The sequence below is a fragment of the Novipirellula herctigrandis genome, assembly GCA_007859835.1.
Classification (GTDB): Bacteria; Planctomycetota; Planctomycetia; order Pirellulales; family Pirellulaceae; genus Novipirellula_A; species Novipirellula_A herctigrandis.
This window is the reverse complement of record SJPJ01000001.1, coordinates 7,205,071-7,262,741: the sequence shown is the minus strand read 5'-3', so window position 1 is coordinate 7,262,741 and position 57,671 is coordinate 7,205,071. Positions and strand designations below refer to the sequence as shown.

Here is a 57,671-nt window from a genome sequence, read left to right as displayed (position 1 = left end):
GAACAACCCGGTTGGACGACGCTAGTCGTATTGATTTCGTTTTTTCAAGGCGTCACCCTCGTCGTTTTGTCCGCAATGGGTGAATACTTGGTCCGCATCCTCAACGATGTCTCCGGGCCGCGCGCTTACCTGATTCGTCAAGTTTTGTGAGATCACCGGTGAAAGAACCGAATTTTTTTATCGCCGGTGCGCAACGTTGCTGCACAACCTGGGTGTACCAGATGCTCGACGAGCACCCGCAGGTGTTCCTCGCGAAGCCGGTGCGACCAGAACCGAAATTCTTTCTTCGTGAGAACCTCTCCATTGACGATCGTCAATGCTACCTCGATCGCTGGTTCCGCAACGCGGAGAACGAAATCGCGGTGGGAGAGAAGTCGACGAGCTATCTTGAGTCCGGTGCGGTCGCAAAGCGGATAGAAAAGTTTTTTCCCGACGCGAAGTTCGTTTTCGTTCTTAGGCATCCAGTTGAGCGAGCGTTGTCGAATTATCGTTTTTCGAAACTCAATGGGCTTGAAACCGAGACGCTCGAAACCGCGTTGGCAAAAGAAACTTCCCGGTGCAAACCGACACTGAGCGATGTTTCGGTCAATCCGTTCGCTTATCTCGCGCGAGGTCATTACGTGCGATACCTTCAACCCTTCTTTGATGTCTTTGGCGAGGACAAAATGGCGATTCTGCTGTTGGATGATCTCCAGCAAAGACACCAACGAACGCTCGACGGACTATTCCGTTTTCTTCAAGTTGCCCCTGGGTTCGAGCCTCGAGCGGCAAAGATGGCATTTAACCAGACGCCGGACGATTCATTGCGAATGAGCGAGTCACTGCTTGCTGACCTCGTTGCGCATTTCCGGGAAAGCAACGTGGCGTTGGAGCGACTGATCCAGCGTGATCTGAGCCACTGGAACAAACCTCCCAGCCAGCTGCGATGCGAGATCGAGGATACCTAAGGAAGTAAAAGCGCTGCCATGGACAAACTAGAAAAATGGGATGCATGCAGACGATTAGCGGCACTTCCATTAGCGAAGTTTTCTTGGTCTGTGGCGATAGGTCCCGTAAGAAACTATGACGCCACTCTCGCTCCCAATCGCCATGACGGATTAACATCATTGATCAGCGAACCCACGACGTTGCTACTGGGGTTCGAAACAGCAGAGCTGGCCATTTTCGAGTGAAACATAAATGCGTCCATGATGATCGATCGCAGTGCCACCTTTGACGGCATCAGCGGGGATTTTTTCGATCCAATTATCGCTACCATCCGTGGTGTTGATCGACACCAAGAAGCAATCGTCGTCGTGGCCTTCCGAATGCCCCGTTGCCAAAAGAGTGCTGTCGGTGACCACAAAACTTGTAAAACGGCGGTTCCGATTGTCTTGCCAAACGGGCTTCGATGTCTCCCCGCCACGTCGAATCCAACGAGCGGCTTCTTTGATCTGTTTGGGTGTTCCCGGCGGCAGCGGCGTTTGGCGTGAAAGATTCACAAATTGGCTGCCTTCATAACTGGCATCATGTGTTAGCTGACATCCGTCGGCGCACTGATAATCGAGCGATAAATACTTTCCGTATTCGGGGTAGAAAGGATAGAACGCAGTACGAAACTGAGAGTGCACTTGGGACTGTGGCTTGTTAAGGCACTCAAGCGTTTTCAGTTCGAACCGAGCCGTTTCATAAACGCCACCCGCCAGAAACCGCAACTCGCCATCGACGATCGTAAGGTTCCCTTGCAAACTAATCCCGTTATTCACTTCCGGCTCAAGCGTCCCCGATGTGCGATTAGACAGTTTTAGTTTGCCAGTGATTGCATCAAGGCCAACAACGTGAGTTCCGTCGTAGTGAGTGATTCCCGCTGCTGCGTAGACAGTGTCCCCATCCACGACGACGCCACCTGCGACGGGCCAAGTCGAAATAAGGCGTTCATAGACCGAAATCCAATAGTCGTTTGGCCCCACGCGGTACGACCAAAGCAGTTTTCCGTCATGGGCGGCATACGAATAGACACGACCATCGGCGGAGCCAACATAGACCCGATCGTTAGCAACAACAGGAGGATAGTAGATCGGGCCGCCAGTGTACGCCATCCAAACGAGCTTGCCATCAGCATCGATTGAGCGGACTGCACCGGTGCGATCAGCAATGAAAACTCGGCCACCGGCCGTGACCGGCGCCGTAGGCAAGGCATCGCGACAAACATCCGTTGTCCACTCAAGTCTGACACCACTTGGGACCGCCACGCTCGATACATCGGTGCGAGCATTGTTGCCTCGATAAGTCGCCCAATCGCCGTCTTGAACATGGAAAGGGACAACTTCGCCATTCGGGTTCGCCGTGATGAGTCTTTGCTGAGTGTCCTCATTTTCAAGTGTCGACTCGACTGGCCGAACAGCAATATTCCCGTACAGTGACAACTGGCAACCACACATCCATGGGCCCCAATAACCATGCCCCCCTGCAACGAGGACACCATCTTGGCAAGGTGGTCGCACGGGGTCGTAATGCTGTGCCGTGTTGGACTCGGTCAGCACGCGAATGGTGCCACCGTTTGCACGATAGAAGACGCTGTCGGCGCAACCGGTTGCCCGCGTGCAGGCACGTCGAGCCGGGAAAGTTGCCAGCACTTTCCCGGTTTCATAGTCGAACTTCATCCCACAATCAGAATTCTCGGGTCCCGCAGCCCATACGCCATCACTGCGGAGTACGAGCTGCAGATTCCCGTTCGGATGCGTCCAAGCAAGTTTTCCGTCCTGGGCCGATGCAACGACCATTTGCTCGCGTTGCGGACCTGCAAAAAACAAGAAATTTTCGTCACACTTCATGTAACAAGTTGTTGCATAGCCAGTGATGTAAAACTGAGCCTTTTCGTTTACTGCGATCGCGTCGAGAAGTTCACGATCCGTGTTCTTCCATAGCAATTCCCCAGTAGAACGGTCGATCGAAGCGAGATACTTCCCTGGGCAACAGGTGAAGATCTGAGTCTCGTTCATACAGACAGCGCGCGCATCCAAAAACTCTTCGCTTCGATAGTTCCAAAGGCGTTTCTTGGTCTTGATGTCGATCGCGACCAATGTTCTGCCGAATCCGAACGAAGTTCGTGGGTCGCGGTAGTCGTGACCGTCCCACATGCCCCACGGCCAATGCCCCAGACCACGTCGAACGGCCCGCTGTGTTTCAATCTTCACTTCGGCGTTGCCAACCAATGCATACATGACGCCATCACGCATAGCCATCCATTTCCAAACCGGACCATCACTAATATCGGCATCGACTTTGATCTCGTCACGAACTTGGCCAGTCTCGCCATCAATGATCTTACAAGATTCGTGGTCACCCATATAAAGTGCGTCGCCGGTCGCAATCATCGTGTTTCGGTGCAGCATGAATCCCGGCGAAAGCGATCGTCTCCAGAGGATAGTTCCGTTGTAGGCATTGACGCACAAGAGCGTATTGAGCATTTCATTTTGATTTGCTTTGTGCGCCAGATGCCCCATTGCTTTGTAGATGCGTCCCCCCGCAATCACGGTCTGTTCCGGCATGGGACAAAACTTTGGGTAACCGATGAACTGCGTACCAAGAGCCCCTCGGAAAAGCTTGTCATTTGAATTCGGGTTGTTGTCTGGACCGTGATAGGGATGAGACCAATCATCCGTGCCCTCGGGAACCGGCTTGACCAAAGTCATCTCGCCGATGATCGCAAAGCCTTGCGGTCGTAACACGCGGAGCACTTCGTCGTGTGACGGTTGCACGTTGTTTGGAGCTGAATCGTTTGGAGCTGAAACGATCATACGATCGGCAAGGTTGTCGCCGAGATGAATGGAGTCCGATGATCCGGTCTCTACAAAAAGACGTCGACTCAGCAAGCCAGCGGCGTCGGCAACTTTACGTACTTTGCCGGCCAACTCCACATCAGCAGTCTGGAAATAGACGGTCATTTCACTGGAGTTGCAAAGGTCAACAACATAGCCAATATCCCCGTCAGGCAACTCAATGACCGCGACAATGCCACGTTGCAGGTTGAACCGTTTGAGATCGTCGTCCGCTCGGCCAGCGACAACGGCATTCGCAAAAGAAGCCACAAATGCAAAGCAAACCACCGACACTGCAACTCGATCTCTCATCTTTCATCCCTTGTCTTAATGAATGAACGGCGCAATTGGATGAGCGTGATACCCGCCAAAACATTCTAACCGTTATTGCTGAAACGTGAGCGAGACGGAGCTAAGAGTCTACCATAATGGTTGACCTACACAATTCTTCGACTTCCGCGCCGATGTGACCTCGATGGCTAGTCGGGACGCACACTGGCCTTCATAATGATCGGATTGGACGAAACCTGAGCATCCGGTTCTTAGATGAGAGAGACTTGCATGAGACGTACAATCGAATTGGCAGTGTTTGCGATAACCATACTGATGGTCTCGATGATCGCTGACGCGGCATGTGGGCAATCGGCACCACAAGCGTCTAGCGAGCGACCAAATATTATCTGGTTGATGGCCGAAGACATGGCGCCGGATCTTGAGTGCTACGGAACGGCAGGTGTGCATACTCCGAATCTAAATAAGATGGCTAGCGAAGGAGCGTTGTTTACAAAAACGTATTGTGCCAACCCGATTTGCTCGCCTAACCGCTCGTCGATGATGGTCGGGGTCCACCAAACGGTGATCAATGCACACCATCATCGCAGCAATCGCGATATTCCGCTGGCGGCTCCCTTCAAACCGATTACCTCATGGCTACGTGATACGGGTTATACCTGCATCTTGGGGAATTCGCTCGTCATGAATTCAGGCAGAAAGATCGACTGTAACTTCAAACACACTGCGGTCGGGCCTTACGACGGTGTAACCAAATTTGGCCTGTTCGACAAACAAACGGACTTCTCGCCCGCGGACCAGCCGTTCTTTAACCAAATCCAGCTTGTGGTGACTCATCGCGGGGACTGGTGGAATGATGTTCGTGCCAAATCGAAACATCCTGTTTCCTTGAACGACATCGAACTGCCTCCCTACTTTGCCGACACTCCCGAGATCCGCTACGACTGGGCCGCCTATCTAGACCAAGTGGAGTACATGGACAACGAGGTCGGCCTGCTGATGCAGAATCTCAAAGAGCAAGGGCTCGATCAAAACACAGTGGTCGTCTTTATTGCGGACAACGGTCGCTGCAATCTACGAGGCAAAGGCTACTTGCACGACACGGGCATCCACGTCCCGATGATTGTTTGGGCACCAGGATATGTGAAGCCAGGTACGGTCGTAGATGACTTGGTCTGCACGACCGACATCTCGGCAACGATCTTGAAATTGGCCGGTGCAACAATCCCTGACTACATCACGGCGAAACCATTTCTTGGCGTTGATCAGCCTCAGTACCGCAGCTATGTCCGGTCCGCTCGCGATATCTGGGACGAGATCGATGAGTGTTCCCGCAGTATCACAACGAAGCAATTCAGCTATATAAAAAACCACATGCCCGAAGTTCCTTGGGCCACGGATCAAGCCTACCTTGAACTCAACCGACCCGCCTTACATGTGATGCGCAGATTGAAAAAGCAAGACAAGCTAACCGAAGCTGAGATGACTTTCTTTCGGGAGCAAAAGCCTGCCGAAGAGCTCTACGATCTCGAGAAGGACCCGGACCAGTTAGAGAATCTCGCCAATAATCCGGAGTATGCTTCCGTTTTGGACGAAATGCGTGCAAAGGAAACCGATTGGTTGTCAAGCAATCCCGACCTGGGCCTCGACGACCTTGGGAACCGCCATCCCGAACAGGGTCTCGCAGCAGAGACGGCACGCGCAGGGGTGAAGGCAAACGAACCCGAGTTGTGGGAACGTTTGGAGAAGGGCGAGCTGTTGCCAACGAGTCAGTGGATGAAGAAATACAGACCGAAAAAGAAGCCTGCCACGGTTGCTCCAGCCCCCGTCTCCAACGACCGAGTAAAAAAAAAAGGATAACGCTCCATGAGGGATCGGTTTCAAAAGACTCTCTTGGAGCAAAAGAAGACAATAGAGAGCCGCTCGTTCCAAAACAAATTGAGAACCCGGCGATCACACAAATTGGTAAGCTCCCACCACGAAACAACTACTGGGCCGATCCCGATGTGACCAGTGCAATGTCGTCTGGCTACGGAAAGTCGACATGGGTGAAGTCATTGAATGGCCTTTGGAAATTCAACTGGAGTCCGCGGCCTGAGCAACGACCGCTGGGCTTCTACGAGCCGAATTTTGACCCGGCCCAATGGGCTGACATTCCCGTACCCTCAACTTGGGAGCGCGAGGGCTTTGGGACGCCGCTGTATGTGAACATCAAGTATCCGTTCCACGTCGACCCACCGCACGTGATGGGCGAACCGGATGAGACGTTCACGTCCTTCAAACAACGCAATCCCGTCGGGTCTTACATCCGAGAATTTGAGGTGCCCGAGGAGTGGAAGGGACAGCGGATCATTTTGCATTTTGGCGGAGTCCGGTCGGCAATGTTCGTGTGGATCAATGGCCAAAAGGTGGGGTATTCCCAAGGGTCACGGCTACCGGCCGAGTTCGACATCACCGAGTTCGTCAAAAGCGGTGTAAACCGCGTCGCAGTGGAAGTCTTCAAGTTCAGCGATGCGTCTTATATCGAAGACCAAGATTTTTGGCGTCTCAGTGGCATCTATCGTGATGTCTTCCTTGTCGCAATGCCCGAAGAGGGATTGTGGGATCTATATGCCCAACCGGAGGTCGATCTAAAATCAGGAACCGGGATAGTCAAACTGAATGCGACGGCGATGCCCGGAGCCTCAATAAATACGGCGAAACCTGAACTCAAACTGTCGTTGCTTGATGATAAAGGTAACCAGATTGCCAGTGGCAATGAGAAAGTCGAGGTCAGCAATGTGAAGCTGTGGTATCCCGAGCAACCAACGCTCTACACGGCGATGGTCCAAGTCCTATCGAACGGCAAGGTTTGCCAAGTTTTTCGATTGCCGGTTGGGTTTCGCCGCTTGGAGGTATCAGGAGAAGAACTGCTATTGAACGGTAAACCGTTAAAAATTCGAGGCGTAAACCGGCACGAGTTCGATCCACACACGGGATACGTCATGACGCCTGAATTGATGCGACGTGATCTGGAACTGATGAAGCAGGCAAACATCAACTTTGTTCGCACGGCCCACTATCCCAATGACCCTCGTTGGTATTCGCTTTGCGATCAGCTTGGCATGCTGGTGATGGATGAAGCGAATGTTGAGTCGCACGGATTGAGCTATCACAAACGAATTCTGCCTGGCGACCAGGCGGATTGGTCGACGGCGGTTGTCGAACGCATGCAACGGATGGTGGTCCGAGACCGCCAACATCCAAGCATCGTGATGTGGTCGCTCGGGAACGAAGCCGGCTATGGCACTTCGTTTCTAGCGATGCGCGACGTTTGTCGCGCGACCGATCCTGAAAACCGGCTGATCCAATACGCCGACATGAACTTAGCCGGTGACGTTGACAGCCAGACCTACCCCGACATCAACTGGCTCAAACAGCACCTCACAGGAAAAGCGAAACGAAAGGGCGAAAGAGGTAACGTGTCGTCGGAAGAACAGCACGGTCCCTATCCGTCCGGGCGTCCCTTCATCATGAATGAGTACGCACATGCGATGGGCAACAGCATCGGTAACTTCGCGGACTACTGGGATCTGATCCACGCCGAGCCGATGTTGAGCGGTGGCTTCATTTGGGATTGGGTAGACCAAGCGTTATACCGAGATCGGTCGAATCCGGCGCTCGGCTATTTCTACGGAGGAGACTTCGGTGACACTCCCACCGATACTAACTTTTGCGTGAACGGCGTGATTGGCGCGAACCGGGTACCGCACCCGCACTACTATGAAGTCCAGAAAGTCTATCAACCGGTCCACTTTAATGGCGTCAAGATCACTGACGGTTTGCTTTTGTTGACCAATCGGCAACTTGCACTCGATCTTAGCGAGTGCCGACTGCACTACGAAGTACACAGCAATGGTGAACTTATTAGAGCAGGAACGTTACCTAGCTTTGCTGTGACACCAGGACAGACAAAAGAAATTGACGTTTCGGCAGCGACCGCTTTTGCGAAAAGATCAGCCGCGCAACATCAAGAGACCACGCTCACCTTTAAACTTAAGAGGAGTGAAGACACGACATGGGCAAAGGCGGGACACGTCATCGCGTGGGAACAAGTCCCATGGCCGCACACGGATTTGCAGAATCCCCCATTGCCACCGGGTAGCGTGAATGGCACGCAAACTGACGAGGGGATCACCGCAGCAGGCAAGGATTTCTCGATCCGCATCTCTTCTCGTACGGGTTTACCAGATTCGATCGTGATCGATGGACACGAAATGCTCGTACAGCCAATGCGGTGGAATTTCTGGCGAGCTCTCACGGACAACGACGAGGGCTGGAAGGTCGGTGACAAGCTTGGTGCTTGGCGCGACGCGGGCGACAGCGCCATTGTCAAGTCAATCACGCTAACGGACAACGAGTCGCGCCCGGTCATCGACGCGGTGGTGATGATACCAAATCCGAAAGCACGAATCCGAGTCCGACATACCGTGGCGGCAGGAGCGTATCTAAAAACGGAAGCGACTTTCGAAGTTATCAGCAAGCGATGGAAGCCCGACCTACCACGTCTTGGCATCCAATTCGCCATTCCTCGATCTTTCGCGAACGTGGCGTGGTACGGGCGTGGACCACACGAAAACTATTGGGACCGGCATACGTCCGCTCCAATCGGCCGATATGAATCGACTGTTTCACAGTGGGTGACGCCGTATGTGCGGCCCCAGGAAAACGGCAATCGTTGTGATGTACGTTGGCTGCAGCTCCAAAACGAACAAGGCAGCGGGTTACAGATCAACGCCCCGCCAAACATTCCACTCTCGGTGAGTGCATGGCCATACAGCATGGACGATCTCGCTACCGCCAAGCACAACTTTGAGTTGCCAGAGCGAGAATTCATTACCGTCAACCTAGACCACGTACAGATGGGTGTTGGAGGCGATAACTCATGGGGTTTACCTGTGAACGCCCCCTATCGCATCAAGAGCGACCGCGTTTACCAATGGAGCTTTACGCTATCCCCGATTCAACAGTAATCCCATGGCAACAGTAATCCCGTTGCGAAAAGTAATCCCGTAGCAAACGCTGAGAGTAAATTGTGAGCAGGACATTCGATTCGGTTAATCGGTTTGATAGTTCTACGGCAACAATTCGCGTTCCCACTCCTTCAACGATTCATAGACCGTGTCGAGCTGCTCCGCCGTGACCTCGGATTCGACGGTCTTCGGTGGATGAATCGGCAGGGTGACGCTCAAGGAGGGTCCACTTGGCGGCGACGGGGCAATCGTCATCCGGCCGCCTAAGTGCCTAGTGATCATGAACGCACTCAACAAATCCATATCCAAACCGATCGGCCACTTGTTGAGCGGGATCGCTGCAGAGAAAAAGGACGCGATCTGGTCATCGTCCAATTCCTCAAAATTGCTTTTTGCATCAATAAGGGTCTCTTCGCCCGACTGACTAATCGAAATCTCAATACGCCCAGGTTTGTCTTGCACATCGGCAAGTCGCCGAACAATAATCTCCAATAGGCGGCGGAGCATTCCGCTGTCCGTATCAATTTTTTCTAGCGTATCGGTAACGTGGACGACAATCTGAAGGTCATCGTTTGCGAACGCGGCACGAGACCGATCAACGTAGGATTCCAGAATCGCAGTTACGTCTACATTCGTGTCTTCACCCGTTGAGCATCGGATCGTATCCTTCAAAAGCACTTCGATGGTTTCGACCATTTCTCGAGTCGAATGACGAGCAATCGCGACCATGTTCATGTTCGCGATTTCCTCCATTTGAATTTCGATGCGTTTTTTGACAGGCGATTGACGCATATACTCCGTCAATGCCTCCCATGATCCTCGCAATTGCCCCTCAAGCGCCGTGGCCGCAAGCGCGAGTCCTCGGACCCGATCCATCACGATCAATCGGTGCAGAACACTCAATTTCTCATTCAACAGCCGATCACGATCATCCATCGCTTGGTGATACTCGATAGCCCGTAGCAGGGTTCCAACCATTTCCGTATCGTTCCACGGTTTGGTTAAGTATCGAAATGCGCCGCCTTCGTTGACCGCCTTGATCGCAGATTCAAGGTTTGAATGTGCAGTCGTCAGCACGCGAACAATCTTAGGGTATTGCGTGCGAACTTGTTCCATCAATTCAACCCCCGTCTTCTCCGGCATTATTTGGTCGGTTACCAAAACTGCCACGAGACTTGGATTCGCTTCAATATAAGCCATTCCTTGTTCTGCCGATTCCGCAGTTACGATCTCGAACTCATCGCCGAAAAGCTGCGAAAAGTACTTCAACGCATGGGGCTCATCATCAACATAAAGAACCTGCTTTCCGGCATGAAAATTCATAGTGTGGTCCATGGAGAGAGATAAAGGAAACGAGTACTAGTTTAGGAATGCTGGGGATTGACCTACTCGGTTATCAGGCGGTGCCGAGTCACACGGATGGACGGGCAAATCAAAAACAACTCGTGTGCCAACGTTGGGCTCGCTTTGGATTAATAGCTGACCATCATGAGCCGCGACAATGGTCCCACAAATGCTCAAACCAAGCCCGAGCCCCTGCCCACCACTATCGGAGTAAAACGGTTCTACTGCGTGCTGAACCTGTTCTTCGGTCATTCCAATGCCATGGTCTTCGACGGTAACCGCAAGCCGGTCCTCTTTCAGTTCCGCCGAAACATTGATCACGGAGGCCTGCCGATCTCGCACACGCTCATTCGCAGAATTCGCATTAAGAATCAAATTTAGCAATACCTGAACGATCTGACTTTCCGAACCTACAACAAATGACCGCATCGCCTCGCTGTCAAGAATTTGAAGCTCGGACGAGGTCAAGCTACTCCTCGAAAAACGCTCCGCCATAACGACTGCATCGGAAATACGAAAAGGACTCTTGGTGTGCTCGTGCTCTGGATGAGCAAAGGAGCGGAGGTCGGAAACAATCTGACCAATTCGCTGCACCCCTTCCTCAATATCGTTCAGGGTCTCGACGTTCGGAGAGTCGGACGCCGTGCGTTTCTTCATGACCTTCAACGCCATCAGAGAGAAGTTGACAGGGTTGTTGATCTCGTGCAGTAGACCCGCAGCGAGCCCAGCGATTGCTCGCGTCTTCTCACTCTGAAACAACTGCGCTTCGGTTTCCTGCAATTGTCTGAGTGACTTTTCTAACCGCGTTTGCTCTTCCTTCAGTGCCGTCTGCAGATTGAACGCCGTTAAACGATTACGGAAATTCACATTGCTAACAAAAACACAAACGATTGCACTCGTAACCAGAAAGAAAGTTCCTTGCACAAAATGAGACAACTCAAAGGTTGTTGGGTCCGGATGTGAAATAATGGCGGCAAAGTACGCACCAATCGTCACCACACAATAGAGAATCGCTTCGGTAGTACGGAAACCGAGAAGGTGAACGACAATCATCAACAATATCAAGCCAAGATAATAGGGACTCTGCACTCCATTGGTCTGCCGAATCATTAGCGCGATAGCTAATGACGGAATTACAAGAAAGAGTACGCTGATAGCCTCGACACACCCTTCACAGGAAAGCTTCAGAACAAGAAGCAATCCCAAGAAAAGCATCACAGACGTAGCAAAGCGAATGATCGACAACTGCCAAACATCATTTGGGTAAATCGCAAAATCGAGAGCAGTGCCAGCGGGCATAAGCACAACACCAAGCGCAAGTGCAATGCGAGTGCGATAGTGCCGCAAAGGGATTTCCGATTCAAGGAACGCTTGCGGGGATGAAGATGGCCGAGAACGGAAAATCATGTGACAGGCTTGCGAATTTCGAGAAACACGTTCACGCCGGTGCGGTCAACATAGGTTTGTTGTAGCCCAAGCCCTGGCGCAAGCGAACGCATCACTTTCTCATCCCGCAATTCAAGATTCCAATCAAGAACTAGGCCCATAATCGCAACGGACGAATGCGATGGAGAAACATTCGTAACCAAGACGAGTCCGCCTTCCTTAACCCAAGAATAGAAAAGCTTGATCAAGTATCCACAGGTCGTGTCACGGAAATAGTCGAAAAGGCCTGCGCAATAGACCATGTCATACTGCTTCGACTCTTTTGGCCCCCCTTCGATGGACAATTGAAGAATCTCGTGCACGCTTCGCTGCTCGGTTGAAATGATAAGATCAGGCCGCGCTTTCTGGACGCTCGGAATTAGGTTTTCGCGAACGTGTTGAAGTGTCTCAAGATTGAAATCGACCAAGGTAAAGTCGGCTGCACCCGAAACAGGATCCGCATCGGCAAATGACTTTATCTCCTCCGCCGGACCGCAACCGATATTCAACACTTCAAATCGACCGTCTTGCGCCTTCGGAATCACTTGGTCGTTTGATTCATCTGCCGGCTGTTTCACGCCTTCATTGTGGGATGACACGACTCGATGCGTTTCACGCTGTAAAGCCTTCTGTAACAAATCGATTCGATTGCGATGTGCGGCTGGCGCCTCATGTCGAAGCGCCGACGCATTTAGCAACTTCGCAAATGTATTGTTTCCCTCCCAGGGAACTCCAATCATCATGCGTACCATCTCATAGTCACCCGCGTAACCCAGTGGCTTGTTGAATGCACGGTGCATGAATGGAGAGCACATCATCAACGGATGCAGTTCTCGTTGCGCAAACGCTCGATGATAGGGGAGTCGTTTGCGATCAATTTCCTTCGTCGAATCTTCGAATTCGCCATATAGCGTTGTAAGTCGCGGTTCAATTCCTTGGTCCACATCGGTCACAAAATTCAACGACCGATCGGCTTCACTATGGTCGCCAATCCCAGCTTCTGTTTCCCAGTGCTCCAACCAACGAGATAGTTCCTGCAGAAAATTCCGCAGATTTGTCACCGCAATTTGAAACGGTTTTTCTAAACTTGCCGTTGCGTCTTCCCAATCGCCCACAAATCCACGCACGAAACGGCGAAGCACAGGCCCAGGTCCAAGTCCCTTTAAATCGGACCATGGATCCACGAGGGATGCCGAAACGATCAACATCAACCCTGTGTTGATTAAACCCGTGACAACTGCCCGACCTTTGTACGTTTCACGTGCTCCTTGCAAAATCCGTAATTCATTGAGGACCTCAGAGAGCTGAACGATCGAATAAGGATTGTACACCTCAAAAATGACCATTTGCCTTGTCAACTTGACCAGGGATCCACGAGCCTCTTGCCCCTGTGAGTTGGAAAAACTCACATGCGAATTCGTTGCTGACATCGTCTTTTTGGCCACAGGATCACTTATCGTGGGTTTTGGAGTTCACACAGCCACCGTGGATCAATGGCTATTTCTCGTTGAGGTCGGAACGGGCAGGATCAGTCGACCGGGCAACGGGAGTCTCGTCCACCAAGAAAAACCGAAGCCCCTGAATTGGAATTCGCGGTGAATTTGCCCCTTCGATCGCGGCAACCAACATCCAGCCTTCACGATCAAAGGTCAAGCTTAACGGCTCGATCGTGGTATCATTAGCAAAAAAACGACTCGATTCGTCAATCACCCGTATGCAATTTTGCGAAGAAATTGCCTGGCACAAACACTCGAACCCCTCCGGCAATCCAAATGAAAACGAACGAATCGACGAGGTATCGCCTGAATGAGAGCCAGTCACCGCAATGGTATGGTCATCATCAAAACGCCTCCTCAAACGACCACGGGCGCAGTCTGGCTCTTCATCGGAGACTCTCGCATCACTCTCTTCAAGCTCCGTTGTTGCCCTCGCGTTTTCATCTAATGTCAATTGTTTACTACCATCGGTATCACTAGGCATTTTCGATGGATGAGAAGCCAACAGCAAAGCAATTTGGCGTAAGATCGAATCATCGTCTGGAAACGCAGCGGTATGCGTAATCGCCGACCGAATCAAGGAGTTGATTGAATCAGAATCTGATCCGCCTGAAGAATCCGGCGCGCCATCTTGGCCGGAAGAGACATTCACGATCCCTAGTGGCCTTTCGAAATTCTCTTGATCGTGTAGCGAAGGAATCCAAAATCGCCCCGACTTGATGTCGAATTCAATCGGGATCCCAATATCTCGGAACGACGCAAGGTCACGAAACACGGTCCGCCTCGCAACCCCAAGCTCAGAGGCAAGTTTCATCGCATCATAATCACCGCCATTGCGAAGCAGCAGCAACATTTGCAGTCCGCGTTCAAGCCTTGATCTTGATGCCATATTCGTGCTGCATCATCAATTCGTTATTTCGAACAAGTGGGGAGCTTATCCAAAATGATAGGGATAGAAGCAAAAATTGCGACGGAAGGGGCAATCGCCCCATTTGTCCCCCTCCGCCGCAACAAAGTCAAATTGTGTCAAAGAAATACAACTCGTGTGATGGAACAACGCAATGCATCAACAACCGCACCGAATCATTCGCGTCAATGAAGTTGGAACCAACCAAACCTCATACCATTCCGATAACCTGCACTCAACATTTCTGATCTGTGACGAACGATCTATCGGCATTCTTCTGCCCCCCCACACGATCAAGAACGTAGCGGAATAAACTCCATCGTTAAAGATGGACATAAACAATCCAATTAGGATTTCCGCAATTTCCTTTCCCACTTCTGGTTAGACGCGTTGAGTAAAAAACAAGGGTTATTCAGTCAGATGTTACAGCCTATTCAAACTCGCAATAAATTTCAGCTAATCGTCTACACATTTGAAGTCGATTGTATTAAAGTACTGCTCATGGGGTGACAGTTTCTGTCACCCCTGCGTTCGAGGTGTTCGCCCCAACGCCTCGGACGCCGTTTTTCCCTTCTTTCTATCACTCTAATGGGTGATTCCAGGACAACTCTCTACGGCAGCCATCGACATTTCCAGTCGCATCGTGTTGTTTTTGCGTCCCCTACTGCAGTTTTGTTTTGCCCGATAGGCGAACCCGATAGGCGACAAGGCTAGCCTGGATCCTGCAAAGCGTTGAACTCGGACCAAGCAAGTGCATGGGTGCCGGATTTTTGGTCGACGTGAATCATCCGGGCCAGGAATCGGTTGCAACGCGAAGTTTGCAGGGCACACTCAACGTCTAATAGTAAGCAAGGCCGTCGGAGGTGTAGCCATGACCGGTGTAACCATGACCGGTGTAACCATGACCGGTGTAACCATGACCGGTGTAACCATGACCGGTGTAACCATGACCAACGCGTCCGACTTTGGAAGGTGGCGTTCCTCATGGAACGCGGAACCGTATCGATTCTCCGTCATTCGGACGTGGCGCTCCTGCATCCACCGCGGTGCTGAATTGCCGCGTCGTCAATTCCCTGTTTGCTAGAAATCACCTGTTTGCCAGACACACTCGATAAGTCCCAATGCAACCCCCATGCGTCCCGTCATATTGATTGACAAACCGAAGAAACGTCGCGAATCGAATTCAATCGATCACGGTGCCTCGTTGGCAGAGGGATTGTTGATTCCGTATCCCAGAATCGGCGCGGCCAATCCTGTAAACTCAAACTTCACTGATGCAGGCAACGTTGCTTTTTCTCCGCGAATTTCGGCTTCCACCCTCAGGACTTGCCCTTTCTCAACGTCATCAAACGCGTCGCCAACGATATGAATCTCTTTTACCGCACCACCCCACTGCTGCATCGCAGCGATGTCAGACTCGAACGCTTCGAGTGACTTGACTTCTTTCAGTGCCGGATGCATTTCCGCGTACAAGGCATCGGCTTCCCCGTCAACCATTCGCTGTAGAAACGCTTTCGCTTGCTCTTGGTAAAAGCTGGTGTCATCGAGTCTTAGAAACCAATCGGTTGGCATCTGTTGGCTGTCGAACTCGAATCCATCAATTTTCCCATCGACATAAACAACATCCATCCTGGCTGTCCCCTTTTCATAGTTGGCGACTCCCGATGATTCTGTCCGCTGCACACCATTGTTCCACGACGTGTTGTAATCGAACCCGTTTAAGTCCGTATCTTTGAACGTTCCCAGATTTGTGTTTATCGCACTCATCCATTTCCCCACCAGTGGACGTTCAAGTTGCTTGGCAAGCGTAGGAGTGCACTCGCCGAGAAACTGATCCGGATTGCCAGTTGCGATCAGCTTGGAAAAGTCGCCAATGATGTCCGCGTTCTTGGACGCGGCAAAAAAGAGGAACCCACCACAACTGAGAATCCCCAATGCAACGACACCACCCAATATCAATAGAACCTTCTTCATTGCGGACCCGTGGTTTCGTGAAAAGGATTTGTGAAAAGGAATGACCAGGACCTCCACAAAGGGGCACCTTGCCCCCAAGCATACACCATCGGCTCGATGAGCGATGCGGCTTGTGAATCGTATTATCAGTGGCCTGCGAAACGTGTGTCGGGTCGGACGGAGGTTGAAATCACCATCGGATTTGTGATGTTTCGCTGGCCACGTTTCGCATGCGACTCGCACCTGAACACAATCCGAGATTACGGAGGAATGAGATTACGGCAGGACGTTGCTAGACTTCGATGACGCGATATGCCGGATTGTCCTGCATTAACGAAACGGCTGGCTCAAATCGGCTATATTTGTCTTGGCTGCGTTTCCATCCCGCCTTAACACTCCTTTGCGTCGGTGACTCATGACTCAAAAAACTCGACTTTTTCCATTGCTGAGCGTACGACTCGGTTTGCTCTTGTCTGTGCTGATAACCAATGCCGTGACTTTGAATTGCAGTGCATCGGATCAGCCCAACTTCATCATCATTTTCACCGATGACCAAGGTTACAACGATCTTGGATGCTTCGGCTCGAAAACAATCCAAACGCCCAACATCGATCGCCTGGCCGCCGAAGGACGCAAGTTCACAAGTTTCTATTCAGCGTGTTCGGTATGTTCGCCATCTCGTGCCGCACTGTTGACAGGTTGCTACCCGAAACGAGTGGGAATGCATCGCCATGTCTTGTTCCCCAAGAGCGACTATGGGCTTAACTCAACCGAATACACGATCGCGGATCACCTTAAAACAATAGGCTATGCAACCGCTTGCGTCGGTAAATGGCATCTCGGACATCATCCCGAAACGTTGCCACGCTCGAATGGTTTCGATTCCTACTTCGGAATCCCCTACTCCAACGACATGAACCATCCCGACAACAAGGGAAAGCCCAAGCTCCCATCGGATGAGCTTTGGAAGGACCAGGAATCGTGTATCACCCATTGGAATACACCGCTGATCCAAAACGAAAAGATTGTCGAGTTACCCGTAGACCAACGAACGATCACCCGGCGATACACCGACAAGGCGATCGAATTCATCACGGCGAACAAGGAAAAACCATTTTTTCTTTATCTGCCGCATTCCATGCCACACATTCCGCTCTACGTTCCGGAGGATGCCTATGATGCGAACCCCGCAAATGCGTACAAATGCGTGATCGAACATATTGACGCAGAAGTGGGACGTTTAACGAACACGATTCGCGCACTCGGATTGGATCAAGATACATACATGATCTATACCAGCGACAATGGACCGTGGTTACAGTTTAAAAACCATGGTGGGCACGCATTTCCGCTTCGAGACGGAAAGGGAACCACATTTGAAGGTGGCCAACGGGTGCCCTGTGTGATGTGGGGACCAGGCCGCATCCCTGCGGGAACCGAAACCAATGCATTGGTATCAACGATCGACTTGCTACCGACGATTGCTGCACTCGCTGGCAAACCGCTTTCCAAGGGAAACAAGATTGACGGCATCGATATTTCAGAAACTTTTTCAAGCGATTCGTCGCCGCGCAATGAGTTTGTTTTCTACTCCGCTCAAGGAAACCTCGAAGGGATTCGCATCGGTGACTGGAAGTACCTTGAAAAGTCGAATCGGGCAAAACGAAAAGCAAATCCGAAGACTACCGATGCGAAACAAACCTTCCTTTTCAATCTCGCTAACGATATCGGTGAAGAACTCAACAGCTTTGAAGCTCATCCCGAAAGAGTCGAAAAGATGCAGGCACGCATGAACGAGATCGATCAAGAAATCTCAGCGAATGCGAGACCCGTATGGCGAATGCAAGCCAACGAGTAATACCGCCGTGCCTTCTTTGTCTATCAAATTCAACGGTGCGACGATTGTAGTTGCACCGTTGATAATTCGCATGCCAAGGCCACACCGTTCTTTCGGCACGCCAATCCCTACTCAGCTGCATCGCGCGTCGCCCCATGAAGGGACTCTCACTGGCGCGAATGGACTTGCACTGGCGCAAAGCCGGTGCAATCGATTGCATCCATTTTAGAAGGTTCATTTGAGTCTGCATTCCCGACTCACTTCCCTCTACTTTCGGGCACAAAAAAGATCACAAAAACTTCATGTTTGCGCGCTGATTTTCCTTTCAATTCAATTCATTAGTTGTTATGTTCCAGAAATAGAAAGTTCTGGAACGAATTGATTTGCATTCTGAACCGTTCATTCTCCTACCAGGCAGGGGGCTTGTACCATGCCAAAGGAAACGACTGCGATCATCGAACAGATCGCACATCAGTTTAACAATGATCCTACGCGACTGATGGATGTGGCCCGGGCCGTGCACGGGCGGCTGGGGCATCTCTCTGAACTCAGCATCGGACTGATTGCTAAGAATTTGGGCATCCATCGTGCTCAAGTTCGAGACATGGTCAGTTTTTATGCGTTCTTCTCCCGCTCGCCTCAAGGGAAAAACGTCATCCGCATTTGCACGGCTGTCGTTGAGCGCATGAATGGCGCCGATGAATTGGTCGAAGCCTTTGAGAAAGAGCTCGGTATCTTTCTCGGTGAGACGACCGAAGATGGCAAGGTGACTCTTGAAAAAGCTTCCTGTATTGGCCTCAGCGACCAGGCCCCCAGCGTGTTGGTTAACGGAATCGCGCTGACCCAACTGAAGCCCGAGGATGTTCCCGGAATCGTTGCTGCGATTTGCTCGGGTGACGAGATTGACACATTGCCGCAGGCGCGAGTGCGAAAGAACCTACGCCAAAGTGGGCCAATTCTGTTGGGGCCCTACGAAAGTGGCGATGCGGTGCGCAAGGCCATTCGCAAAACGCCCGCGGAAGTCATTATCGAGCTCTATGCATCTCATTTGCGTGGTTGTGGCGGCGCAGGATTCCCCACCGCCAGTAAATGGGAAAAATGCCGAACCTCAAAAGGCGAATCGCATTACGTGATTTGCAATGCGGACGAGGGCGAACCCGGAACATTCAAGGATCGTGTGATCCTAATGGAGAATCCAGAGCTTGTCTTCGACGGCATGACAATCGCCGCATTCACGATCGGCGCCGAAGAAGGAATGATTTACCTACGCGGCGAATATGATTACCTTCGCGGAAGCCTTGAACGTGCACTGGCGAATCATCGTCAACTAGGTCTACTTGGAAACAACATTTGCGGCATCGAGGGTTTCAACTTCGATATCCGTATCCAAGCCGCTGCAGGCGCTTACATCTGCGGCGAAGAGTCAGCTCTGATTGAATCGCTCGAAGGCAAACGGGGCGCGCCACGAGATCGACCGCCGTTCCCTGTCGAACGCGGCTACAAGGAACAGCCGACGCTGGTGAATAACGTCGAGACGTTTTGCGGTGTTTCGCGTGTTCTCGAACATGGCGGCCAATGGTTCTCGCGGCTGGGAACAGAGCAGAGCAAGGGAACGAAACTGCTCAGCATCTCAGGTGACTGCCGCCTGCCGGGTGTTTACGAAGTCGAGTACGGCATCACTGTCGAAAAGCTTCTACAACAAGTGGATGCCGAGGACGCCCAAGCGGTTCAAATCGGCGGTCCATCGGGTTTCTGCATTGGACCGAAAGACTACCTGCGTAGCATCGCGTTCGAAGATCTTCCGACGGGCGGTTCGATCATTATCTTTGGGCCTGATCGCGATATATTGGAATACATGTACCAGTTCGGTGAATTCTTCGCCGAGGAATCGTGTGGATGGTGCGTACCATGCCGTGTCGGCACGACGCTGTTACTGAAAGATCTTCGTGAAGTCCTCGACGGGCATGCAACCCATAGGGAACTTGACGAACTAAAACAGTTGTGCGGCACGATCAAAACGATGAGTCAATGCGGATTAGGGCTAACCGCGCCCAATCCGATTCTGAGTACGATCGAACAGTTCCCCGAATTGTACGAAGCACGATTACAAGAGGGCGACTACTATCCGCGTCTGGATCTGAACAAAGCCTTGAAGGCTGGCTGTACTGCCTCTGGTCGCGAATTGTTTCAGATCGAAACAGGAGAACCTGCCGTGACAAACTCTTAAACTGAAACGGCCAGTGCATCGATCCCGATAATTCATTGAACAGAGAGGGAACCCAACGATGAGAGACAAGACCGTCACCATTACCATCGACGGAAAGCAAGTGGAGGCCAAAGCGGGCCAAAAGATCATCGAAGCGGCTGACGATGCGGGAATTTACATTCCACGGCTTTGTCACCACAAGGATCTTCCGCCACGAGGTCACTGTCGACTATGCGTTGTGAAGGTCGATGGACGGCCTCGGAGTTCGTGTACCATCCCAGTAGAAGAGGGGATGACGATTGAAAACGACACCGAGGAATTGAACGCTCATCGGCGTACTGTGCTAGAGATGATGTTTGTCGAAGGCAACCACTTTTGTCCTTCGTGTGAAACCAGTGGTAATTGCGAACTGCAAGCCGAGGGATATCGGTTGGGAATGGTCGTCCCGAAACTGCCTTACATCGAAACGCACCGCGAGGTCGATGCGACGCATCCCGACATCTTTATTAACCGTGATTTGTGCATTCTTTGCGGTCGTTGTGTGCGGGCTTCGGCTTTGCAGGATGGTAAGACAGTGTTCGCCTTTGAGGGGCGTGGCATCGAAAAAGTGATCACCGTCAACGCCGAGCATGGATTAGGCGAAACACTGATGGATGTCGCAGACGCGGCAGCCCACGTTTGCCCAACCGGTTGTTTGCGCACCAAACGCGTCGGCTACTCAGTCCCCGTCGGGGAGCGCAAGTACGACCATAACCCAATTGGTTCGGAGATCGAGCAGGCTGCGTCTCACTGATCACTAAAGTATCGGAAGGATTTCATTCCAATGTCCAAGCCTACTATCGCCACCGGGCATTTTACCGGCTGTTTCGGTTGCCACATGTCGTTGCTCGATATTGACGAGCGGATCTTGCAACTGACGGAACTGGTCGAGTTCGATAAGTCTCCGATTAACGACAAAAAGCGATTCGATCGTGTCGTCGATATCGGAATCATCGAAGGAGGATGTAGCAACGACGAAAATGTCGAATTCTTGCGAATGTTCCGCAAGAACTGCAAAACTCTTGTTGCGATTGGTGCGTGCGCGTTGACCGGTGGTGTGCCTGCGATGCGCAACACTGTTCCGCTACGTGAATGCCTCGAAGAAGCGTTTCTTCGCGGACCGTCGGTCATCGATGGCGTGATTCCCAACGATCCCGACATCCCGATCATGCTGGACCGTGTTTACCCCGCGCATGAAGTGGTCAAGATCGATTACTTCATCCCTGGGTGCCCGCCGTCGGCCGATGCTCTTTGGGCTGCCATCGTGGCCTTGCTTGAAGGACGCGAACCGGTACTCGATTACGAACTATTAAAATACGATTGATCCGAAAGGCAGAGATAATGACGACTGCAACACAAAACGGCACTCGCAAGATCGTGATCAATCCTGTCACGCGGGTCGAAGGACATGGCAAAGTCACCATCCAGATGGATGAAGATAATCATGTGACGCAGGCTCGGCTGCATATTATCGAGTTCCGAGGATTCGAGCGTTTTGTGCAGGGACACTTCTACTGGGAAGTTCCTGTGTTAGTGCAGCGGCTTTGCGGTATCTGTCCGGTCAGCCATCACTTGGCCGCCTCAAAAGCGTGTGACATGATCGTTGGTGCCGATTCGCTCTCACCGACAGCGGAAAAAATCCGTCGGTTGATGCACTACGGCCAAACTTTCCAATCTCACGCATTGCATTTCTACCATCTCTCTTCGCCGGATCTGCTATTTGGATTCGACGCTCCCGTTGCGCAGCGGAATGTAATTGGCGTGATCCAGGCGTACCCCGAAGTCGCTAAAAAGGCGGTACTGATGCGGAAATTTGGCCAGGAGGTCATTAAGGCGACCGCTGGCAAAAAGATCCACGGCACCGGTTCGATTCCCGGTGGTGTCAACAAGCACTTGTCACAGGAGGATCGTGATCGTTTGGCTGCGGAAGTGGACACGATGCTCGAGTGGGGCGTTGAAGGACTAAAGCTCTGCAAAGATGTCACACTCGCAAGCGCCGAAAAGTTGCTCCCGTTCGGCACATTCGAGTCCAACTTCCTCAGCATCGTGCGAGAAGACGGTTGCTTGGATTTGTACGACGGAAATCTACGCGCCAAAGATGCCGATGGAAAGATCATCTTTGATCAAGTCAAACCAGAAGACTATCTCGATGTGATCCGAGAAGGCGTCCGCAATTGGAGCTACATGAAATTCCCATTCATTCATGATAGGGGGCAAGAGAAGGGATGGTATCGAGTCGGACCGCTTGCCCGCATCAACAACTGTGACTTCATTGACACACCGATCGCGGAAGAGGAACGCCAAGAATTCATGGCACTCGGAAAAGGTCGACCGATTCATGCCACGATGGCGTATCACTGGGCTCGTTTGATCGAACTAGTACACAGCGCAGAGAAGATGCGTGAATTGCTGGCTGATCCTGACGTGCTTCGCGGCGAACTGACCACAACCGGCGAGCGTCGCGACCGTGGTGTTGCGATCATCGAGGCTCCACGCGGAACGTTGATCCATGATTACGAGGTTGATGACAATGACCAAATTCGAAGAGGCAATCTGATCGTTTCGACGACCCACAACAACGAAGCGATGAACCAAGCCGTTCGCGTGGTCGCCGATCAATATCTCGAAGGACAAGCCGAGATCAGCGAAGGAATGCTAAACTCCATCGAAGTGGGCATCCGCGCTTATGACCCTTGCCTCAGTTGCGCGACACATGCGTTGGGCCAGATGCGGTTACTCGTGCAACTGATCGGCCCCGATGGAACGATTTTGGACGAGCGAACTCGCGGATGAGTGGGCTACCGATAAACGGTCTACCTAAAAAGCGGCCATGCAATCTCGTCATGGCCTGCGGTAACCCCGAGCGAGGTGACGACGGTCTCGGTCCAGCCTTGATCGAACGACTTGCCAATCTCAACCGGTCGGATTTCGAAACCGATGCCGACTATCAACTCAATATCGAGGACGCGGCAAGCTTGGCCAACTATGAGCGAGTCCTGTTTATTGACGCCAGTATCTCTGCACCGCCGCCGTTCAATCTCGAGTCACTCGCCCCGACCACCGAAATCGCTTTCACCAGCCACAGCGTTTCACCTGGCGCGGTATTGGCGATCTGTCATGACCATTTTCATCACGTGCCCGAGGCGTGGGTATTGGGAATTCGTGGCTACCAATTCGATCTCGGCCAAGGGCTTTCGTCGGACGCACGGGTAAACCTCGATGCCGCCTTTGCCCGCGTGATCGAACTACTGGATTCATGGAATCGATGCGGGAAGGTGTGACTCAAGCCAATGGATCCACGCTGGCATGCCTTCGTTCGTTTTTGCCGATACGTGAAGCACTTCCATCCCTGGACGCACCCGCTCGATACTCGCTCTTGCTGCGGGATCGTCAAATTCCACCGCCTCGGCTAGATCCATCTTGGTAATCACGGTGGCATCCGCAGTGTTGAATATCGTCGGATACTTCCTCGGTTTGTCCTCACCCTCGGTAACGGAGAACAGGACGAGGCGGCAATTTTCTCCGAGATCATAACTAGCCGGACAAACCAAGTTGCCAACATTTTCGATGAACAGAAAATCAAGAGGGATGTCATCCCATGGCTTTATCGCCTCGCGGACCATCTCTGCTTCCAAATGACAGAGCGTGCCGGTGGTTATCTGTTTGACCATCGCTCCTGAACTAGCCAATCTCGCAGCATCATTCTCGGTTGCCAAATCGCCAACGACCGCCGCGACGCGGTATCGTTCCCCAAGAAGTTGAAGCGTTTGCTGCAACAATTGTGTCTTGCCCGATCCTGGACTCGACACCATGCTAACGACAAAACGTCGCTGCTCGGCGAACTGTTTGCGTAGCTCTCGCGCAACCACGTCGTTCTGTTTTAGAATCTGTGTCCGAACTTCTACTAGTCGTGTCATCAGAGCTATTCGTCCTTCACTTCGAGTGCTGAGATTTCCATTTCGCGTCCACCAACGATCCGGCCCGATACCGTACCACATTTTCGACAGCGAAGATCATTCAAAGAGACCGCGACTTGGTGATCGCCACACTTTGGACAATCGACCATCAACTCGGTTTCTTCAATCACCAACGCGGCATTTGGGCAAAAGGATTCTTCGCGAGCAATTAAGTAGGCCGATTCAAGTGCCTCCCGGACGACACCGGACATTGGCCCAAGTCGAATATGAATTGCGACAAGTTCGGACTCCGCATGTTCGCTCATCGTCTGCTGTGCCACTTCGAGAAGATTGAGCGCGATCGACAGTTCATGCATTTCAGCAAATCCTCGGTAATTGCTCGCCGATCGGCACGGAAACGATCCGCTTGGTTCCCACGGGCGTGCGAGCAACCACCAATCGATTCTTGTCTTCGATCACGCGGCCAATGATTGCCGCATCGCGACCAAGCGGATGAGCTTTCATGGCAGCGAGCAACCGATCGGCGTCGCTAGACGCAACAATCGCAATCAGCTTCCCCTCGTTCGCGACCAGCAACGGATCGAGCCCCAAAAACTCACATGCCGCACGCACGGGGCCTCTCACCGGTATACTTTCGTCGTCAAGCTCGATTCCACACCCCGACGCATCGGCGATCTCGTTCAGACTCATCGCAACGCCACCACGCGTTGGATCCCGCATCGCATGGATGTTGGGGACAGCGTCGAGCATCGCTTGTACCAATGCAGTTAATGGTGCACAGTCACTTTGGATTTGAGTTTCAAATTCAAGGCCCTCACGCACACTCATCACTGCGACGCCATGATCACCGACGGTCCCACTGACAATCACCACATCACCTGGGCGGGCTTGGTCAATGGCAATCGCTCGCTCCGGTAGTAGCACCCCAATCCCCGACGTGTTGATGTAGCAACCGTCACCGCATCCTCGCTCGACGACTTTTGTGTCACCCGCGATGATCGAAACGCCTGCTGTTTTTGCTGCTCGCCCCATGTCATTTGCAATGCGGAGCAATTGTTCCATTTGCAGACCTTCTTCGATGATAAACCCTGCTGTCAAAAACAGTGGCCGTGAGCCGCTCATCGCCAAATCATTGACCGTTCCATTGACCGCCAATTCACCAATGCTGCCGCCCGGAAAAAACAACGGCTGGACGACGAACGAATCGGTCGAAACGGCAATTTGTTGGTTTGGCAAGTTTAGCGGCGTCGAGTCACTTAGCAGAGTCACATGTTCGTTAGCGAATGCAGGTGCGAAAACATGCTCGATCAACTCCGAAGAGAGCTTACCTCCTCCGCCATGCGCGAGGATCACTTCGGGATAGTCACGTAGTGGTACCGGACATTGTGGCGATTGAATTTCGATCGGGTCCAATTTCGTCATGGTTTCACGAATCTTCCATAGTTGTAATACGCAGCGCACGCTCCTTCACTCGAAACCATCGTCGCACCGAGCGGATTTCTTGGCGTACATTGTTTACCGAAGGCTTCACATTGGTGCGGCTTGATCGCACCACGCAACACTTCGCCGGCACGGCAAATCGTGACATGTTCCTGTGCAACCTGCGGCACATTGAACTTCAACTCAGCATCAAAATCAGCGTATTCAGGCCTCAGTTTCCAGCCGCTTTCAGGGATCACTCCGATTCCTCGCCAAGCACGATCGGTTATCTCAAAAACTTCGGCAATCGTTTCTTGAGCAACCTCGTTACCCGCTTCGCTAACGACTCGCGGAAAAGCGTTTTCAACGTACGCTTTGCCTGACTCGAGTTGAAGGACCGTGCGCCGAATGCCGTCGAGCAAATCGAGTGGCTCAAAACCAGTGACAACGATTGGCACCCCGTATTTGCTGGCGATTGCAGGATATTGATGGAACCCCATCACACTGCAAACGTGACCTGCGGCCAAAAACGCCTGCACTCGGTTGTTAGCTGAATTCATAATTGCTTCGATCGCTGGTGGTACAAGCACATGCGACACGAGGACAGAAAAATTCTTGATCGATTGATCTTTCGCAATCTTGACCGCCATGGCGTTCGCCGGCGCCGTGGTTTCAAAACCGATCGCTAAAAACACGACCTCACTTCCCGGATTCGCTCGAGCAAGCTTCACCGCATCTAACGGCGAATAAACGATTCGCACGTCACCGCCGCCGCCTTTGACACGAAACAAATCGGAACCGGTTCCCGGGACCCGAAGCATATCGCCGAAGGAACAAAAAATGACCTCCGGACGAGCGGCAATTTCCAATGCCTTGTCAATCACAGAGATCGGCGTCACGCAAACCGGGCACCCAGGCCCATGAATCATCTCGATCTGCTCTGGCAATATCTGATCGATTCCATTGCGAATGATCGAATGCGTTTGGCCGCCACAAACTTCCATGATGGCCCAGGGCCTAGTGGCGATCCGAGAAATCTCAGCAGCAAGTTTCAACGATTTTTCGCCATCACGATACTCCGATAAGTGCTTCACGCTTCGTCTCCGCTTGCTCGCAATTCCTCGATTTCCTCGTCAAGTAAACCGAGTTCGGCAAACGACTCTAATGTTGCTTGTGCCGATTCTTCATCAATTTGATTAATCGCAAACCCAACATGGACGATGACGTAATCGCCAACGGTGATCTCCGGCAGGTAAATCATGCACACTTCCTTGATAACTCCCCCAAAGTTGACCCTACCCATGGGAGTATCATTTTCGACAAACAGCGATTCGACTTGTCCCGGAACAGCTAAGCACATAATTTTGGCGATAAAGGTAAAAGGGAAGTGGTTTGAAGTGTCACTCTATTCTAGGACAACGGCGAGTATCATTCTATGCTTGCTTGTGTTGATTCGAATGCCGTGCAATCCACGCTTGGCCCAGTGCAAGTCCACCATCATTTGGTGGGACAGTCGTATGCGTCAACACCTCGAACCCCTCCTCGGTTAACCGTTTTCGTGCATATTGCGTCAGCAATGCGTTTTGGAACACACCGCCGGTTAGTCCCACATGTTCGATGGAGTGTTCTGCACGGGCATCGTTGCTGATCCGCACGATCGCTTCTGCGATCGTCAAATGAAATCGGGCCAAAATTTCAGCAACCGATCGGTGACGACGAAGGTCGGAAACGACTTGGTGAATTAAATGCTCCGCGTCGAATCGACGCACCTCGTGGTCACTGACCACAATTTCATAGGGCGGTAAGTCGGTCGTCTCCATCGTTCGGGCGGCGATGGCCTCGGACTCCATCGCGGCTTGCCCTTCGTAGCTGACCTGATGACGCACACCGCAAAGCGAAGCAACAGCATCAAACAGTCGCCCCATACTACTGCTCGGTATGCAGCGAAAATTCCGCTGAAGTTGTTGCTCTAACAACCGTTGATCCGTAGACGCAGTCGCTTCGACACACGCGAACGACTCGGACCACGAAATCCCAGCTTGGTATAAACCGGCCAATGCAGATCTTGCAGGATGGCGGATACAGGCATCACCACCCGGCAGTGGCACATAGGAAAGATGTGCGTACCGCTGAAAGTCACACGCGTTCGCAATCAACCACTCTCCACCCCAAATTGCTCCATCGGTTCCGTAACCAGTTCCATCAAAACACACACCGATGATCTTTACCTCGGGCGAGATAGAATGCTCGGCAAGCAGCGATGCGACATGCGCATGGTGATGCTGAACTCTTTGCAAGGGAATTCCGCGGTTGATCGAAAAACGTTCTGCCCACGCCGTCGACAAGTATCCGGGATGAAGATCGGCAACGACCAACTCGGGTTCGACGCAATACAACCGCACAAGATGATCCACGGCTCGCTCCATCGCCAACAAGGTCTCTTGATTTCCCATGTCGCCAATGTGCTGGCTAAGAAAACACTGGTTTCCTTTGTTCAAACAGACAGTCGCCTTGATTTCACCGCCAACGGCAAGCAGCGGAGGCCCGTCGGTCGGTACGGTAATGGGAAGCGGCGCATAGCCGCGCGATCGCCGAATCGGAAGCACCGTTTCATCCAAAACTCGAAGGACCGAATCATCGCAAACCGTCTCGATTCGCCGGTCATGAAACAGCAAGGCATCGGCGATTGTCGCCAACCGCTCCATCGCGTCCTCGTTTTCATACGCAATTGGTTCGTCTGATAAGTTTCCCGATGTCATCACCCACACTTGACCGGGCTCCACCAGCAATGCGTGCAGAGGCGAATACGCCAACATCACGCCAATGAAGTCGTTTCCAGGAGCAACCGCATCACACCAAAGATTAACGCCACCGCGCCGGCGCAAAAGCACGATTGGACGTTGCTGACTTTCAATCAGTGCTCGTTCTGAATCGCTGAGAATCGCGAACGTTTCACAGGTCACCACATCAGCAACCATCACTGCCAACGGCTTTTCAACTCGCTGTTTCCTCGCTCGCAGTGCTGTGACTGCGTCACAATTCCTTGCATCACAAGCGAGATGAAAACCGCCAACTCCCTTAATCGCAACGATTCCGCCCTCCGCAATCGTTTGCTTCACCGATTCGATCGCATCCCCATTCCAGGCCGGCTTCTTGCTTTCAACATCACCGCTTTTGACATCACCGATTTTGACAAACCATACCGATGGTCCACAATCTGGACACGCATTGGGCTGAGCGTGAAAACGACGGTCCGTGGGATCGTTGTATTCGCGGTCGCAGGTCGGGCACATGGCAAAGTCGACCATCGTCGTACTTGGCCGATCATAGGGAAGATCCGTAATGATGGTGTAGCGGGGACCACACGCCGTGCAATTCGTAAATGGGTATCGGTATCGCCGATTCGCCGGATCATTGATTTCAGATAAGCACTCCGCACAAATGCCCACATCCGGAGAGACAAGGGCATGAGGATCCGCATCGGTTTGGCAAATGTCGATTTGAAACGAAAGTTCATCGTGTTTTCGTTCAATCACTTCAACCAGAACATCGCTAACGATGGAAAGCGGTGGCGCCTCGTTTCGGATTTGATCACAAAATTGACTCAGTCTATCGCTTCCACCCTGAACCTCGACCAGAACTCCTATCGAATCATTGCGGACCCATCCGGTTAGTCCTTCGGTTTGTGCCAAACGCCAAACGAACGGCCGAAAGCCAACGCCCTGCACCACGCCTTTCACTCGGACTCGCCACCGTTCGGGTCGCACCGTTAGCCTCACTTTTTTGTCTGTTGCCCTGGTGCCATTGTAGTGGTTTTCCCTTCATCGCGTGCCACGCGATAAGTTTCGCCTACGCCTCACTGACGGCCGCCACACACCCACGAGAGTGAGGATTCCGATTTTGGAAAAATTGTTTGCACGATCACTCGTGACTTAACAGCCACCTTGTTGTTATGTTACCGACCAATTGCCAATTGCGTCAGCACCAACGGAGACAACAGCATGAATCGCAAAATCACGATTGACCCGTTAACACGAATCGAAGGCCATTTGTCGATACGCGTCGACGTCGAAGAGGGAAAAGTCATCACTGCTGAATGCTCTGGAGAAATGTTTCGCGGTTTTGAAGCGATTCTGCAGGGACGTGATCCGATGGACGCTCAGCAAATCATGCAGCGGATTTGTGGTGTCTGCCCTGTGGCTCACGGCATCGCCTCTTGCATGGCTCAGGAAGAGGCCTACGGCGTTGCACCACCGCAAAACGGGCAATTATTACGAAACTTAATCCAAGGCTCGAATTTTCTGCAAAGCCATATACTTCATTTCTATCATCTCTCGGCAGTCGACTGGATCGACTTGGCTGCGATTCAGAAATACGAAGGCTCCGACCCGACGCTTCGCAATCTGCAAACTTGGGTGCAAACTCAAATCGAAACTCAGCAACTTTTCCCACTTGCGCCTCTGTTCCCACGTTACGAGGGAAACTACGCGGATGATGCCCTCACAAATGAAATGGGCCTGAAGAATTACGTCATCGCTTTAGAAATGCGTGCGTTGGCTCACCAAATGGGAGCGATTTGGTGCGGTAAACTGCCGCACGCTCCCGGTCTGATTCCAGGGGGAGTCACGGAATCGGTCACCGCTAGAAAAGTAGCTCGCTTTCGCTCGGCCCTCAAGCGAGTGGCAACATTCATCGATGATGCTTATCTACCCGACGTGCAACGAGTGGCCACCGCTTTTCCTGACTATTTTGAAGTGGGACGCGGTTGTGGAAATTTCCTAACCTATGGAATGTTTGGCCAACCCACGGGATCGGAAGAGCCAACCTTCTCTCCCGGCGTGCTGATGGACGGAAAGCTGCAAACGTTTCACCAAGATCAAATCACCGAGGACACTTGCTACTCTCGGTTCTCTTCACCATCGGGCATACATCCTTCCTCGGGTGCATCGGCCCCTGACCCACATAAGGATAAGGCTTACTCTTGGATCAAGGCACCACGCTACGCTGGTCAGGTGATGGAAGTCGGTCCATTGGCACGAGTGTTGACCGCGTACAAACGCGGTACAGATCCGAATCTGGTTAATCTGGTTGACAAATACTTAGAAGCGCTCGCCGTTGATGCGACCGCATTGCCATCCGTTTTAGGACGTCATTTGAGCCGTGCACTCGAAGCGAAAATTGTAGCTACCAAGATGCTCGAGTGGGTCGAGATGCTTGCTCCCGAGGAGCCAACGAACACGCCGTTCACAATCCCCCAAACGGGAACGGGAGCAGGACTAACCGAAGCAGCACGCGGAGCACTCGGACATTGGCTACAGATCCGCAACGGAAAAATTTCGAATTACCAGTGCGTCGTCCCTACAACCTGGAATTGTTCACCACGCGATGATGAAGGAAATCCCGGTGCCACCGAACAGGCGTTAATGGGAACACCTGTGAATAATGTAGAGAATCCACTCGAAGCAGCACGCGTGGTACGGTCCTTTGACCCGTGCTTGGCGTGTGCCGTTCATTAGCATACCGTCGTGTCCACCACACACACATGTTCTGCGTGGCAATCAGACACGGCTCGACGCTACAACTTGAAGGACGCTACAACTTGAAGACCGTCACGAGTGCTTCAATGTCATGAGCCAGATCATTGATTTCAGTTCCAGCGACTTGAGTCCGCTGTGCCTCTTCGGCGGTAACACGTGACGATTGATCCAATCGCGTCACGCTTTCCGCGATCTCGCGGGTTGCCGACGCGGATTCATTCACACATTGGGATACGGAATCGGCTGACGACAAACACTCGCCGCAGCGTTCTGCGATCAGTCGGCTTTCACTGCTCTGAGTTTCCGTCGATTCTGCTATCAATCTTGAAAGTTCGTCCACCTGTTCAATCACGGAATTGATTTCACCGATTGAGGTGATCGCTTCGCTACTGCCGTCTTGAATCGCCGCGACGCGTTTTTTGATATCGTCAGTCGCCTTGGCTGTTTGATTGGCTAGCTGTTTCACTTCGGATGCCACCACTGCGAAACCGCGACCTGCGTCACCAGCTCGAGCAGCTTCAATCGTCGCGTTCAAAGCTAACAGATTGGTCTGTTCCGCAATGCCGTGGATCACTTCAACGACGCGACCAATTTCCTCCGCTGCTCCGGCTAGACGCGTGACAGTTTCATTGCTTTGACTAACCAATGTCGCCGCTTGGCTTGACTGTGCCGACGCCGAATCGGCGCTTTCCGCCATGTCGGTCGCTGATGAGGCGAGCTTCCCGACCGCGTCCGCAATCGTACGAAAACTAGTGGCCATGTCACCCGTTGATCCGGAAACACTATCCATCGTAACGGACATCTCCTCGACAGCGGATGCGGTGTTACTTGACGCCTGCTGTGCCTCAGCAGCCGTCCCGGCCAATCGTTCCGATGATCCGCCAAGCATTTCACCTGAACTGGACATACGCCGGACACCTTTGGCGATACGGCCAATGTCGTTGTGAAGCCGATCGACGAAATGGTTGAAGGCATCTGCCATTTCGTTGTGCCCGTCATTTTCGACGCGGACGGTCAAGTCGCCTTTGGATAAGATCTCAAAACCCGAGGCGACTGCAGCGAGTGGCTGGACGACGGGAATGAAAATCATCCGGCGTATCAACCAAACAATCGCAACGGTGGCGACAAGTAACGAGACAACCAACGTTATTGCCGATCCATAGACCACGTCTTGGCGAGTTTCTGCGATGGTCGACGCTGCTTGCCGTTTTGCCGCTTCGGTCGAGGCAGTTGAGTACTTTAGATACCCCACCCCACCTGATTCACCCGTTTTCCAAGTGTTGTGACATCGGACGCAGTCGGCAACAACCATGTGCGGCCGATAAAGTTCGATGGTTCCTTCCTTTTCAATCGCCGTCAGTCCTTCGCTGTTCTCAATCTGGCGAGCCACATCAGGCTCGATTTTGCGACCGATTTCCGTTTCGTTAGACGAGTGCGACACATTGCCGTCTCGGTCAAATAACGAAAATTCCATCACATTGTCGATGCACCGCTGGTCTGCGAGTTGGCGACTGAACTTTTCCATTTCACCGCGTTGCAAGCTCTCCGCCACAGCGCGTTCCATGGCCTCGAATATCGTATGAGCCGTCCGCTGCTCGTTATCATGCAATTGCTTGAGATCTTGATCCGAAAGCGACTGAAGCGAGGCGAGCGTCCGGTGGTTTTGGACCACAAGGGCAATTGACCAAATTCCAATCAGCACCACGAGCAGAACAATCGTAAGTTTTACAGTTTGCTTTTTCATCGCTGTGCCAACTCCGTAACGAGGGCGTCTTCTTGTCCAATTCGATACAATGGAAAATCGGCTTTCTTCGCGAAATCTTTCCCGGCGCACCCAATACACGGCGCCCCCGAATCGATGCAACTATTCACGCCACCGTTCCAACGTCGGTGGATGCAATCCGAAAAGGTTCTCGCCCCAACGCAACCAAGTTTGAATAGGCAACCTGAATCGGAGAACGACTCAGCAAAATTGCCACGTTCGTAATCGGCGAACCGGGGACATTGGTCGTGAACGACTTTGCTGTAGAACATCGTCGGCCGAAGATCATCATCAAGGCTCGGCATTCCAAACTCGGTGACGTGAACCAACGTGCCAACTAACCAGTCAGGATGACATGGACAACCAGGCAAATTGATTAGCGGCTTTCCAATCGATTCACTATCAAGAAAATCACGAACAGATACTGCGCCCGTTGGGTTGTTCTCCGCAGCCGGAATGCCACCGAAGGACGAACACGTGCCCACTGCGACCACCGCTTTCGCACGACCAGCGGCTTTAGCGATTAATTCAGATATAGGCCGGCCACCGGACATACACGCCTCCGGCATTCCCAACGGAATACTGCCTTCAACAACCAATAGAAAGTCGCCTTGGTCGATCGTCTCGCTGATCACACTTGATGCAAGACTGCCGGTCGCACTCGAGATGGTCGAGTGAAACAGCAGCGACATGTACTCGGTAATCAAGTCGATCGCATCAGGTTGGTACGAGTTGAGTGCCGAGACAGTACAGCCCGAGCAACTAAGTGCTTGAAGCCATAAGACATTCGGTTTCCCGGCCGCCAGCTTCTCCAGCGCGGTAGCGGTTCGTGGAGCGGCAGCAGCTCCGAGTCCGAGGGATCCAGCAAGCGCGGTCGCTAGTTTCGTAAAGTCCCGCCGACTAATGTTTTTTTGCAACACAAGATGGCCTTTCGTGAATATTGAGCTTCTTTGCGAACTCGATCGGCCCCAAATCGAGTTGTTAAACAGCACTTCAAAATGAGTGCCAATCAAAACTAGGACACAAAATCGTGTCGAACTCGTTTTTTTGGCGATTTCTCGCCAAACGCACTTTTTATGCATCTCAGGCCAACAATCCGAGCAAGAAAAGCGAATTGCGATATTTGGTCACGCCCCTAATCGTCTCTGCGACAATTTGCACAAAGTGAGTGGAGCGTTTTTCGGACCATTCCTAAACGCTAAACCACGCTGCGGCAAATCGTCGCATCGCGTGTGGTATTTCAGAACAGCAACCGGACATGCAGTGGCATCCAAACAAGTCGGCACGGTCAGTACCGCAACGGCATTGGCGTCGTGATTAGGTCACTAAGGGCAGGAATCACCCTTATTCCATAGCCGATCAACGCTTGCTAACAGGCACGCTGAGTTCGAAATCAATCACGCAACTTTTAGCTCTATCAGTTACACTTAGCAGACAAATGCGAGAGCTTTGGGAGACGCAAATTTGGGCGTTGTAGTTCTCGCATAGGTGATGCTAACGAAGAGAGAGTAACCATGGACACAACAAAATGGAAACCACTGGCCATCACCCTGTTGAGAATGGCCATCGGGTGGCATTTTTTGTATGAAGGTTTTTCCAAATGGGCTGCTGGCGATTGGACCTCAGTCGGGTATTTGTCTCATGCACAGGGCCCTTTCGCGGGATTCTATCATTGGCTTGCAGACTCCGAGACAATGATGGCGATTGTAGATCCAGCCAATGTCTATGGCCTAATGGCGATCGGGCTGGCTCTGTCCCTTGGATTTGCAACACGGTTCGCATCGGTTTTGGGCGTCCTACTATTGACGCTCTATTACTTCGCCTATCCACCCTTTGGTGGCTCGATTGGAGGGACGACCGACGGCAACCTATTCATTGTCAATAAGGTTTTCGTAGAAGCACTAGCGCTATTAATGTTGGCGCTGACAAAAGAAGAAGGATACGGGTTGCATGGACTCAGGCTTGCCTTATTCAACCAAGCCAAATCAAGCGAAACGGCATCCAACGAATCAACGACTGTTTCGTCACGACGAGATTCACTGAAAAACTTGGTGACGCTACCGGCGTTGGGTCTTGTGGGCCTCTGTGCCTACCGAGAACGTAAAGACAACGATGGTAATGTTGATGCCATGTCAGGCGCGACCATCAAAATAGGCGCAGCGGATCTGAGTGAACTCAAAGGCGAGCTAGACCAAGGCAAACTCGGTGACCATTGCATCAGTCGTTTGGTCTTGGGTGGCAATTTGATCGGTGGCTGGGCCCACTCGCGGGACTTGCGATATGTGCCATCGCTCTTCCGCGCCTACAACACAGAAGCAAAAATCTTCGAAACCCTAATGTTGGCTGAGCAGGCCGGCGTCAACGCGATCAATATTGGCTTTGCATCCAATGCCTTAATGGAGAAGTACAAAAAGGTCACCGGCGGGAAAATCAAGGTGATTAGCCAAGTTGCTCCTGACAAAAAAAAGAACGACTACCTTGTGAATATCCATAAGGCCATCGACTACGGCGTCGACATCATTCAAGTACAAGGGAATTGGTGCGACTGGCTTGTGCGTGACAAGGAGATTGACAAGATTGCGTTGATGTTAGATACCATTCGTGAGCAAGGGTACGTAGCCGGACTAGGTGCACACACCGTCGATGCCTTGATCGAATGCCGAGACCAGGGCATCATTCCGGATTATTACATGAAGACGATGCACCACGATAACTACTGGTCCGCCCATCCTCGGGAAAATCGCAAACCGTTTGAGGTCGACGGTGCTCGCAGTTCGGATCACAACCAATTCCACGACAACTGCTTTTGCCCTTTCCAAGAAAAGACCATCCAATTCGTTGAACAGGCCAAGGTGCCGGTGATGGGATTCAAGGTACTAGCTGCCGGCGCGATCTCACCCGAAGATGGCTTCCATTGGGCCTTCAAACACGGGGCTGACTTCATCTGCGTGGGCATGTTTGATTTCCAAATTGTCAACGATGTCAACATCACGCTCGACGTATTGGACAAAGTGAAGGACCGCAAGAGAGCTTGGTTTGCCTAAGCATTTTCGTAATGGACGCTCGAACATCGTAGGCCAGTACCTGTTCTGGCCTACAAAAATGTAGAAATCCTCTAAACACGAGCGACTCAGCCAAAGCGTGTAAGTAACTGAAGGAAGCATTGGCACTCTGTGCGTGGTAGACTCAACCATCAAGGAAGAGCAAGACGAATCAAAGTCCGCACCGAAGAAGGAAATTTTTTTGTCGGCCACGTTGACCGGCGGTACACATTTGAGCAACCTCTGAACACTTAATTGCTCGTCCGATAGTGTTCTTCATTGAAAAGACACCCATGTTACGCAAGAAAGCTTGGTCCCTTTGCGCCATCGCCTTCCTATCCATTTTGGCGATCAAACCTGCCGGCGCTGGAAAACCCAACATTATTTTCGTGCTCAGTGATGATGTGGCTCAGGGTGATCTTGGCTGTTACGGTCAAGAGCTGATCGCCACACCCAATTTGGACCGCATGTCAGAGCAGGGAACCCGGTTCCTAAGCGCTTACTGCGGCACGACCGTATGTGCCCCGAGTCGAGCGTCGCTGATGACTGGACTACACAGCGGTCACTGTCCCATTCGCGGTAACTTTGAAATCGCCCCTGAAGGTCAACTCCCACTTCCCGAAGACGCATCCACGGTCGCTGACGCACTAAAGGCCGCAGGATACGCTACCGCCTGCACGGGGAAGTGGGGAATGGGGTTTTTCGACACAACGGGCGATCCATTAAAAAACGGGTTTGACCACTTTTTCGGATACAATTGCCAGCGTGAGGCTCATTCCTATTTCCCACGCTACTTGTACAACGACCATGATAAAACTTGGCTCGAAGGTAACGATGGCAAAACGGTTGGTCAGACCTATGCCCAAGAGTGGATTCAAAATGACACGATCAAGTGGGTCCGTGATCATCATTCGAAACCCTTCTTTCTGTTTTATGCCGTGACCCTCCCGCATGGCCGCCACGAGATTGACGATTTGGGGCAATACGCTGACAAGCCTTGGACAAAGACTCAGAAAGCCTATGCAGCACAGATCACTCGTCTCGACGATGACATGGGCGAGTTGATGGCGACGCTAGAGGAACTTGGCGTCGCTGAAAACACGCTGATTATTTTCAGTGGTGACAACGGATCTTCCTTTAGCCCCAAGAGCGAAATTGGTTCGCTTTTCAAACAAGCAAGTAATGGACTTCGAGGCTACAAACGGGGACTGCATGAAGGTGCACTACGGCAGGCAGCTATAGCGTGGTGGCCCGGCACCGTTCCGGCTGGTCGAGTTGCTGAGCAGCCCTGGGCGTTCTGGGATTTCCTACCAACTGTCTTGGAATTGGCAGGAGCCGAGAGCGTCAACGACGTTACGACGGATGGAAAGTCGCTCGTCACATTCTTCAAAGGTGGTGACGCCCCGAAACGAGACTATTTTTACTGGGAACTTCATGAGGGCAAGCCAATTCAGGCCTGTCGATTCGGCAAATGGAAAGCCATTAAGAATGGCCCACAAGCCGATCTCCAACTCTACGACCTCGAAAGCGACCCAGCTGAGTCAACCGATCTCGCTCCGACGCATCACGACCAAGTTTTACGCGCAGCTTCGATTATGGCAGAGGCTCACTCGCCCGACGCAAACTGGCCGTTAACAGGACCGACTGCAATCCGTAAGCAAAAAGGTCAAGCGGCGTGGAAAGCCACACGTGATCGTCTCAACGCGACCAATTAATTGGATTGCATCAAGCATACGCCGCGACGATAAGGCCACGGGATCGCGTGGATATAATGACGTCGTCCGCTCCCAAAATGTATTGGAACATTCAATATGACCGTGTTCATCTGCAGCAAACGCTATTAAACTTCAACTAGTATTCCGTCTCCCCTTACTTTTCGGGTTCGCAGTGGTAGCGAAAGTCGTCAAGCTTTCGGCATTTTCCAGTTCAGACCGAGACTCTTGACGAGTCTCGCTAACCGAAAAGGGAGCTACAGCGGAATACAAACTCCACCTCCCACAATGCGGCACCAAGCGTGAGTCGTTAGTGGCCGGAATTGTGCTGTGTTTGTTCACGTCGTGTAACCCACCTTGTTCAACGATCCATCAAACCTGTGAATATTTCATGTTTAAATTTTCATTCGCCATCACAGCGTCGTATCTACTGCTTACTAGCCTTACCTATCAAACTTGCCTCGCCGAGAAACCCAATATACTTTTGATTCTGGCTGACGATTTGGGATACGAGGACCTAGGATTCCAGAAATCGCCCGACATTCAATCGCCCAACGTTGACCGGTTGGCTGAGGGAGGGATTCAATTTTCCGATGGGCATGTTTCCGCGTCGGTTTGTAGTCCATCTCGGGCTGGGCTGATGACTGGACGTTACCAACAACGGTTCGGGCATGAATCCAATTCGCCACCTCAACCACACGGCATGCATGTCGATGAAGTCACTTTGGGTCAGAAATTGCAGTCGGCAGGATACCGGACGGGAATCATCGGCAAATGGCACCTTGGCAGCTCCGATGCACATTATCCAACGGCCCGTGGATTCGACTATTTCTACGGTTTACGAGAAGGAAGCCGCAAGTATTTTTACGACGAGAAGAATGACGATAAACCAGGGAACCACCACGGCATCGAAGAGAACGGTCAACAAGTTCGATTTGACGGTTACCTGACGGATGTGCTTGGCGACCAAGCGATTAAATTCATTCGCGATGAACAGGACAAGCCATTCTTTCTATATCTTTCGTTTACGGCACCTCACGGCCCGCTTCAGGCCACACAAGAGGACCTCAACCGGTTCAGTCATATCGAAAACAAGAAACGCCGCACTTATGCCGCGATGGTTTGGGCGATGGACCGAGCCATCGGTAAAGTCCTGGCGGAATTGGACGCGCAAGAGCTCACCGACAATACGTTGATCTGGTTTTTAAGTGACAACGGTGGCCCCCCTCAAAACGCGTCGAGTAACTTTCCACTAGCTGGTCACAAAGGAATCAAGTTCGAAGGGGGCATTCGCGTTCCGTTTGTGTTGCATTGGAAAAAGAAGTTTCCCGAAGGCGGAAAGTTTTCGTCGATGGTCAGTTCGTTGGACATTCTACCCACCTGTGTAGCAGCCGCCGCAAGCAACCTAACCAGCGATACAGACAACGATCACCCTCTCGATGGAGTCAATCTACTTCCCTACCTGACCGGTGAAACGAAGACCGTCCCTCATCAAAAACTCTATTGGCACAAGCTCTGGTTTTCCGCCATGCGTGATGGCCCATGGAAGTTGATCTACGTTCAAGATTATGGCTACGCAATCTACAATTTAGATCGCGACCCGAGTGAACTACACAACCTAGCCAAAACCGAACCAGAACGTCTCGCCAACATGACCGAGGATCTAAATCGCTGGAAACGTGAAATGCCGCAACCCGAATGGCGTGAAGGAATCCAATGGTTCAAGACGCATAGCAAAAACCATATCCGAATCATCGAAGGAACCGATGGCAGACCACGAAAGTGAGTGCGTGATGAACGACAATGCACACTTCCCGTTTTGTCTAAAGGATTCACGAGCATAAGGCAACGATCGTCCGTGCGCCGCTTCGGTCTTCGTTGTTCTCTTAATGCATAACTGCATTTGGCAAATACATCCATCCATACCGGCACGTCATCAAACGCAAATGATTTGGATATTCGAGTTGACCTATTCGGTTCGCTAACAGAAGTACTGGGGCGATTCACGGAACAAATGGACGCGATTGACGTCGACTTCGAGAAGCCCCCTTGGCAGGTTGATGAAACAAATGCGTTAAATCCGAACAGCAAATCGTTTGCTGAGCGACCTCGACTCGATGAAGCAAATAGAATATTGAAACGCGTCCATCGCCCCCCTATGTCATTGAAGAAACGGTTTAACAACAAATGAAAATCTTTCTAGCTGTTTTGTGTGTGACCTTTGGCCTCGGTTCGGCTTTAGCGGAGGCGGACCAACGTCCCAACATCGTTCTCGTTTTTGCTGATGACTTAGGTTGGAAAGATGTGGGCTATCAGGGCAGCGATGTAATAGAAACGCCTCACCTCGATCACTTGGCAAAGCAAGGCATGGTATTCAGTGCCGCCTACGCTGCGGCAGGGAATTGTGCGCCAAGCCGCGCGTGTCTATTGTCGGGAACTTACACGCCACGACACCATATCTACGCAGTAGGCAGCACAGGCCGAGGGAAGTTATCGCGTCAACGATTGATTCCCATTCCCAATCGTAGCGGGCTAGCCAAAGACAACGTCACCTTCGCCGATGCGTTGAAGGCAGCCGGATATGTCACGGGTCACTTCGGCAAATGGCATCTCGCCGGCAAAGATGGCGCGCTACCGACGGAACAGGGATTTGATGTCTCATTCGACTCATTCGGCGACGGTGAATTGAAGGAGGGTTCCGAAAGCAATAAGACTGGACCTCCGACCGATCCTAAAGGAGTGTTCACATTGACGCGGAAAGCGTGCGAATTCATGGAATCCAACAAGGACCGCCCGTTTTTCTGTTATTTAGCTCACCATGCGATTCACGGACCACTACAAGGCCGACCGGAAACCGTTGCGAAGTTCCAAGCTAAAACACCTGAGGCTCAGCACAAACACGTGATGTACGCTGCATGTACGTATGACTTCGATGCGAGTGTGGGAATGCTAATCCAAAAACTCGATGAATTGGATTTGGCCGAGAACACGCTTTTAGTATTTACAAGCGACAATGGGGCCACACCGCTGTCACCGCAGGAACCACTGCGTGGCAACAAGGGTTGTTACTATGAAGGTGGGATTCGTGAACCGTTCATCGTCCGTTGGCCTGGCGTTACGCAACCTGGCACTCGTTGTGATGTCCCCGTGATCAATGTCGACCTCTATCCGACATTCCTTGATGCTGCCGGGGCGTCATCGCCAAACGGAAAAGTCCTCGATGGCGAAAGCCTGTTGCCCCTGTTCAAGGGAGAAGGTGCACTGAACCGTTCGTCGATTTTCTGGCATTTCCCAGGTTACCTCGACAGACCGGTGATCCGAGGTCGCGAATTAGACGTTCGCACCGGTTTCCGAACGCGTCCGGTCAGTGTCATCCATAAAGGTGACTGGAAACTGCACCTCTATCACGAAGAATGGCAACTCGATGGCGGTCGCAAAAAAATAGACGGGAACAATGCCGTTGAACTTTACGATTTGAAGAACGACATCGGCGAGCGAACCAATCTGGCCAACGTGAATCCGACCAAGCGAGACGAATTACTCGACGATCTACTCAATTGGTTTGGATCGGCCGACGCATTGGTTGCTCACCAGCCTAACCCAAAATATCAAACCGCTGCCGTCGACAAAAACAACAAAGGCAAGGATAACAAATAGAAGCCGAAGGGGCATTTCGGAGTAACCATGGAATTGGCCTTCACGCCAAAGAGGGTGTCGCAGTTATTGCTCCGACGTTTCCTCAGCAGAAATTAAAAATTCGCTACGCCCCAAAAAAGTAGGCAACCAGAAGGCTGGTTGCCTAACGTTTTTTGATCGTCTTGGCTGTGATTGCCTTTACTTCGCAATGGGTCGGATTTTGAGACTTCGGAACGCGACTTCGTTTCCATGATCCTGAAGTGCGACGTGTCCCTTGGTTGCTTTGCCAAACAATGGCATCGAGCCAAATTTGCTGTTCGCAACTCGCTCGTTCCAATCGTCGCTTCCTTTGACAAATTCGCAGTACTTCGTGCCATTCATATATATCTCGCTCTTTTCAGGTGAGATCACGACACGAAGCGTGTTCCACTGCCCAACAGGATTCGTCGCATCCTCATCGGCTTTGTACAATTGGTACAACCAACCCGCTTTCTGTGGGTCATGTCCATCTTTGTTGTCTTGGATCTGAATTTCAGGACCGGTCATCCAAGGGGTATTCCCTTGTTCGGTAACGTGGAACATCAGACCACTGTTTCCACCTTTGGAAATTTTGTAGTCAAGCGTCAACTCGTACGCTTCGTATTGTTCGCGAGTGACAATATCGCCAGCGCTGCCGACTCGCTTAATCGTACCATCGACTACCTTCCATCCGTCACTGACTTCGTCTTTGCGATAATTTCGCCAAGCGTCCATCGTTTTTCCATCGAACAACAAAATCCATCCATCCGCTGCTTCTTTAGCTGTAAGCGAGTTGACCGCTGGTGCTTCGGCACATGCCGTCATTGCGGAAACAAGAAGCAAGCCACAGGCAAGGAGTGAGCTCATGAGTCTACAGTTCATCAAATACTTTCTAATCTCTTTAGGGTTAAAACTAATGGGTGAATTCATATTAGACGAGATCATTCAGAACTCGATCCCAAATTGTTCCGAACTTGGCTTGGCCGCAAGATATTTTCATCGTCGCAGATACGATTGGCGCGAATACCAAACGCATAAAGCGCGATCAAACCACTAATACGCGCAGCAATCCTTGGTGTGCTAATCTTTTGATTCGGTTTCGCTCAAGAACACGAATGTTCCTTTCTTGTTACCAACAATCACATCAGGAACGGTGTCTTGGTTCAAGTCGGTTGCGGCCACTTGCGTTCCAACACCTGAATCGTCATCGATCATGTGCGGTACAAATTTCGCGTTCCCGTCGGCATCTCGCACGAGTTCGAACCAATAAACCACTGCGGGCGCGTTTGCTTCAACATCGCCGGTGGGCCCATGTGCCCAGAACCGTTTTCCGGTCAATACATCCTTGAGTCCGTCACCATTCATATCCACAAGTTGGAGTGCATGTAGTTGGCTAATCCGCAATTCGTCGGAAGATTCATCGGGATCGGGTGTCAAGATCGTTTGTCGTTCAAAACCAATCTCCCCCGCTTCACCGCGAGTTTGTTTGTACCAAAGCAACCCGTAAAGATGAGCGTGCCATGAAGTGATCACGTCTGCGAGCCCATCACCATCGACATCGTTGACCAGGATATGCGCGCCTGCCTCCGCGAATTTGAAGGGATGCCAAATCCACTTGCGAGTCGACTGAATGTCTTCGGGTTGTTCCCACCAACCGGCTGCTTCGAGCATATCGGTTCGCCCGTCACCATTGATGTCACCGATTCCGACGCCATGGGTATATCGCTGGTAATCGCGATGATCGCTGATCGCATGAAACACCCAGGGTTTGTCAGCTTGTTTGGGATCATACGTTGCATACCCCAAAAATCCATCGATGTTGTAAACCAGTTCCGGTTGCCCATCACCAGTAACATCGCCCCACCCCTGAGACTCATTGCCGACGTTCTGCAGACACGGGTGTGATTCCCAGTGGCCTTCTTTTCCTGCCGGATTCTCGCACCACCAAGCTTCCTTGCCGGGCCACGGAACGTACAAAACATCGATCCATTGGTCGCCATTGAAGTCACCGGTGTAGGTGAGAAAATTGTCCGAATAGGCAGTCGGCTCGTACGTCTGAGGTTCGCGAATCTCATGACGCGTTTGAAAACTTGGGCCTTCGTACCAATAGGGCCCCGACACGACGTCAACGTGTCCGTCCCGGTTGAAATCCCCATGGTAAGCACCTTCGCAATGAAACAGCGGCGTTAGGTGCATCTTCTTGTAAGTCGTCTCCACTCCATAAGTCGGAGAGAACGCGATGCAAACAAGAATCGAAAAAAATGGAAATTTCATGGTGTTATTACCAATAGCGGAAACGGGATAGGATCGATCGTCAGAAAAATATGGGACTACGGAATCATCGGTAAAACAACGGAGGTGTTTTCACGGAAAACCGCTTCGCCTTCTTTTCCATCAAGCTGGTACTTGATCTTCAATAGTTTTTTCTCACCAGGGGCTGGGTCACCACCAAACGACTGATTGAATGACGAATTGGGCAATGCCACATACGGAATATCACCGACAGCGTTCCGCACTGCCTTGGTCACATCTTTCTGTAGTTCGCCCGCTCCATAGGTGGCTTCGATAATCTTCACGTCAATGGGCTCGTAATGGAGTTCTTTCAGCAGCGTCATCGCTTCCTCGGAAGCCGTGAGTTGTTTCGCAACCACCATCGCCACTTGCGTGGCTTCTTGTTCCATCGTTGGAGTTTTCGAGACTTCGATTGCCAACTTCAACATCGCGATACTTGGATAGCGTTTCACCGCGTCGAGAACCAATTGTTTTTCGGCATCACGATCGGCTGCCGCCAAGGCTTGAGCTGCCATGACGGGACGTTGCTCTTCGGGCATGATGAATTGACGCACGATTCGCAGATGCCCACGCAGCGCACGGATACGATAGGGGTTATCGGCTTTGTTAGCCAATTCGAGCAACACGGGAGCAGCGTCGATCGTCATCCAACCGCCTAACAACCGACTAGCGGCATCCTGCAACTTTGGGTTCCCATTGTTCGCGGCGTCGCCGACCGTTTCCAATGCCTTCGAGCCTCCCATGCCAGCTAAGACTTCAAGGAAAGCAATCTTGGTCGTTTGCGACGCATTGTCCATTGCTGTGGTCAGTTTTTCAGCACACAGATCACGATCAGGCATACGCACACACGCGGCCCGCAACGCATCGAGTGCAGGTTCCGCGTCGGCACTGTTTTTTGGATCATTCACACGGTCAATCAAAACCGAAAGATCATTGATGCTTGCCACTTGCCCAAGCGCTGACAAGGCCGCCGAGCGAACCGATGCATCAGCGTCGTTCGCTGCTTTGAGCAATGCGGGAACTGCAGCGATCCGTCGTTTCCCGATCAACTCAATTACTGCCTCGCGTAGATCGGAATCTTCAACTCGGTCGGCAATCGCCGCATCGACATCTTCACCGGAGAGGTTCGCTAATGCCATTTTCGCTGCATCTGCAACCTCGGCATTCTCTGCGTTTACTGAATCAAGTAGCGTATCAACGCATGACACATCGCCGATGCTTTGGATCGCCGCAATCGCAGCAACACGCACACTCACGTCACTACTTTTTGACAATTCACTCATTGCCGGAATCACCGAATCATCACCACGATCGGCAATCGCGAGAATCAACAAGCCTTTGCGAAACGGGTCCAATTGATCCAGCGATTTAACAAGTTCATCCGTTGTACCATCGCTCGTCAATTCGCGTGCCGTTGCAAGCCCGATGTTCAACATGACGCGGTCGTCCGACTTGAGCTGATCAACCAGCAACTCGACCCCGTCGGCGCCACGGGCCAATATCGCACCTCGTGTAGCTTCGACGATCCGCTGCTTAGGAACATCGGACTGACGAACCGAATCGTACAATTTGACCGCTTCGACGTTATCGCCAGCGGCGAGAGTTGTTTCGGCAATCAGGATAACCCCTTCCGCAGCGGCCGACTTCAGCTCACTGTTTGAATCGGCCATCGTTGCGAGTAAGGTTTCAGCAGCCGCATCGCCTCCAATTTTGCCAATCGCTACGGCGGCGGACGACGCAACGCCAACATCCTGATTACTTAGCAAATCCGTTAGTTTCTCGATTGCGCCCGTTGATTTGCGAAAAGCAATGGAATTCACCACGCCAATCAAAATTCGCCCTTCGGTGATTTCGAGCGCCTCGAGGAGCGCTTGGTCAGCAGCATCGCCTGGAATCGCTTCCAAGGCGATCCGTGCCCATGACGTCAATTCGGGATCGGGTAGCAATTTTGCCAATTCGGGGACTGCGTTTTCCGAACCCCATACGGCAAGTTTTTTACAGGTAATCGCCTTGTCGGCTTTCGGAGCGTCAGAGGCCAGTAGTTCGATTAGCGGTTGTTCCGATTCAGCCGACTGAAGATTCGAGGCAGTAAACCAAAATACGAAGCAACTTAGAAGGAACGTCAACCGGATTCGACCGGAGAGATGGAAATGAAAGGGCGTGGGCATTGGAAGATAGGCCTTGCGGAGAGAGAGGGCGGGATACGTTTGGAAGTTAAGATTGAAATTGTCTAAATTCGCCACGGTTCACGAAGCGCTTCGCTGCGCAACCGATTGGCCTCGGCATCGTCGATGAAGACGTTTTCTACTGGATCAAACTTAACCGTTCGGTTTAAGAACGCGGCAATGTTCGCGGCGTGACATGTGATGTGTGAATAGCAAGCCGCTTCCGCATTTGCTTTGGGTTGGCTACGAGTCTTCACACTATCAAGAAAATCTCGAACGTGGAAAGTCGCGGGGTAACCGCCAATTTCTTGGACCTCCCGTCCAGCCAATAATTCAGGAGAACTCAAAACGAATTTTCCGCTATCCCCAGTTTCAATCCATCCATCATCCCCTTCGAATCGCACAGGACACGAACCAAGTTTCAACCATCCGTCATTGCGAATGACCAACTTCACTCCATCAGCATAGGTGGCAACCAGCTCTCCTTTTTCATCCGGTGCATCATATTGAATCGGAGCAGTATTGTCGGCATTGGCAGCCCATTGACAAAGGTCGACGCAGTGCGACCCCCATTCGAGAACGCCACCGCCGGTTAATCCGCCCCCTTTCTCGAAATTGAAACCGTCGAGTAGTTGCTTGTTATACGGCCGCCAAGCAGCAGGGCCGAGGTACATGTCCCAATCGACTTCTTCCTTGGGTGGTTCGGCTTCCGCTGCAACCCATCCACTCATCTTTGTGGTCATTCCGGCGGGATGAGCGTAAATCGTGCGAAGTTTGCCAAGTCGTCCGGTGCGTGCTAGTTCACATGCGAATGCGAAATGTGGCAAGTTTCGTCGCTGTGTACCGGCTTGAAAAATACGTCCGGTGCGGCGCATCGTTTCGGCCAACAACAAACTCTGAGAGATATTTTTTGTACAAGGCTTTTCACAATACATGTCCTTGCCCGCGCGAGCCGCATAGCTAGCAGCGGTGCAATGCCAATTCGGGCCCGTCGCAATTAGAACGGCGTCGATATCATCGCGAGTCAACAGTTCACGGAAATCGCGATAGGTGTCGCAATCCGAGTTACCGTACTTAAGGTCCGCGCGATTCTTGACCGCTTGGCGTTGTTTCTCTTTGATGTCACAGACGGCCACAAATTGAACATCTTCTTGATCGAGAAAGCAGCCAAGGTCATAAGAACCACGATTTCCAATACCAATACCACCAAGCACGATTCGATCACTCGGGACAACCGAATTTCCCAGCCCCAACGCGGTTGAAGAAACGATATGGGGGATGGCGATCGCTGACCCAGCGACCACGGCGCTCTTTAGAAATTGTCGACGCGGATGTCGACGCGACGGTGCGGTTGTATTGGCCGGAGCGGTTGCATCGGGTGACGTGGATATCGATTGCGTGTTCGATTTCAGTGGCATACAGAGAACTCCAGCATTGGAGAAAGGGGGGGAGGCAGAAACAGTCGGAACAACACAAACGCAAAAGCCGAAGCACCGAAGTGCATCATGACGCGCCGTATGCCCGATCATCTCGGGGAGGGATTCTATCGTCTCCGATTCTCTACTATGCGGACCTCAATATCAACCTGCATTTACACTTTCAAATTCGACCGATCCAGCCATGTTGAAGCTCGGCAACCGACAGTGGCCCGACAATATGTCAAACAATTTGACCGACCCTCTATTTCGTGTCGTGTTTTTCAGATTTTATTCAATTTCTCGCAATGCCCCTCACAATCAACGGGCTAGATTTTGGCAAGTGAAACTCATCACTCGCCGATTGCACGGCAATTATTCAGGGAGGAATCGGGGCGCAAGTGAAGTTTTGTTCACGGGGCAAGAACGATCCATCACAAACCAGTTTAGAACATGAAAATTAAGACAAAGATTGTCGCATTTGCAGTATCCGGAACCGTCGCCATGGCAATTGGGATTGTCAGTTTGGTGTATCTCAAAAGAAGCGACTGCGAAGCGATGCTAGCGCGTAGCACACAACATCAAGCACAGCGTGAATGCGAAAAAATAGTGACTGATGTGTACCGCATGTTGGAGATCCAACACCAAGCGGTTCAATCAAAATTGGACGCTGACCTTAGCGTCGCTCGAGACAAGCTTTCTCAATACGGGGTCGTCAGTTTTTTGGACGAAACCATCCAATGGGAAGTGGTCAATCAATTCACAAAAGAAAAGAAATCTTGTGAATTGGCAAAACTGGTATTGGGTGACCAATGGATTGGAAAGAATCAATCGATGGAGTCAGAGTCACCACTGGTTGATGATGTACAGTCATTGGTCGGTGGGACATGCACCATTTTCCAGCGAATAAATGACCAAGGGGATATGCTGCGTGTTTGTACAAACGTGCGAAAAACGGACGGCAAAAGAGCAATTGGAACCTACATCCCTGCGATAGGGCCCGATGGAACCGCAAATTCGGTAGTTGAAACCGTCTTGAATGGCGACACGTTCCGCGGACGCGCCTACGTCGTTGACGCTTGGTACTCGACTGTGTACGAGCCAATTTTTGACAACAACAACAAAGTGGTTGGCGTTCTTTATGTAGGCCGAAAACAGGAAGAGATGACGAATGTGCGAACCGCAATGCAAGAGTCCATTGTTGGGAAGACGGGGCACATTTTCGTCGTCGGTGGAACGGGCAACGAGAGAGGCAAATACATTCTCTCAAAAGATGGCTTGCGAGATGGCGATGACATTTGGGATTCAAAAGACGCGAACGGAGAATTTTTCATTCAGAACGTCGTTCACAATACGTTGGCGACAGACACAGCAGAGCTTGCAGTTGAGCGATATGAGTGGAAAGACGAGGGGCAAGAAACGCATCGCCAGAAAATAGCAGCGTGCTGCTACTTTGAACCCTGGAACTGGGTTGTCGTCGCAAGCGTTTACGAAGACGACTTTGCCGACACATTCAACTCCGTTCAAAACAGCCTCCAATCAATGATTGTTTGGGCTATTGTCGGGGCAGTGATGCTGATCTTGGCACTCGGCATATCAGCTCACTTTTTTGCAAAAACCATCAACAAGCCCATTGAGTCGATGACGCGAAGCCTGCGTGAGATCGCAGACGGTCGTGGCGACTTGACGCGGCGAGTTTCGGTTGCAACCTGCGACGAAATCGGCGAAATGGCCTCGAGTTTCAACTTGTTCATGGAACACTTACAAGGCATCATTGGAAAGATCACCGAAAACTCACATCTCGTGGCCGCCGCATCGAACCAGCTGACAACAACGTCAATGGAACTATCCGATGGTGCCAGGACAACAACGAATCGATCGGCGATGGTTTCCGCATCCGCTTCGGATATGAGTCAGGAGATGAATGGAATCGCTACTTCCGCCGAGCAAATGTCGATGAATGTACGTGCGGTCGCCGCAACAATGGAGCAGGTGACTTCAAGCATTGACGATATCGCTCGAAATGCCGAACAGTCTTCTTCGGTGACTGGGAACGCGACCGCATTGGCGGCATCAAGTCAAGAAACCATTGGCCAACTACATACCGCTGCGGACGAGATTGGGCGAGTCATCGAAGTCATTCAAGACATTGCTGAGCAAACCAATTTGCTGGCCCTCAACGCGACCATCGAAGCAGCCCGAGCGGGCGAAGCTGGCAAAGGCTTTGCTGTCGTCGCCAGCGAGGTCAAAGCATTGGCAAAACAGACAACGGATTCCACAAACGACATCCGAACCCGGATTGAGTATATTCAGGAGTCCACCGGCAAAGCGGTTATTTCGATCAGCGAAATTAGCGATGTAATCGAACAAGTTAGCAGTGTATCGAACAAGATCGCCTCGGCGGTCGAGGAACAGAACGTTGCGACAAAAGACATATCTCGAAGTGTCCAAGAAACGTCGTGTGCTGTCGCGACGGTCAGCAAATCCGTCCATCGAACGGCAATGTCAACCGGTGAAATCACGAAAAACATCAGCGAAGTGGATTCGTCCGCGCGTGACACCGCTGCAGGAGCCGAACAAACGCGTCAAGCAGGTACGGAATTAGCACAGTTGTCGGATGTACTTAAAGGCCTCACTGAAATGTTTCGCGTCTAAGTACTGCGACCCACCGCGATGACGGGGCGTCTCCAATGGAACGACCATGTCGCGAACGCGTGCGATGGTTAAACTCCACCACACTAACCCGCTTGCATCGCGAGCGTCCTGCTTGCATCGCGAGCGTTGTCGTTGCAGGTCGCTGGTCATGTGATTCCTGCTAACTCGCAAAGGTAGGCTTGAGCGACCGGTTGTGGACAACTCCACACCAAAAAGAACATCGCTTCACGGCACCATCGTCCGACGGGATGACCATCGACATAACCAGCCCCTTTCGCGGCTGTCAACGCCGCTTGCGTGGACCGCAACACAATCCGGTTCGCGCGGCCACGAATGTCAGCGGCGTCGCACCCTGCATCACCGCCGGCTGCTCGCAGCAGCTCTTCCTCCAACTGACAAATCATTGCATCTAATTCTTCAGCGGCTTCTTTCAAGTCAGACCGTTGATTGGATTCTTGCTTTAGAAACTCAACGGCCGCACGCGATAAACCAATCGCCAACGTGGATGTCTGCAATCCTCCTGTCCTGCCACCGGTCCCCGTTCGCATTACGTTTTCAATGGGACCCGCGATCAACATCGATTCGTCAATCTGAACGTTCGCAAATTCCAAGCGGTCGGTACAACTTGCCGACAACGCCATCAAGTCAAATCCTGGGAACGGAGTGATTCCGTCCAGCGCACGGGGAACTGCGGCTAAAAGTTCTCGGCCGTCACCCATTGTTGCTCCTACCACATAGACATCGGCATGTGGGACGCCAGTAACCCACGGCGACATCCCTTCAAGCGTAAAGCCGTTGGCCGTTTGGGTTGCCAATAGAACCGGATTTGCTAAATGCCGACGACTGGTGGTCAAGTGGCTAATGCCAACGGTTCCAAATGCTTCGCCAGCAATCAAGCTGTCGAGCCAAGCCGACGCAGGTTCTGGGTTCTCGCTTCCGGCGATCCGCCGAACCGCCCCCATCAATTGCGTAACAACGAAGGTGGTCGTCAAATCGGATTGAGACAGGCGAAGGTAACCGCGAACCTGGTCGACTTCGTTCCAACCAAAACCACCTGACTCCGTTGGCAAGAACCATTTGTAGACGCCCGCTTGGCTGCATGCTGACAACGATTCAGCCGGCCAATCACTTGTCTTTTTCCACTGGTTTGATAAACCTGACAAACGCTCGCAAAGCAGATCCATCGCGTGGTCGTTTGGCGAAGTGACTTCAGGAATCGTTGACATTATCGTTTACCAATTCTTGCGTGAATAAAATAGGAAAACCCGGCAGTTCTACTTTGCATAGTTTCACCATATTTGTATAGATGGGAGTTCCATAGCAGGCGGATCGACGATGTGATTTGGGCGAACCCAACACTTCAAATCGCCTCACGATTAGTCAATTCGTCCCTGCAATCAAACTCCTTAGCATCCGGTCCGTCTACGAACAAGGCTTAGTACTCCGTCCTCACTTGTAAATGGAGGCAGTGGACGAATTTACGAGAGAATCGTTGTTGACTGATATATTCCGGTGCGATGCTTACCTGTACCGCGGCATGTTTTGAGCACCATCCTGAGCATCACCGCAAATATCGGGACCGTTACGATCAACATTTGGTGGCATTCGCATCCCGCGTGCACCCAACGAATCGGCTGTCTTTGACGCTCACGGATTCGGCTGACACGCATATCGTTGCCAATTTTCAACGACCGAGACGCCGACGGGTTGCCAAAACAGTGATGAAAGCGAATGATGCTACTAATCCATACCTTCATGTGGCGATTTAAGATTCGCCGAATGGTCGCCGAATGGTCGCCGTTTACGCCCTTCGCAGCTATCGCTTAGGTCGCAGGTGCGATGAAGCATAGCAGCCGATATTGGATAACGGTTATCACTAATCACCCTTTAGGAAACGTCACTCGATGAGCGATTCGATTCAAAACCCCAACTCCGTCCACGGCCACGAGATAATGCACATGATGGTCGCAGCGGGCAAGCCGTACACTCGCGACTCATTACGAACAGAGATTGTCGAAAAATACGGCGAAGATGCTCGCTTTCATACGTGCTCCGCATCCGAAATGACAGCGGAAGATTTGATCTCGTTTTTGGCGGAGCGAGGCAAGTTTGTTGATTCCGGAGACGGATTCACGACGCTACCTGAAAATATTTGCAACCATTAGTCATGCTGACGCTACAGTTCCGCTTTTAGCGTAGGCCGCAGGTTCACAAAATAGTTTAGCATCACAAACGCAAGCGGGGCCGGCGTTGTCAGCCGCATTTTGCCTTCGCAGGAACTCCAGCGACCCTCGACACCATCTTCGACTCAATCGCTTCGATGGTGCGATTAGTCGCACCTTGATGTTGTCGGATCACGCGGCGCGCGATTCGGCCTAACTCATCCGAAATTGGAATGTCATCTAAGCATCGCAGCACAAACGCCTGCAGTTCCGATGAATCCATCACACGCAAAGCGCCACCTTCAAGAATCAATTGGTCGGCGATCTCTTTGAAATTGCGTGTGTCTGGCCCAAATGAAACTGCACACCCGTAACCCGCTGGCTCGAGCATATTCTGTCCACCTCGGTCACCAAAACTACCACCGACCGTCGCGATCTGACAGACACCCCACCAATGTCGTAGCTCACCGATCGTATCGACCAAGATCACCGTGTCACTGCTCCAAGTTTGTTGGTCGAGTGAAGAATCGATACTACGCCGATGAACTTTTAGTCCTGCGCGATTCACTAACCCAGCAACCGCATCGAAACGTTCCACATGTCGCGGAACCAAAATCAACCGAAGCTCTTTGTGAGACCTTCGAAGCCTCTTGTAAATTTCGATCGCCATTTCTTCTTCGCCCGGTTGAGTACTGCCCACCATCCAAACTCGATGCCAAGGATCGACGCCCGCCCAATGCATTCGTGATTGGACTTCGATCGTTTCACGCGTTGACGGCGCGTCGTCAAACTTGATAGACCCCGTCACATCGATCCGTTCCGACAAAGTTCCACAACGTAGAAACCGCTGAGCATTCTGTTCGTTCTGGCAACCGGCCCATGCGATCCGCGCGAACGTACGGCGAGTAAACAAACCGAATCGGTCGTATTGTTTGGCGCTCTTTTCGCTTAGCCGTGCATTGAACACCATCACAGGACATTCCCGTTCGGTAGCGATGCGAATCAGGTTGGGCCAAAGTTCCAACTCGGCCAGCAGCAAGATCGACGGGTTCAAATTCTCGATTGCCCGTCGCACAGCCCACGAGAAGTCGAGGGGACAAAAGAAAACACGCTTGGCACCAAACAGTTTGACCGCCAAGTCGTATCCCGTGTCAGTCGAAGAACTGACGATAACCCGACTATTGGGGTGTCGCTTTTGAAGTCGATCGGCGAGCACGCGAACCAAGTTGACTTCGCCAACGCTTACCGCGTGAATCCAAATACATGGTTTCCCACCAGTCAACGCATGAGCGGCTGCCTTTGAAAGACCGAAGAGTTTTTCGTTTGCACCGCGACGATAACGACCATGCCGCAACATGCGATACACAACCACGGGCGACACCAGTAGCAATGCGACAAAGTAGATCAAATTGGCGAACATCGGAATCCTTTCCGAACAAAACTGTAGAACAATTGTTCTCAGTTGGTTTATTGCGTATCAAGCGAGGTTAAGTGACTAGTGAGAACCGGCAAAACACTGTTCTCATTGCCTTGGACTAAGCTACATGCCCTCGTTTTCGCATGCAGCATGCCTTGTATTTCTTTCCACTTCCACATGGACATGGATCGTTTCGACCAATTCGTGGTTCATCATGGCGAATCGGATCGGGCTTCGCTTCTTCACCACGGTTGCTCATCTCAGCCGCTCGTTGGTTGGGAGTATCGGTTTGCATCGTTGCAACACCACCACCGGCCGATTGGGGGTCATTGTGAGTCGCTTTTGCTTCGACCCAAGTGCTGCGGATGAACTCTTGGTTGAACGACTCCATACGGAAAATCAAATCGGTCACTCGTTCACCAATCGATTCCCACATTGAATCGAACAACCGCATCCCTTCGCGTTTGTATTCAACTTTCGGGTCCATTTGGGCGTAACCCTTCAAGCCCACGCTGCTTCGCAAATGGTCCATCGTCAACAAGTGATTCTTCCATGCTTCGTCGACAATGCTAAGCAAAATTTGACGTTCCATTCGTCGCATCTCAGGATAGAAGCGGTCATCCACGGCGCCCTCGACGGCCAACGTCATCTCGCTGCGAGTCATCCGGCCCATGTCGGTAGCGTCGGCCGTGTGGTTTATCTCATTCTCGAGCCACTTGATCAACGCTTCGAGTGTCCCTTCTTTTCCAGCCGCGACGGCAGCCGTCGTGCCCTTGTCCGCATCCTCAAAGATGGCGTCCATTTTCTCCGCTGCGACACCATATTTCAATTCCGCCGCGTCCGCCGTCTTACGACTATATTCAACCAACTGAGTTTTCAAGTCGTCACGGTTTAGCCTCACATCGTCAAGTCCAAGTTCGACGCCGAAACGGCTTTGGACCCAAGCAACCAAACCTTCACGGTCCAAGGCAACTTGTGCCCCTTGTTTCTCGGTGAAACGTGAAATACCAGCGATTACTGGGTATTCCGCTTCTTTGGCCGAGTAGGCATGCTCCGCTTTTTCGACTAGCGACTTGGCCACCGCCCGAACGTCGTCCACATCACGGAACTCATCGGGAGTGATTTCGATACCAAACTTATGTCGCATCCAACTACACAATGTTCGAAGCCCAAAATCCGCATCCAATAGCGGTTCGCCTTCGGTAAGATCGACCTTCCCGATGCGCTCGTGCGACTTGATCGTCAACTCGTCAACCAACTCGTCACGGTTCAAGCTTTTGAGCTGGTGCTCTTGGAAGTTCGTCCCCAATCGCGTGTTGGACCAATTCGTCAGCGCCTTCCAATTCCATTCGTCTTCCATTTCCGCTGGCAAGTTTTCTTCAACAATCTCGCTTACGGTCGTTTCGGCAGCACGCTCGGCCTGATCGACCGAATACGACTTGGCCATTTCAAAGTCCATGTTTACAAAATCGCGGGGATCTAATTGGCAATCCAATTGGCCACCCGCGTAGGCAGCAAACGACTCTACTCCATAATATGGAGCCAAAAAAGTTCCAACATACTTGTCGATTTGAGCACGGATCAATTCCAAGATCATGTTTCGCGAACTGTGGCCATCGAGCAAGTTTTGGCGATAACGGTAAACGCGTTTGCGTTGCTCGTCCATCACTTCGTCGTAATCGAGCAAACTCTTCCGAATTTCGTAGTTGCGTTCTTCGACCTTCTTTTGTGCCGCGGCAATTCGCCGTGTCACAAGTGACGATTCGATCGCCTCACCCTCTTGCATTCCCAATCGCTCCATCATGCTCTTGACGAAGTCACCGGCAAAAATCCGCATCAAATCGTCTTCAAGCGACAAGAAAAAACGGCTTGAACCGGGGTCGCCTTGACGACCGCAACGACCTCGAAGCTGCAAATCGATCCGTCGCGATTCGTGCCGCTCGGTTCCAATCACATACAGACCGCCGAGGTCGCGAACCTGGTCGCCTTCCTCGCTCATTTTTTCACGATCATCGATCTCTTTGACAAGCGTGTTCCATTCATCATCGGGGACTTCCAAACGAGTCGGATATTTGTGTTGCATTTGAGCCCATGCCATGGTTTCGGGATTCCCACCGAGCACAATGTCAGTACCACGACCGGCCATATTCGTTGCAATGGTCACGGAGTTGACTCGACCTGCTTGAGCGACAATCTCCGCCTCACGACCGTGATTCTTCGCATTCAACACATCATGTTTGATGCCTCGTCGTTCCAAAAGCGAGGACAATCGTTCGCTCTTTTCAATGCTGACGGTACCAATCAAAATGGGTCGCCCCGCCCGTTCAACGCGAGTCACTTTCGATCGATCAACCTTCTCAGCACGCTTTTCATCTTTGGCAACGATGGTGATTTCCGAATCGTCGTCACTTTGAATCTTGCCCCAAATTTCATTGCCATCTTTCAGTGTCAAGACGTCCCATTTGGTCGTTCGTTCCACTTCTTCGGCCAACGCTTTGTATTTGTCCTTTTCGGTCAAGTAAATCAGATCGGGATGCTCGATTCGTTTCATCTCGCGGTTGGTCGGTATCGCAACCACATCGAGACCGTAAATTTTCATGAACTCGGTCGCCTCGGTCATCGCGGTACCGGTCATCCCCGACAATTTCTTGTACATCTTGAAGATATTCTGCAGCGATGCTGTCGCAAAAGTCTGAGTTTCCTGCTTGATCGGAACGCCCTCTTTCGCTTCGACTGCTTGGTGCAATCCGTCACTCCATTGGCGTCCTTCCATCAACCGTCCCGTAAACTCGTCGACGATGATGATTTGGCGATCCTTGATCACGTAATTCACATCAAGCTTGTAAAGAAAATGTGCCTTGAGCGAATTATCGATCAAGTGCGGCCATTCCATGTTACCCGCTGTGTAGAAACTCTCGACGCCAGCCAACTTTTCGGCTTCGCGAACCCCTTCGTCATTGAGCGTGACGTTGTGCTGTTTTTCGTCGACGGTGAAGTGAACTTCCTTCTGCAATTGACGAGCCACCCGATCTGCTTCGGCGTAGCGTCCAAGATCCAAATCCGCCGGGCCGCTGATGATCAACGGAGTCCTCGCTTCGTCGACAAGAATGTTGTCCACTTCGTCAATGATCGCAAAGTTCAAGGGGCCCTGGCACTGCTGTGCTTCAGCCGGGTAACGGTCGTCACCCTTGGCTGCCGGACGCATGTTGTCACGCAAATAGTCAAAACCAAATTCATTGTTCGTTCCATAGGTGATGTCACACGCATAGGCAGCTTGCTTATCACTCGTGGACATACCCGATTGGATGGCGTTGACCGTGAGCCCCAAATTCATATAGAGCGGCGCCATCCACTCCATGTCACGTCGAGCCAAATAGTCATTGACGGTCACCACATGAACTCCCTTGCCTTCGATCGCGTTTAAGTACGCTGGCAAAGTCGCCACAAGAGTCTTACCTTCCCCGGTCACCATTTCGGCAATGCCACCACTGTGGAGCACCATCCCGCCGACGAATTGAACGTCGTAATGCCGCATGTTAAGAAACCGTTTTCCGCCTTCGCGACAAACCGCGAACGCTTCGTCGAGGATGTCATCGAGCGTCTCGCCATCGCGCAGACGCTGGCGAAAAATCTCTGTCTGTTCACGGAGTTCCTCGTCGGACATTGCCTCATACTTGGGCTCCAACTCTCCGATTCGCTCAGCCCGGACCTGCAACTTTGCCACTTGACGGGCATTGGCGGAGCCGAAAATCGATGTAATCGTTCGCTCAACGCCTCCAAAGAAGCCACCGAAAATAACACCGAGAATATCGAAAAGGCGTTCGAAAAAAGACATGTTTGAATCGTCGTTGTGTCGTAAAAATTATTCGTAATTCGATTGGCAAAACGCCAAATTACGGCGATTCCTGCTCAGAATCGCGCGATTGTAAGTCGTTAGCGGAAGCGTCAAATTGGCACAATGACGCTCGTCCGGCGACAATCAGGGCAAATTGGGGGCCATGGACAGTCTTGAGACCACACAGGTTCTCGCAACAGCCCCAAAAATGGCGACCTAAATGCTTCCATGAGGGCAAGTTACGAGGTTAGCGAAGATGGGTCAACTGTGATTGTTTTTTTCAAATAGGCGAGACGAGAGCCCACAAATTGGCAATGCCCCGTGTTTGCGGAATAACGTAGTCCTTTTTTTCGCTCGAATGAGCGCATGCCCGCGTCC

The 57,671-nt window shown here is 51.8% G+C and carries 39 protein-coding genes (1 of these 39 running past the window's edge); 18 read left to right on the top strand and 21 right to left on the bottom strand.

Going from position 1 to position 57,671, the window contains the following annotated elements; genetic code table 11:
• Both CA13_RS26485 and CA13_RS26480 read left to right on the top strand, forming a co-directional pair.
• On the top strand, positions 1-150 hold the 3' portion of the coding sequence (locus tag CA13_RS26485) for a glycosyltransferase family 2 protein (RefSeq protein WP_419194856.1). 783 nt of this gene lie to the left of the window's left edge; the window shows 150 of its 933 coding nt (coding positions 784-933); the start codon falls outside the window, past its left edge; its stop codon occupies positions 148-150.
• Between the two features lie 8 nt (positions 151-158).
• Positions 159-947: a sulfotransferase family protein gene (locus CA13_RS26480; protein ID WP_419194855.1), complete on the top strand. Its 789-nt coding sequence runs from the start codon at positions 159-161 to the stop codon at positions 945-947.
• A gap of 183 nt (positions 948-1,130) precedes the next feature.
• On the opposite strand, the gene CA13_RS26475 is transcribed toward CA13_RS26480, so the two are convergent.
• Positions 1,131-4,112 (bottom strand): outer membrane protein assembly factor BamB family protein, encoded by a 2,982-nt coding sequence (locus CA13_RS26475; RefSeq protein WP_146401830.1) that lies wholly within the window; start codon positions 4,110-4,112, stop codon positions 1,131-1,133.
• Between the two features lie 249 nt (positions 4,113-4,361).
• Between CA13_RS26475 and CA13_RS26470 the strand changes: the two genes are divergently transcribed.
• Together CA13_RS26470 and CA13_RS26465 are read left to right on the top strand one after the other, a co-directional pair.
• Positions 4,362-5,951 (top strand): sulfatase family protein, encoded by a 1,590-nt coding sequence (locus tag CA13_RS26470; protein ID WP_419194854.1) that lies wholly within the window; start codon positions 4,362-4,364, stop codon positions 5,949-5,951.
• Positions 5,952-6,109: 158 nt separating this feature from the next.
• On the top strand, positions 6,110-9,103 hold the full coding sequence (locus tag CA13_RS26465) for a glycoside hydrolase family 2 TIM barrel-domain containing protein (RefSeq protein WP_146401826.1): 2,994 nt from the start codon (positions 6,110-6,112) through the stop codon (positions 9,101-9,103).
• 102 nt (positions 9,104-9,205) lie between these two features.
• Here the strand turns inward: CA13_RS26465 and CA13_RS26460 are convergent, their stop codons facing one another.
• Genes CA13_RS26460 through CA13_RS26445 form a run of 4 tightly spaced genes read right to left on the bottom strand, consistent with a single transcriptional unit; the run spans position 9,206 to position 14,257 of the window.
• Complete coding sequence (locus CA13_RS26460; protein ID WP_419194853.1) at positions 9,206-10,426, bottom strand: response regulator; 1,221 nt, start codon at positions 10,424-10,426, stop codon at positions 9,206-9,208.
• Between the two features lie 36 nt (positions 10,427-10,462).
• Entirely contained in the window at positions 10,463-11,794 is a 1,332-nt protein-coding gene (locus CA13_RS26455; protein ID WP_419194852.1) for a sensor histidine kinase, read from the bottom strand.
• Positions 11,795-11,850: 56 nt separating this feature from the next.
• Positions 11,851-13,317, bottom strand: a complete 1,467-nt coding sequence (locus tag CA13_RS26450) for a class I SAM-dependent methyltransferase (protein WP_146401820.1) — start codon at positions 13,315-13,317, stop codon at positions 11,851-11,853.
• Positions 13,318-13,369: 52 nt separating this feature from the next.
• Positions 13,370-14,257 (bottom strand): HTH domain-containing protein, encoded by an 888-nt coding sequence (locus tag CA13_RS26445; RefSeq protein ID WP_146401818.1) that lies wholly within the window; start codon positions 14,255-14,257, stop codon positions 13,370-13,372.
• An 889-nt stretch (positions 14,258-15,146) separates the two neighbouring features.
• On the opposite strand from CA13_RS26445, the gene CA13_RS26440 reads away from it, so the two are divergent.
• Entirely contained in the window at positions 15,147-15,359 is a 213-nt protein-coding gene (locus tag CA13_RS26440) for a hypothetical protein (protein ID WP_146401816.1), read from the top strand.
• Positions 15,360-15,466: 107 nt separating this feature from the next.
• Here the strand turns inward: CA13_RS26440 and CA13_RS26435 are convergent, their stop codons facing one another.
• On the bottom strand, positions 15,467-16,249 hold the full coding sequence (locus CA13_RS26435; RefSeq protein WP_146401814.1) for a hypothetical protein: 783 nt from the start codon (positions 16,247-16,249) through the stop codon (positions 15,467-15,469).
• A 394-nt stretch (positions 16,250-16,643) separates the two neighbouring features.
• On the opposite strand from CA13_RS26435, the gene CA13_RS26430 reads away from it, so the two are divergent.
• The 6 genes from CA13_RS26430 (at position 16,644) to CA13_RS26405 (ending at position 23,591) form a co-directional block, all read left to right on the top strand.
• Complete coding sequence (locus tag CA13_RS26430) at positions 16,644-18,086, top strand: sulfatase family protein (RefSeq protein WP_146401812.1); 1,443 nt, start codon at positions 16,644-16,646, stop codon at positions 18,084-18,086.
• Between the two features lie 409 nt (positions 18,087-18,495).
• Complete coding sequence (locus CA13_RS26425) at positions 18,496-20,292, top strand: NAD(P)H-dependent oxidoreductase subunit E (RefSeq protein WP_146401810.1); 1,797 nt, start codon at positions 18,496-18,498, stop codon at positions 20,290-20,292.
• 58 nt (positions 20,293-20,350) lie between these two features.
• Positions 20,351-21,064, top strand: coding sequence for a 2Fe-2S iron-sulfur cluster-binding protein (locus tag CA13_RS26420; RefSeq protein ID WP_146401808.1), 714 nt, complete (start codon positions 20,351-20,353; stop codon positions 21,062-21,064).
• Positions 21,065-21,094: 30 nt separating this feature from the next.
• Entirely contained in the window at positions 21,095-21,634 is a 540-nt protein-coding gene (locus CA13_RS26415) for an NADH-quinone oxidoreductase subunit B family protein (RefSeq protein WP_146401806.1), read from the top strand.
• 17 nt (positions 21,635-21,651) lie between these two features.
• Positions 21,652-23,103: a Ni/Fe hydrogenase subunit alpha gene (locus CA13_RS26410; RefSeq protein ID WP_146401804.1), complete on the top strand. Its 1,452-nt coding sequence runs from the start codon at positions 21,652-21,654 to the stop codon at positions 23,101-23,103.
• Positions 23,104-23,153: 50 nt separating this feature from the next.
• The gene (locus tag CA13_RS26405; RefSeq protein ID WP_419194851.1) at positions 23,154-23,591 is read left to right on the top strand and encodes a hydrogenase maturation protease; all 438 of its coding nucleotides are present in this window, start codon (positions 23,154-23,156) and stop codon (positions 23,589-23,591) included.
• On the opposite strand, the gene hypB is transcribed toward CA13_RS26405, so the two are convergent.
• The 6 genes from hypB to hypF form a co-directional block, all read right to left on the bottom strand.
• Entirely contained in the window at positions 23,565-24,227 is a 663-nt protein-coding gene (gene hypB / locus CA13_RS26400) for a hydrogenase nickel incorporation protein HypB (protein ID WP_146401800.1), read from the bottom strand. The two genes, CA13_RS26405 and hypB, sit on opposite strands and share 27 nt — an antisense overlap.
• A gap of 5 nt (positions 24,228-24,232) precedes the next feature.
• Positions 24,233-24,583 (bottom strand): hydrogenase maturation nickel metallochaperone HypA/HybF, encoded by a 351-nt coding sequence (locus CA13_RS26395; protein WP_146401798.1) that lies wholly within the window; start codon positions 24,581-24,583, stop codon positions 24,233-24,235.
• Position 24,584: 1 nt separating this feature from the next.
• Positions 24,585-25,649: a hydrogenase expression/formation protein HypE gene (hypE, locus tag CA13_RS26390; RefSeq protein ID WP_146401796.1), complete on the bottom strand. Its 1,065-nt coding sequence runs from the start codon at positions 25,647-25,649 to the stop codon at positions 24,585-24,587.
• Positions 25,646-26,740: a hydrogenase formation protein HypD gene (hypD, locus tag CA13_RS26385; RefSeq protein WP_146401794.1), complete on the bottom strand. Its 1,095-nt coding sequence runs from the start codon at positions 26,738-26,740 to the stop codon at positions 25,646-25,648. The genes hypE and hypD overlap by 4 nt, the downstream gene beginning before the upstream one ends.
• The gene (locus CA13_RS26380) at positions 26,737-27,006 is read right to left on the bottom strand and encodes a HypC/HybG/HupF family hydrogenase formation chaperone (protein WP_146401792.1); all 270 of its coding nucleotides are present in this window, start codon (positions 27,004-27,006) and stop codon (positions 26,737-26,739) included. The genes hypD and CA13_RS26380 overlap by 4 nt, the downstream gene beginning before the upstream one ends.
• 73 nt (positions 27,007-27,079) lie before the next feature.
• On the bottom strand, positions 27,080-29,413 hold the full coding sequence (gene hypF / locus CA13_RS26375) for a carbamoyltransferase HypF (protein WP_146401790.1): 2,334 nt from the start codon (positions 29,411-29,413) through the stop codon (positions 27,080-27,082).
• A gap of 234 nt (positions 29,414-29,647) precedes the next feature.
• On the opposite strand from hypF, the gene CA13_RS26370 reads away from it, so the two are divergent.
• Positions 29,648-31,162 (top strand): nickel-dependent hydrogenase large subunit, encoded by a 1,515-nt coding sequence (locus CA13_RS26370; RefSeq protein ID WP_146401788.1) that lies wholly within the window; start codon positions 29,648-29,650, stop codon positions 31,160-31,162.
• Positions 31,163-31,238: 76 nt separating this feature from the next.
• On the opposite strand, the gene CA13_RS26365 is transcribed toward CA13_RS26370, so the two are convergent.
• The gene (locus CA13_RS26365) at positions 31,239-32,927 is read right to left on the bottom strand and encodes a methyl-accepting chemotaxis protein (RefSeq protein ID WP_146401786.1); all 1,689 of its coding nucleotides are present in this window, start codon (positions 32,925-32,927) and stop codon (positions 31,239-31,241) included.
• Positions 32,924-33,865: a hydrogenase small subunit gene (locus CA13_RS26360; RefSeq protein ID WP_419194850.1), complete on the bottom strand. Its 942-nt coding sequence runs from the start codon at positions 33,863-33,865 to the stop codon at positions 32,924-32,926. The genes CA13_RS26365 and CA13_RS26360 overlap by 4 nt, the downstream gene beginning before the upstream one ends.
• 594 nt (positions 33,866-34,459) lie before the next feature.
• On the opposite strand from CA13_RS26360, the gene CA13_RS26355 reads away from it, so the two are divergent.
• From CA13_RS26355 to CA13_RS26340, 4 genes are all read left to right on the top strand, one after another.
• Positions 34,460-35,989, top strand: a complete 1,530-nt coding sequence (locus CA13_RS26355) for a DoxX family protein (protein ID WP_146401782.1) — start codon at positions 34,460-34,462, stop codon at positions 35,987-35,989.
• 290 nt (positions 35,990-36,279) lie between these two features.
• The gene (locus tag CA13_RS26350) at positions 36,280-37,701 is read left to right on the top strand and encodes an arylsulfatase (protein ID WP_146401780.1); all 1,422 of its coding nucleotides are present in this window, start codon (positions 36,280-36,282) and stop codon (positions 37,699-37,701) included.
• Positions 37,702-38,089: 388 nt separating this feature from the next.
• Positions 38,090-39,484 carry a sulfatase-like hydrolase/transferase gene (locus tag CA13_RS26345; protein WP_146401778.1) on the top strand — a complete coding sequence of 465 codons (1,395 nt, stop codon included), beginning with the start codon at positions 38,090-38,092 and terminating at the stop codon, positions 39,482-39,484.
• 401 nt (positions 39,485-39,885) lie between these two features.
• A complete protein-coding gene (locus CA13_RS26340) occupies positions 39,886-41,355 on the top strand; it encodes a sulfatase (RefSeq protein ID WP_146401776.1) in 1,470 nt (489 codons plus the stop codon).
• 177 nt (positions 41,356-41,532) lie between these two features.
• Here the strand turns inward: CA13_RS26340 and CA13_RS26335 are convergent, their stop codons facing one another.
• The 4 genes from CA13_RS26335 to CA13_RS26320 form a co-directional block, all read right to left on the bottom strand.
• Positions 41,533-42,219: a 3-keto-disaccharide hydrolase gene (locus CA13_RS26335; RefSeq protein WP_419194849.1), complete on the bottom strand. Its 687-nt coding sequence runs from the start codon at positions 42,217-42,219 to the stop codon at positions 41,533-41,535.
• Positions 42,220-42,432: 213 nt separating this feature from the next.
• A complete protein-coding gene (locus CA13_RS26330) occupies positions 42,433-43,626 on the bottom strand; it encodes an FG-GAP repeat domain-containing protein (RefSeq protein ID WP_146401774.1) in 1,194 nt (397 codons plus the stop codon).
• 56 nt (positions 43,627-43,682) lie between these two features.
• A complete protein-coding gene (locus CA13_RS26325) occupies positions 43,683-45,812 on the bottom strand; it encodes a HEAT repeat domain-containing protein (RefSeq protein WP_146401772.1) in 2,130 nt (709 codons plus the stop codon).
• Positions 45,813-45,874: 62 nt separating this feature from the next.
• Positions 45,875-47,227: a Gfo/Idh/MocA family protein gene (locus tag CA13_RS26320; protein WP_146401770.1), complete on the bottom strand. Its 1,353-nt coding sequence runs from the start codon at positions 47,225-47,227 to the stop codon at positions 45,875-45,877.
• 450 nt (positions 47,228-47,677) lie between these two features.
• Between CA13_RS26320 and CA13_RS26315 the strand changes: the two genes are divergently transcribed.
• Complete coding sequence (locus CA13_RS26315; protein WP_146401768.1) at positions 47,678-49,879, top strand: methyl-accepting chemotaxis protein; 2,202 nt, start codon at positions 47,678-47,680, stop codon at positions 49,877-49,879.
• Positions 49,880-50,025: 146 nt separating this feature from the next.
• Here CA13_RS26315 and CA13_RS26310 read toward each other — a convergent pair whose 3' ends face one another.
• On the bottom strand, positions 50,026-51,105 hold the full coding sequence (locus CA13_RS26310) for an acyl-CoA dehydrogenase family protein (RefSeq protein WP_146401766.1): 1,080 nt from the start codon (positions 51,103-51,105) through the stop codon (positions 50,026-50,028).
• A gap of 678 nt (positions 51,106-51,783) precedes the next feature.
• On the opposite strand from CA13_RS26310, the gene CA13_RS26305 reads away from it, so the two are divergent.
• A complete protein-coding gene (locus CA13_RS26305; protein ID WP_146401764.1) occupies positions 51,784-52,044 on the top strand; it encodes a YecH family metal-binding protein in 261 nt (86 codons plus the stop codon).
• 88 nt (positions 52,045-52,132) lie between these two features.
• On the opposite strand, the gene CA13_RS26300 is transcribed toward CA13_RS26305, so the two are convergent.
• Both CA13_RS26300 and secA read right to left on the bottom strand, forming a co-directional pair.
• Entirely contained in the window at positions 52,133-53,461 is a 1,329-nt protein-coding gene (locus CA13_RS26300) for a 3-deoxy-D-manno-octulosonic acid transferase (RefSeq protein WP_146401762.1), read from the bottom strand.
• Positions 53,462-53,576: 115 nt separating this feature from the next.
• Positions 53,577-57,293 (bottom strand): preprotein translocase subunit SecA, encoded by a 3,717-nt coding sequence (gene secA / locus CA13_RS26295; protein WP_146401760.1) that lies wholly within the window; start codon positions 57,291-57,293, stop codon positions 53,577-53,579.
• Between the last annotated feature and the right edge of the window lie 378 nt (positions 57,294-57,671).

What these genes read in the sequence shown, in the direction of transcription:
- CA13_RS26305 (WP_146401764.1), top strand. Translation starts at nt 51,784, where the DNA reads ATGAGCGATTCGATTCAAAACCCCAACTCCGTCCACGGCCACGAGATA.
- CA13_RS26315 (WP_146401768.1), top strand. Translation starts at nt 47,678, where the DNA reads ATGAAAATTAAGACAAAGATTGTCGCATTTGCAGTATCCGGAACCGTC.
- CA13_RS26470 (WP_419194854.1), top strand. Translation starts at nt 4,362, where the DNA reads ATGAGACGTACAATCGAATTGGCAGTGTTTGCGATAACCATACTGATG.
- CA13_RS26420 (WP_146401808.1), top strand. Translation starts at nt 20,351, where the DNA reads ATGAGAGACAAGACCGTCACCATTACCATCGACGGAAAGCAAGTGGAG.
- CA13_RS26355 (WP_146401782.1), top strand. Translation starts at nt 34,460, where the DNA reads ATGGACACAACAAAATGGAAACCACTGGCCATCACCCTGTTGAGAATG.
- CA13_RS26310 (WP_146401766.1), bottom strand. Translation starts at nt 51,105, where the DNA reads ATGTCAACGATTCCTGAAGTCACTTCGCCAAACGACCACGCGATGGAT.
- CA13_RS26395 (WP_146401798.1), bottom strand. Translation starts at nt 24,583, where the DNA reads ATGCATGAACTGTCGATCGCGCTCAATCTTCTCGAAGTGGCACAGCAG.
- CA13_RS26405 (WP_419194851.1), top strand. Translation starts at nt 23,154, where the DNA reads ATGGCCTGCGGTAACCCCGAGCGAGGTGACGACGGTCTCGGTCCAGCC.
- CA13_RS26335 (WP_419194849.1), bottom strand. Translation starts at nt 42,219, where the DNA reads ATGAGCTCACTCCTTGCCTGTGGCTTGCTTCTTGTTTCCGCAATGACG.
- CA13_RS26415 (WP_146401806.1), top strand. Translation starts at nt 21,095, where the DNA reads ATGTCCAAGCCTACTATCGCCACCGGGCATTTTACCGGCTGTTTCGGT.
- CA13_RS26370 (WP_146401788.1), top strand. Translation starts at nt 29,648, where the DNA reads ATGAATCGCAAAATCACGATTGACCCGTTAACACGAATCGAAGGCCAT.
- CA13_RS26365 (WP_146401786.1), bottom strand. Translation starts at nt 32,927, where the DNA reads ATGAAAAAGCAAACTGTAAAACTTACGATTGTTCTGCTCGTGGTGCTG.
- hypB (WP_146401800.1), bottom strand. Translation starts at nt 24,227, where the DNA reads ATGACACGACTAGTAGAAGTTCGGACACAGATTCTAAAACAGAACGAC.
- CA13_RS26425 (WP_146401810.1), top strand. Translation starts at nt 18,496, where the DNA reads ATGCCAAAGGAAACGACTGCGATCATCGAACAGATCGCACATCAGTTT.
- CA13_RS26440 (WP_146401816.1), top strand. Translation starts at nt 15,147, where the DNA reads ATGACCGGTGTAACCATGACCGGTGTAACCATGACCGGTGTAACCATG.
- secA (WP_146401760.1), bottom strand. Translation starts at nt 57,293, where the DNA reads ATGTCTTTTTTCGAACGCCTTTTCGATATTCTCGGTGTTATTTTCGGT.
- CA13_RS26345 (WP_146401778.1), top strand. Translation starts at nt 38,090, where the DNA reads ATGTTTAAATTTTCATTCGCCATCACAGCGTCGTATCTACTGCTTACT.
- CA13_RS26475 (WP_146401830.1), bottom strand. Translation starts at nt 4,112, where the DNA reads ATGAGAGATCGAGTTGCAGTGTCGGTGGTTTGCTTTGCATTTGTGGCT.
- CA13_RS26350 (WP_146401780.1), top strand. Translation starts at nt 36,280, where the DNA reads ATGTTACGCAAGAAAGCTTGGTCCCTTTGCGCCATCGCCTTCCTATCC.
- CA13_RS26435 (WP_146401814.1), bottom strand. Translation starts at nt 16,249, where the DNA reads ATGAAGAAGGTTCTATTGATATTGGGTGGTGTCGTTGCATTGGGGATT.
- CA13_RS26340 (WP_146401776.1), top strand. Translation starts at nt 39,886, where the DNA reads ATGAAAATCTTTCTAGCTGTTTTGTGTGTGACCTTTGGCCTCGGTTCG.
- CA13_RS26460 (WP_419194853.1), bottom strand. Translation starts at nt 10,426, where the DNA reads ATGAATTTTCATGCCGGAAAGCAGGTTCTTTATGTTGATGATGAGCCC.
- CA13_RS26380 (WP_146401792.1), bottom strand. Translation starts at nt 27,006, where the DNA reads ATGTGCTTAGCTGTTCCGGGACAAGTCGAATCGCTGTTTGTCGAAAAT.
- CA13_RS26445 (WP_146401818.1), bottom strand. Translation starts at nt 14,257, where the DNA reads ATGGCATCAAGATCAAGGCTTGAACGCGGACTGCAAATGTTGCTGCTG.
- CA13_RS26410 (WP_146401804.1), top strand. Translation starts at nt 21,652, where the DNA reads ATGACGACTGCAACACAAAACGGCACTCGCAAGATCGTGATCAATCCT.
- CA13_RS26330 (WP_146401774.1), bottom strand. Translation starts at nt 43,626, where the DNA reads ATGAAATTTCCATTTTTTTCGATTCTTGTTTGCATCGCGTTCTCTCCG.
- CA13_RS26320 (WP_146401770.1), bottom strand. Translation starts at nt 47,227, where the DNA reads ATGCCACTGAAATCGAACACGCAATCGATATCCACGTCACCCGATGCA.
- CA13_RS26300 (WP_146401762.1), bottom strand. Translation starts at nt 53,461, where the DNA reads ATGTTCGCCAATTTGATCTACTTTGTCGCATTGCTACTGGTGTCGCCC.
- CA13_RS26325 (WP_146401772.1), bottom strand. Translation starts at nt 45,812, where the DNA reads ATGCCCACGCCCTTTCATTTCCATCTCTCCGGTCGAATCCGGTTGACG.
- hypE (WP_146401796.1), bottom strand. Translation starts at nt 25,649, where the DNA reads ATGACGAAATTGGACCCGATCGAAATTCAATCGCCACAATGTCCGGTA.
- CA13_RS26430 (WP_146401812.1), top strand. Translation starts at nt 16,644, where the DNA reads ATGACTCAAAAAACTCGACTTTTTCCATTGCTGAGCGTACGACTCGGT.
- CA13_RS26465 (WP_146401826.1), top strand. Translation starts at nt 6,110, where the DNA reads ATGTCGTCTGGCTACGGAAAGTCGACATGGGTGAAGTCATTGAATGGC.